This is a genomic window from Allobosea sp. P1_A7 (assembly GCF_056406775.1).
Map to the genome: position 1 here is coordinate 1 of NZ_JBFTZN010000016.1, position 43,556 is coordinate 43,556.

General features: G+C 65.7%; 45 protein-coding genes. 7 read left to right on the forward strand and 38 right to left on the reverse strand.

What is annotated here, in order from left to right:
- Positions 1-194 precede the first annotated feature (194 nt).
- Together AC1D34_RS04315 and AC1D34_RS04320 are read left to right on the forward strand one after the other, a co-directional pair.
- A complete protein-coding gene (locus tag AC1D34_RS04315) occupies positions 195-1,049 on the forward strand; it encodes an adenosylcobinamide-GDP ribazoletransferase (RefSeq protein WP_476823568.1) in 855 nt (284 codons plus the stop codon).
- Positions 1,046-1,240 carry a DUF1289 domain-containing protein gene (locus AC1D34_RS04320; RefSeq protein ID WP_476823569.1) on the forward strand — a complete coding sequence of 65 codons (195 nt, stop codon included), beginning with the start codon at positions 1,046-1,048 and terminating at the stop codon, positions 1,238-1,240. The genes AC1D34_RS04315 and AC1D34_RS04320 overlap by 4 nt, the downstream gene beginning before the upstream one ends.
- A gap of 47 nt (positions 1,241-1,287) precedes the next feature.
- Here AC1D34_RS04320 and AC1D34_RS04325 read toward each other — a convergent pair whose 3' ends face one another.
- Together AC1D34_RS04325 and AC1D34_RS04330 are read right to left on the reverse strand one after the other, a co-directional pair.
- Positions 1,288-1,764, reverse strand: a complete 477-nt coding sequence (locus AC1D34_RS04325) for an N-acetyltransferase family protein (protein WP_476823570.1) — start codon at positions 1,762-1,764, stop codon at positions 1,288-1,290.
- Between the two features lie 36 nt (positions 1,765-1,800).
- Positions 1,801-2,634, reverse strand: coding sequence for a sulfite exporter TauE/SafE family protein (locus AC1D34_RS04330; protein WP_476823571.1), 834 nt, complete (start codon positions 2,632-2,634; stop codon positions 1,801-1,803).
- Between the two features lie 313 nt (positions 2,635-2,947).
- On the opposite strand from AC1D34_RS04330, the gene AC1D34_RS04335 reads away from it, so the two are divergent.
- Complete coding sequence (locus AC1D34_RS04335; protein WP_476823572.1) at positions 2,948-4,174, forward strand: SMP-30/gluconolactonase/LRE family protein; 1,227 nt, start codon at positions 2,948-2,950, stop codon at positions 4,172-4,174.
- Between the two features lie 140 nt (positions 4,175-4,314).
- Here AC1D34_RS04335 and AC1D34_RS04340 read toward each other — a convergent pair whose 3' ends face one another.
- From AC1D34_RS04340 to AC1D34_RS04350, 3 genes are all read right to left on the reverse strand, one after another.
- Complete coding sequence (locus tag AC1D34_RS04340) at positions 4,315-5,880, reverse strand: MFS transporter (protein WP_476823573.1); 1,566 nt, start codon at positions 5,878-5,880, stop codon at positions 4,315-4,317.
- Positions 5,881-5,942: 62 nt separating this feature from the next.
- A complete protein-coding gene (locus AC1D34_RS04345; protein ID WP_441489184.1) occupies positions 5,943-6,383 on the reverse strand; it encodes an SRPBCC family protein in 441 nt (146 codons plus the stop codon).
- 21 nt (positions 6,384-6,404) lie between these two features.
- Positions 6,405-6,827 carry an ArsR/SmtB family transcription factor gene (locus tag AC1D34_RS04350; protein ID WP_476823574.1) on the reverse strand — a complete coding sequence of 141 codons (423 nt, stop codon included), beginning with the start codon at positions 6,825-6,827 and terminating at the stop codon, positions 6,405-6,407.
- Between the two features lie 346 nt (positions 6,828-7,173).
- Between AC1D34_RS04350 and AC1D34_RS04355 the strand changes: the two genes are divergently transcribed.
- The gene (locus tag AC1D34_RS04355; protein ID WP_476823575.1) at positions 7,174-7,638 is read left to right on the forward strand and encodes a hypothetical protein; all 465 of its coding nucleotides are present in this window, start codon (positions 7,174-7,176) and stop codon (positions 7,636-7,638) included.
- A 206-nt stretch (positions 7,639-7,844) separates the two neighbouring features.
- Here AC1D34_RS04355 and AC1D34_RS04360 read toward each other — a convergent pair whose 3' ends face one another.
- From AC1D34_RS04360 to AC1D34_RS04400, 9 genes are all read right to left on the reverse strand, one after another.
- Complete coding sequence (locus AC1D34_RS04360) at positions 7,845-8,228, reverse strand: cupin domain-containing protein (protein ID WP_476823576.1); 384 nt, start codon at positions 8,226-8,228, stop codon at positions 7,845-7,847.
- 33 nt (positions 8,229-8,261) lie between these two features.
- Positions 8,262-8,723: a PaaI family thioesterase gene (locus AC1D34_RS04365; protein WP_476823577.1), complete on the reverse strand. Its 462-nt coding sequence runs from the start codon at positions 8,721-8,723 to the stop codon at positions 8,262-8,264.
- Positions 8,724-8,732: 9 nt separating this feature from the next.
- Positions 8,733-9,731, reverse strand: a complete 999-nt coding sequence (gene dusA, locus AC1D34_RS04370; RefSeq protein ID WP_476823578.1) for a tRNA dihydrouridine(20/20a) synthase DusA — start codon at positions 9,729-9,731, stop codon at positions 8,733-8,735.
- 110 nt (positions 9,732-9,841) lie between these two features.
- Positions 9,842-10,732 (reverse strand): class I SAM-dependent methyltransferase, encoded by an 891-nt coding sequence (locus AC1D34_RS04375; RefSeq protein WP_476823579.1) that lies wholly within the window; start codon positions 10,730-10,732, stop codon positions 9,842-9,844.
- A 74-nt stretch (positions 10,733-10,806) separates the two neighbouring features.
- A complete protein-coding gene (locus AC1D34_RS04380) occupies positions 10,807-11,529 on the reverse strand; it encodes a GntR family transcriptional regulator (protein ID WP_476823580.1) in 723 nt (240 codons plus the stop codon).
- 128 nt (positions 11,530-11,657) lie between these two features.
- The gene (locus AC1D34_RS04385; protein WP_476823581.1) at positions 11,658-12,488 is read right to left on the reverse strand and encodes an ABC transporter permease; all 831 of its coding nucleotides are present in this window, start codon (positions 12,486-12,488) and stop codon (positions 11,658-11,660) included.
- Positions 12,489-12,492: 4 nt separating this feature from the next.
- A complete protein-coding gene (locus tag AC1D34_RS04390) occupies positions 12,493-13,380 on the reverse strand; it encodes an ABC transporter permease (protein ID WP_441478761.1) in 888 nt (295 codons plus the stop codon).
- Positions 13,377-14,450 (reverse strand): ABC transporter ATP-binding protein, encoded by a 1,074-nt coding sequence (locus tag AC1D34_RS04395; RefSeq protein ID WP_069877234.1) that lies wholly within the window; start codon positions 14,448-14,450, stop codon positions 13,377-13,379. Before AC1D34_RS04395 ends, AC1D34_RS04390 begins: the two co-directional genes overlap by 4 nt.
- A 100-nt stretch (positions 14,451-14,550) precedes the next feature.
- Positions 14,551-15,744, reverse strand: a complete 1,194-nt coding sequence (locus AC1D34_RS04400; RefSeq protein ID WP_476823582.1) for an ABC transporter substrate-binding protein — start codon at positions 15,742-15,744, stop codon at positions 14,551-14,553.
- 137 nt (positions 15,745-15,881) lie between these two features.
- Between AC1D34_RS04400 and AC1D34_RS04405 the strand changes: the two genes are divergently transcribed.
- On the forward strand, positions 15,882-16,574 hold the full coding sequence (locus AC1D34_RS04405) for a GntR family transcriptional regulator (RefSeq protein ID WP_476823583.1): 693 nt from the start codon (positions 15,882-15,884) through the stop codon (positions 16,572-16,574).
- Positions 16,575-16,627: 53 nt separating this feature from the next.
- On the forward strand, positions 16,628-17,824 hold the full coding sequence (gene uxuA / locus AC1D34_RS04410) for a mannonate dehydratase (protein ID WP_476823584.1): 1,197 nt from the start codon (positions 16,628-16,630) through the stop codon (positions 17,822-17,824).
- 19 nt (positions 17,825-17,843) lie between these two features.
- Here uxuA and AC1D34_RS04415 read toward each other — a convergent pair whose 3' ends face one another.
- From AC1D34_RS04415 to AC1D34_RS04530, 24 genes are all read right to left on the reverse strand, one after another.
- Positions 17,844-18,986: an alpha-D-ribose 1-methylphosphonate 5-triphosphate diphosphatase gene (locus AC1D34_RS04415; RefSeq protein WP_476823585.1), complete on the reverse strand. Its 1,143-nt coding sequence runs from the start codon at positions 18,984-18,986 to the stop codon at positions 17,844-17,846.
- An 84-nt stretch (positions 18,987-19,070) separates the two neighbouring features.
- Positions 19,071-20,663, reverse strand: coding sequence for a sulfite reductase subunit alpha (locus AC1D34_RS04420; protein ID WP_476823586.1), 1,593 nt, complete (start codon positions 20,661-20,663; stop codon positions 19,071-19,073).
- Positions 20,660-22,456: a NirA family protein gene (locus AC1D34_RS04425; RefSeq protein WP_476823587.1), complete on the reverse strand. Its 1,797-nt coding sequence runs from the start codon at positions 22,454-22,456 to the stop codon at positions 20,660-20,662. Before AC1D34_RS04425 ends, AC1D34_RS04420 begins: the two co-directional genes overlap by 4 nt.
- A 13-nt stretch (positions 22,457-22,469) precedes the next feature.
- Positions 22,470-23,267, reverse strand: a complete 798-nt coding sequence (locus AC1D34_RS04430) for an ABC transporter ATP-binding protein (RefSeq protein WP_476823588.1) — start codon at positions 23,265-23,267, stop codon at positions 22,470-22,472.
- Between the two features lie 13 nt (positions 23,268-23,280).
- Entirely contained in the window at positions 23,281-24,186 is a 906-nt protein-coding gene (gene ntrB, locus AC1D34_RS04435) for a nitrate ABC transporter permease (RefSeq protein WP_476823605.1), read from the reverse strand.
- A 38-nt stretch (positions 24,187-24,224) separates the two neighbouring features.
- Positions 24,225-26,921, reverse strand: coding sequence for a molybdopterin-dependent oxidoreductase (locus tag AC1D34_RS04440; RefSeq protein WP_476823589.1), 2,697 nt, complete (start codon positions 26,919-26,921; stop codon positions 24,225-24,227).
- Between the two features lie 2 nt (positions 26,922-26,923).
- Complete coding sequence (locus tag AC1D34_RS04445; RefSeq protein ID WP_476823590.1) at positions 26,924-28,138, reverse strand: NAD(P)/FAD-dependent oxidoreductase; 1,215 nt, start codon at positions 28,136-28,138, stop codon at positions 26,924-26,926.
- A 4-nt stretch (positions 28,139-28,142) separates the two neighbouring features.
- A complete protein-coding gene (locus tag AC1D34_RS04450; RefSeq protein ID WP_069877244.1) occupies positions 28,143-29,462 on the reverse strand; it encodes a CmpA/NrtA family ABC transporter substrate-binding protein in 1,320 nt (439 codons plus the stop codon).
- Positions 29,463-29,768: 306 nt separating this feature from the next.
- Positions 29,769-30,815, reverse strand: coding sequence for a CmpA/NrtA family ABC transporter substrate-binding protein (locus AC1D34_RS04455; protein WP_476823591.1), 1,047 nt, complete (start codon positions 30,813-30,815; stop codon positions 29,769-29,771).
- Positions 30,812-31,396 carry an ANTAR domain-containing response regulator gene (locus AC1D34_RS04460; RefSeq protein WP_476823592.1) on the reverse strand — a complete coding sequence of 195 codons (585 nt, stop codon included), beginning with the start codon at positions 31,394-31,396 and terminating at the stop codon, positions 30,812-30,814. The genes AC1D34_RS04455 and AC1D34_RS04460 overlap by 4 nt, the downstream gene beginning before the upstream one ends.
- Before the next feature lie 38 nt (positions 31,397-31,434).
- Positions 31,435-32,013, reverse strand: coding sequence for a HupE/UreJ family protein (locus AC1D34_RS04465; protein ID WP_476823593.1), 579 nt, complete (start codon positions 32,011-32,013; stop codon positions 31,435-31,437).
- An 11-nt stretch (positions 32,014-32,024) separates the two neighbouring features.
- Entirely contained in the window at positions 32,025-32,657 is a 633-nt protein-coding gene (ureG, locus tag AC1D34_RS04470) for an urease accessory protein UreG (RefSeq protein WP_476823594.1), read from the reverse strand.
- A complete protein-coding gene (locus AC1D34_RS04475) occupies positions 32,654-33,331 on the reverse strand; it encodes an urease accessory protein UreF (RefSeq protein WP_476823595.1) in 678 nt (225 codons plus the stop codon). The genes ureG and AC1D34_RS04475 overlap by 4 nt, the downstream gene beginning before the upstream one ends.
- A gap of 6 nt (positions 33,332-33,337) precedes the next feature.
- A complete protein-coding gene (gene ureE, locus AC1D34_RS04480) occupies positions 33,338-34,117 on the reverse strand; it encodes an urease accessory protein UreE (RefSeq protein WP_476823596.1) in 780 nt (259 codons plus the stop codon).
- Positions 34,118-34,143: 26 nt separating this feature from the next.
- Positions 34,144-34,452 (reverse strand): putative quinol monooxygenase, encoded by a 309-nt coding sequence (locus tag AC1D34_RS04485; protein WP_113514657.1) that lies wholly within the window; start codon positions 34,450-34,452, stop codon positions 34,144-34,146.
- 164 nt (positions 34,453-34,616) lie between these two features.
- A complete protein-coding gene (locus AC1D34_RS04490) occupies positions 34,617-35,657 on the reverse strand; it encodes an ABC transporter substrate-binding protein (RefSeq protein WP_476823597.1) in 1,041 nt (346 codons plus the stop codon).
- Positions 35,658-35,790: 133 nt separating this feature from the next.
- Positions 35,791-37,527, reverse strand: a complete 1,737-nt coding sequence (ureC, locus tag AC1D34_RS04495; RefSeq protein ID WP_476823598.1) for an urease subunit alpha — start codon at positions 37,525-37,527, stop codon at positions 35,791-35,793.
- Positions 37,528-37,568: 41 nt separating this feature from the next.
- Entirely contained in the window at positions 37,569-38,396 is an 828-nt protein-coding gene (locus tag AC1D34_RS04500) for a DUF1003 domain-containing protein (RefSeq protein WP_476823599.1), read from the reverse strand.
- Positions 38,397-38,429: 33 nt separating this feature from the next.
- Positions 38,430-39,050: an urease subunit gamma gene (locus AC1D34_RS04505; protein WP_069877252.1), complete on the reverse strand. Its 621-nt coding sequence runs from the start codon at positions 39,048-39,050 to the stop codon at positions 38,430-38,432.
- Positions 39,047-39,370 carry a hypothetical protein gene (locus AC1D34_RS04510; RefSeq protein ID WP_476823600.1) on the reverse strand — a complete coding sequence of 108 codons (324 nt, stop codon included), beginning with the start codon at positions 39,368-39,370 and terminating at the stop codon, positions 39,047-39,049. Before AC1D34_RS04510 ends, AC1D34_RS04505 begins: the two co-directional genes overlap by 4 nt.
- Positions 39,371-39,380: 10 nt before the next feature.
- On the reverse strand, positions 39,381-40,238 hold the full coding sequence (locus AC1D34_RS04515) for an urease accessory protein UreD (protein ID WP_476823601.1): 858 nt from the start codon (positions 40,236-40,238) through the stop codon (positions 39,381-39,383).
- 121 nt (positions 40,239-40,359) lie between these two features.
- A complete protein-coding gene (locus AC1D34_RS04520) occupies positions 40,360-41,259 on the reverse strand; it encodes a PfkB family carbohydrate kinase (RefSeq protein ID WP_476823602.1) in 900 nt (299 codons plus the stop codon).
- 5 nt (positions 41,260-41,264) lie between these two features.
- Complete coding sequence (locus AC1D34_RS04525) at positions 41,265-42,314, reverse strand: aldose epimerase family protein (protein WP_476823603.1); 1,050 nt, start codon at positions 42,312-42,314, stop codon at positions 41,265-41,267.
- A gap of 132 nt (positions 42,315-42,446) precedes the next feature.
- On the reverse strand, positions 42,447-42,899 hold the full coding sequence (locus AC1D34_RS04530; RefSeq protein ID WP_441506607.1) for a VOC family protein: 453 nt from the start codon (positions 42,897-42,899) through the stop codon (positions 42,447-42,449).
- Between the two features lie 109 nt (positions 42,900-43,008).
- Here AC1D34_RS04530 and AC1D34_RS04535 point away from each other — a divergent pair.
- Positions 43,009-43,556: cation diffusion facilitator family transporter (locus AC1D34_RS04535; RefSeq protein WP_476823604.1), on the forward strand; the 548-nt coding region annotated here is incomplete at its 3' end.

Below are 43,556 nucleotides of genomic sequence, written 5' to 3' on the forward strand. Positions count from 1 at the left end.
GCATTGGCGGCACCCATATCGGGGCCCGGCATGTTGGCGATGAGATTGCGGATGTCGTCGAAGGGAAGGCCGGAAGCGGGCATCGCTGGATGTCTCGCGAAAGATGGAATCGGGCGGGATGCGGCGTGGCCGCCGGGTTGCCGCTGCTGCTATAGGCTTGGACGGCGGAAGACAATCGAGGATACCGAGACCGCATGGCCGACGCCCCTCCCGACATCTCGGAGTTCCCGGCCGGCCGGCCGCATTGGCCGGGCTGGCTGATCGCGACTGCGATCTGCATCCGTTTCTATTCGCGTCTCCCGGTGCCGCGCCTGCCCGGCGAGGAAGCAGCGCATGGCCTGCCGGATTTCAGGCTGGTGCCGCGCGCCGTACCGCTGGCTGCGCTCGTCATCGCTTTGCCCGCAACGCTTGTCCTCCTGGCTGCTGGCGCGGCCGGCATCAGCCCGCCGCTGGCAACGGCGCTTGCCGTCACGGTCGCGGCACTGACCACGGGAGCATTCCACGAGGACGGCCTCGCCGACACCGCCGACGGGCTGTTCGGAGGGCATACGCCGGAACGGCGGCTGGAGATCATGAAGGACAGCCGCGTCGGCACCTTCGGGGCGATGGCGCTGGGGCTCTCCCTGCTGCTGCGGGTGACGGCACTTGCGGCCATTCTCCAGGCGCTCGGATCTCTGGCTGCAGCCGCCGCGTTGCTGATCGCGGCGCCATGGTCGCGCGCCACTGCGCTCTATCTGCTCGCCACCGAGCCCCCTGCCCGGAGCTCCGGCGCCTCGGCTGCGGTTGGCCAGCCCACCGCCGCAACGGCCTGGACAGCGCTGGCGCTTTCGGTCGCGTTCGCCGTCGCAGGGACACTGGCTGCCGGGCTGCCGGGTACGGGCCTTGTGCTTGGCCTGGCGCTATCCGTGCTCGTCCTGGCGGGGCTCGCCCGGCTCGGCCGCCGCCTGATCGGCGGCCAGACCGGCGATATTCTGGGTGCAGCACAGCAACTCGCCGAGATCGCGCTCACCTGCGGCTTCGCCTTCGCGCTGGGCTCTCCCTGGCAATGAGCGGCGCCTCCAGCCCCTGCGTGCAGATCTGCGTGATCGACCCCGTATCGCGGCTCTGTGAAGGCTGCCTGCGAACGCTTCAGGAGATCGCCGACTGGTCGCGGCTGAGCGAGCCCGAGCGGCTGGCCATCATGGCCGAATTGCCTCGCCGCAAGATTCCGTCGGACCGGTCGAGCCAGCCGACAGGCTAGACCAACGGCTTTCCCGAAAACAGCAATCCACTTTTCGGGCCGATGCCTTAAGCCTCGGCTTCGCTCCCCAGCCGCTGCAAGGCATCGCCGGTCAGCCGATAGAAGATCTTCTCGGGATGCGGCGCAGCCCCGAGCGCCTCGTAGAAACCTCTGAGACCAAGATCGTCGCGCGCTGCCGTCCAATCGATGCGCTTGAAGCCGCGTTCGAGCGCCAGCCGCGCCAGCCCCCGCATCAGCGCCTTCCCCGAACCGCTACCGCGCGCGGACGCGGTGACATAGAGCTCCTTGAGGAAGAAGCCAGGCTGGAGGCCTGGCCCGGGATAGATCGCAGCTACGGCGGCAAAGCCGGTGATCGTGCCGTGCTCCACCGCCAGCAGGATGTCGCTGCCGGCGGGGCGATCGCGAAGCCCTGCCAGAATCGCCTCGGGCGTCGGACAAGGCACCGCGTAGTGGCCCTGCATCTCCACGAGCACGGCCATCAGCCCGGGATGGTCAGCCGGTGTCGCCAGTCGGGTTGTGACCATGCGCGTCCTCGCCCCGCATGCAGCTCGCCGGATCGATCAGAACAGCAGCGACCAGATGAAGCGGCTCGCGACGAAGAGCAGGAAGATGCCGAAGACGACCTCCAGCTTGCGCTTGGAGAGCCGATGCGCCAGCCGCGCGCCGATCGGGGCCGTCCAGATGCTGGTCGGAATGAAGAGCAGGAAGCCGATGAAGGAGACGTAGCCGAGTGAGAGCGGCGGCAAAACGTCCATCTTCGGCCAGCCGGCATAGATATAGCCCAACGCGCCCGGGATCGAGATCAGCACGCCGAGGCCCGAGGAGGTGGCCACGGCCTGATGGATCGGCCGGCCATAGAAGGTCATGAACAGGCTGGAGAGCTGACCGCCGCCAATGCCCATCAGCGCCGAGAGCACGCCGATGATGCCACCATAGACCGTCATCAGCCCCTTGCCCAGCATGTCATCGCCGAGCTTCCAGCGGTCCGAGGCGAAGAGCAGGCGGATTGCGCTCACCACGGCGACCGCGACGAAGATGATCTTGAACAGGTCGGGCGGCGCGTAGCGCGCGATATAGCTGCCGCCCATGACGCCGAGCACGACCGGGACCGCCCAGACCTTGAGAATGTCGAGATCGACGAGGCCCTTGGCCCGGTGGGCATTGAAGGAGCGGATCGAGGTCGGGATGATGATCGCAAGCGAGGTGCCGACGCAAAGCGGCATGCGCACCTCCTCCGGCACGCCGATGACGCGGAAGACCTCGTAGAGGATCGGCACGATGACCGCGCCGCCGCCGACGCCGAAGAGCCCGGCGAGAACACCGGTGACCGCACCGGCCAGAACCAGCGACACGGCAAGAAAGGCGAGATCGCCCAAGGGGATTCCAGCAATCATCGAAACGTTCCGTTGGCGGCGGGCGGCCACCTCTGGGCGATTTTGCGCGCCGGGGCAAGGCTTGCGCGGCAAGGCCGCTATGTCTGCGGCAGTTTCGGTGATTGTATGGCCCCAGGGCGCGCAGGGGACTGCCTGTCCATGCCGTTGCTGCAATCCCGCTCGCAAACGGCAGAGGCTCGACCGGTTGCTGCAGCGTTGCAGTGCTGAGTGCGGCCTTAAGTCGAGCCTGACAGGAAAGGACAATATTCGCACGGGGACGAAGGCCACAGGGTCGGGGGGATATCTCATCAAAAGCCACTCAGGGAGGTTAAAGATGACAGATCAACTGACTGACACGCAGCAACGCCCGGAGCTCTCACGGAGACATCTCATCGCTGCGATGGGAACCGGCGCGCTCGCCATGGCGACGAACCCAGCCCTCGCCCAGGCCCMGCCCGGCCCGCTCGGACCGCCCAGCACGATCACCAGCCCGCCCCGGGATTTCAGCCGCAACGGCGCTCCGACAACCTATTTCACCGATCCCGACATCCTCGCGGTCGACCCGGTGTTCAACAATTATGCCCAGCCCAACAGCGCGATCCAGCGGCTCTGGACCGGCGCGCTCTGGGCCGAAGGACCGGCCTGGAACGCGCAGGGTCGCTATCTGGTCTGGAGCGACATCCCCAACAATCGGCAATTGCGCTGGCTGGAAGATGACGGACGGGTCAGCATCTTCCGCACACCGTCAGGCAACAGCAATGGCAACAGCTTCGACTTCCAGGGCCGCCAGCTCTCCTGCGAGCACCTGAACCGCCGCGTCGTGCGCTATGAGCTCGACGGGTCGGCGACCGTGCTCGCCGACAGTTTCGAGGGCAAGAAACTGAACTCGCCCAATGATATCGTTGCCCATCCCGACGGCAGCTACTGGTTCACCGATCCGCCCTATGGCGGCCAACTCTACGAGGGCGCGCCGGACGCCGCCGGAGGTCCGAGCAACCCGAGCGGGCGGCTCAATCCGCGGCTCGGCCAGCTCGCCGGCATCGGCACGGCCAAGCGCGAACTGCCGACGAACTGTTATCGCATCGACCCGTCCGGCCGCATCGACCGCGTCGTCACCGAGGAACAGGTGCCGGACCCGAACGGGCTCTGCTTCTCGCCTGATTTCAAGAAGCTGTACGTTGTCTCGACAGGAAAGGGGCCGGGCGATACCGGCCCCGGCGGCAAGGGCGACATTCATGCCTTCGATGTCGGTGCCGACAACAAGCTTGGCAATCAGAAGCTGTTCTCCGATTGCATGCTCGACGGCGTGAAATGCGGGCCCGACGGGATACGCAGCGATGTCGACGGCAATCTCTGGGTCTCGAGCAATGCCGGCCGCGCCGTGGGCTATAATGGCGTGCAGGTGTTCAATCCGGCGGGCAAACTGATCGGGCGCATCCGCCTGCCGGAGGTCTGCGGCAATATCTGTTTCGGCGGACCGAAGCGAAACCGCCTGTTCATGGCAGCCAGCCAGTCGATCTACGCAGTCTATGTCAACACGCAGGGCGCCGGGCCGGGCTGACCTCTTACCGTCTCGCGCTATTGCATCGGCCCGAAAAATGGATTGCGGTTCTCGGGAAAGCCGATGCAAACACAAAGGGTTAGATCAGCGGACCGGATACGATTTCCGGTCCGATGATCTAGCCGTCCCAGCGGCGGCGGCTAGCGCGCAACCGGAGCCGGCGCGCCGGCCTCGTGGTGTTGGTCCGGGCCGCCACCAACGCCACGCAGCATCACGACCGCAAAGAGGCCGGCAAGGACCGCAATCGCCGAACAGAGCCCGGCCGTGATGGCGAAGGAGCGTGTGAAGGCCGCACGCGCCGTCGCAAGCAGGTCTGCCCCGGCGGTCCCCGCGACCTCCTTTGCAATGGTCAATGCGCCACCGAGCGTATCGCGCGCAGCAGCGGCCGCCTCCGGCGACACGCCCGACGGCACGGCCAGGCCCATCTGATAGCGATAMAGCGCAGTCAGGACGCTTCCGAGGATGGCGATGCCGAGAGCGCCGCCGAACTCGGCGCTCGTTTCGGACAGGCCCGACGCCGTGCCGGCGCGCTCGGGCGGAACGCTGCCGACCACGAGATCGGTCGTCAGCGTGACGATCGGCGCGAGCCCCAGCGAGAGCAGAACCGTCCCGGCGACGATGATCATGGGGCCTTCGACATGGCTGATCCCGGCCAGCGTCGCAAAGCCCAACGCGGTCAACGTGAAGCCGCCCGCCATGACATGCGCAGGGCTTGCGCTGCCGACGATACGGGGCGCAAACATCGATCCCAGGATGAAACCAAGCGCAGAGGGCAGCGACCAGAGCCCGGCCTCCAGCGGCTTCAATCCCAGCACGAGCTGCAGATACTGACCGGTGAAGAGGAAGCTGCTGAAGGCGATGAAGAAGCCGAGGATGTTGACCGTCAGTGAAGCGCTGAAGGCCCTGGAGCGAAACAACGCCAGATCGACCAACGGTTCGGCCAGGCGCACCTGGCGGCGCAGGAAGAGGCCGGCAAGCGCCATCCCGGCCAGGATCGCCATGATGGGCAGCCGGCCCAGGCCATCCTCGGCAATCCGCTTCAACCCGTAGATCACGGCCAGCACGGAAACGAGCGACATGGCGGCGCTTGCAAGATCGAGCCTGCCGGCATTCGGGTCGCGGAATTCCGGCAGCAGCACGGGGCCGAGCAGGAGCAGCAGCACCATCACCGGCACATTGATCAGGAAGACCGAGCCCCACCAGAAATGCTCGAGCATGATGCCGCCGACCAGCGGGCYGATCGCGCCGCCCGCCGAGAAGCTGGCGATCCAGATGCCGATGGCCGCGGTCCGCTGGCGCGGATCGAGGAACATGTTGCGGATCAGGGAGAGCGTGGACGGGGCGAGCGTCGCCCCCGCCACACCCAATATGGCGCGCGCCGCGATCAACGTGCCGGCGCTATTGGCGAAAGCGGCCAGGATCGATGCGAGGCCGAACGCCGCCGCACCGATCAGCAGCAGCCGGCGCCGGCCGATCCGGTCTCCCAGCGTGCCCATGGTGATCAGGCAGCCGGCGATCATGAAGCCGTAGATATCGACGATCCAGAGCAGCTGCGAGGCACTGGGCCTGAGTTCTGCGCTGAGCTGCGGCACAGCGAGATTTAGGACCGTCAGATCCATTGAATAGAGCAGGCAGGGCAGCGCGATGACCGCAAGGCCGATCCATTCGCGCCGACCGCCCTGAGGGGCTTGATCGTGCATCGTCATTGAAGGCTCCGGAGGCGTTGCCGCCCCTTGGTGATGATGTCCCTTGAGCTCGCCCGGCTCTGTCAGGAGAAGAGCTGCTCCAGCTTGACCAGCGAACCTGTCCAGCCATGCACATGGCGGCCGGCCGCGGCCTCGTCGTAGAACTGCTCGTGAAGCAGTGTCAGGATGGTGACATCTCCGTCCGGCTTGAGGGTCACCGTCACGCGTGAGACGCGCTCCGGCGTCGAGATCCAGGCCCAGCTGAAGACGAGGCGCTCATTTTCGACGACCTCGTGATACTCGCCCGACACGTGATGCAACTCACCATCACTGCCGCGCATCGAGATGCGATAATGGCCGCCGACGCGCGCATCGATCTCCGCCTTCTCGGCCCGGACATTCTCCGGCCCGAACCAGCGCGCGAGCAGTTCCGGTTGCGTCCAGGCGCGGTAGACCTCCGCCGGCGTCGCATTGAGCCGCCGCTTCATCGTCAGGCTGGGCGCGGTCTCGACCTTCTTGTCCATGATTATCCTCCGGTCGATCGATCAGGTCTTGTCGCTGGTCTTGCGTGGTGGTGCGCCGCGATCAGGCTCCCGATCCTTGCGCGGGCGGTTGAAATAGGCCTCGAGCGCATCGAGTTTCTCGCGCCAGAAGCGCTCGTAGCGGCGCAGCCACCCCATAGCTTCCTCCATCGGTGCGGCGTTCAGGCGGCACGATACCGTGCGGCCTGTCTTTTCCCGCGTGATCAGCCCGGCATCCGACAGCACGTCGAGATGTTTCATGATGGCCGGCAGCGTGACCGGAAAGGGTCGCGCCAGGTCACTGACCGAGACGGAATCCACCTCTTTGAGCCGCGCCAGAAGCGCCCGCCGCGTCGGGTCAGCCAAAGCGGCAAAGGTGCGGTCGAGCGACGGCTCTTGATACTTAACCATTAAGTTAAGTTTAGGAGTCGGCGCGGGCAACGTCAAGCGTGTGCCCCAAGGTGAAGAGACGTGCAGGCAGGGTAAAACCGACATTTGCCGCGCTTGCAAAGAGCGATCGCAATTTTGTCGGTTCGCGTCGACAGACGTCCAAAATGGGAGACGGCGTAGACCTCAAGAACCATGGGGCATGAAGACGAGGCAGCGAGCATCTCCCTGGCGGGCTCCGCGGGGGTGATTTCGCCTTGACGGGGCGTGTTCCCCGGAAGCCTGCTGACAGCCTGCGGCTCCGCGCTCCACTATGAGTCTTCGCAGACGCTGAGCGTCCACCGATGATGTCCAACCCCAAGCCGCCCGGGACGATCCCGCGCCGGGCAAAGAAAGGCGTTGCACGATGAAGGCGACTTCCCGCAACGGATTCGACTTCAATCAGGGTGAGTGGAACGTCAGTCATCGCAAGCTCAAGGCGCGCGGCGTCGGGTCGGGCGAATGGGACCAGTTCGAGACCCGAACAGACGCGCAATTGCTCATGGGCGGGACCGTTTCTATCGATGAGACCGATTTCCCCGATCGCGGCTTCAAGGGAATATCCCTGCGCCTCTACGATCCCACTCAGGACCAGTGGGCGATCTACTGGATCAACTCGAGTGACGGGGCCATGCAGCCGCCGGTCTTCGGCCGTTTCACGGATGGCAGAGGCGTCTTCGAAGGGGACGATCTCGATGGCGTTCGTCCGATACGCGTCAGGTTTGAATGGACGGGGACCGAGACCGCCACGCCTCAGTGGAGCCAGGCCTTTTCCTATGACGGTGGACTGAGCTGGGAGACCAACTGGGTGATGCTGTTCCGCCGCCCCTGATGAGCTGATCCAGGGAAGAGACTATCGAAGGCACCGACCGGTCACCGGCACGGGCGCGGCACCAACGGGTGTGAGGTCCGCCCCTGCCGCATTGTCGCGCCCGCGGCCGCTACGGAAATGCCGGGAATCCACGGTTGCGGGGGACTTCGGCTTTCCCGGCACGCCGGTACGGGACGAGTGCTGCATCCAGCGCCACGCCGGCACACTTAATCCGGCACATAGCGCCGGGACAGTTCGTTGCGATCGTCATAGGACGCTTCGAAGATGCATGCGGCCAGGGTGGCGCGCACGTGCAGAATCCCGGCGCCGATATTCTTGAAACCGTGGCGTGCGCCTGCCGGAATCAGCACCGACTGATTGGCCGTCACGGTCCTGGTCTCGTCGCGTAATGTGATCTCGGCCATCCCCCCGATCACTTCGAGCACCTCCTCGACGGCATGAAGATGCATCGGCGCGCCCAGCCCTGGGTCGCAGTACTGGTCGAAGATGCAAAGCTGCCGGCTCTGGACCGTCGCCGAAACGCGCATCAGCGTCCTCACCCCGTCGCGCCAATGTTCCTGCGGCTGGGTGGCGTGATCGAGGATATCCATGGTGCTGCACTCTTCCCCCGTCGGCGCCCGCATTCAGTCGGACACGCCATCGCGACCGGCAATGGTCATGCAGGTCGCCGTCATCATCGCGCAGAGCCTGGCTGTGCCGTCCTTCAGCGCGAAGACCTCGGCCGTGGCGAGCGTCAGGGTCCGGCCGGCCTTGACCACCCTGCCCTTCGCCAGCAGCCATTCGCCGGCAGCAGGCGCGAGGAGGTTGATCTTGAACTCGGCGGTGAGGATACCCGTGCCCGGCGGCATCATCGTCAGCGCCGCATATCCTGCAGCGGAATCGGCGATGGTGGCGACTGCTCCGGCATGAACGAAGCCGTGCTGCTGGGTGAGATGGACCGAGACCGGCAGCTCGATCTCGACCTCGCCGGGAGCGACCCGGGTCAGGCGCGCGCCGAGCGTCGCCATGAAGGCCTGTTTGCCGAAACTGGTCTCGACGCGCCTGACCACATCCGCATCGAAAGGCGACTGGTCGGACACGGTCATGGCAGGCTCCTATGCGGCGGCAGCCGCTTCTTCGTAGCGCGAGACATGGGCGACCGCGGCACGCAGATCCGCAAGCCCCGCTTCGCCCCCGACGCAATGCTCGGCAAGATGACGGCGGAACTGGCGCGCACCCCGACGGCCCGGGAACAGCCCGACGAGATGGCGGGTGAAGGCATGCAGCCGGCCGCCCTTCTCGAGATGCGCCGCGATATACGGTTCGAGCGCCTCCAGCATGGCGAAGGCATCGTCAACCGGCGCCGCCTCGCCAAAGAGCAGCGGATCGACCTGCAGCAGGATTTCGGGATTTTGATAGGCCTCGCGGCCGATCATCACCCCATCGAGATGCGCCAGATGCGTCGGCCATTCCGCGGAGGCACGGATGCCGCCATTGATCGCCACGATCAGGTCCGGATGCGCCGCCTTCAGACGATAGGCGCGCTCATAGTCGAGCGGCGGGATCTCGCGGTTTTCCTTCGGCGACAATCCCTGCAGCCAGGCCTTTCGAGCATGCACGACGAGCGCATCGACGCCGGCGTCTCGCACGCTGACGGTCAGGGCATCGAGCGCCGCTTCCGGATCCTGATCATCGACGCCGATGCGGCATTTGACGGTGACGGCGACGGAGACTGCCGCCTTCATCGCCGCGACGCAGTCACCGACCAGCGCGGGCTCCCGCATCAGGCAGGCACCAAAGGCCCCGCCCTGCACGCGGTCGGAGGGACAGCCGCAGTTCAGATTGATCTCGTCATAGCCGAAATCGGCGCCGATCTTCGCGGCCTCGGCCAGCAGGGCCGGATCATTGCCGCCAAGTTGCAAGGCAACAGGCTGCTCCATCGCGTCGAAGCCGATCAGGCGCTGCCGGTCGCCGCGGATCACCGCCTGCGCCGTCACCATCTCCGTATAGAGCCGCGCCCGGCGCGACATCAGGCGATGGATGACGCGGCAATGCCGGTCCGTCCAATCCATCATGGGTGCGACGGAGAATCGATATGACTGATAGTGCTGCATTTTATCCGGACATGGGCGGCGCGTGCTGAGCTTCACGCGCCCTTATACGCGAAAGCAGGCGATTTTCGACCGGTTTTGCGCATGGGATTCAGCCCGGCAATCTGCCGCGCTCAAAACTGGAAGCGAAGCAGCCGGCCCATGCGCCCGAGAGGCGGAAAGGCGGAGAGGAAGAGGACCGTCAGGCGGGCGGGCCAGGACATCCTTGCAATCTGAGCCGGATCATAGCCGCGCGGATCATAGGCGGTCAGGTCGTTCCTGAGTTTCAGCCCGGGAATGCGGTCTTCAAGCTCGCGCGGCTCGTCGATGCTCCATAACAGCGTGGCGCCGGTCGCCCGCACCGCGCGGTGATGGCTGACAAGCCATAATCCGAACGGGCTGAAGGCATCGAAAGCCAATTCGCCATGCCCGAAATGCGCAACCAGCCGTTTGATCAACCGTGGCACGGCATCCGGTCGGAGATACATCAGCAGCCCTTCTGCAATGATCATTGTCGGCCGGCCCGAAGGCACGTCATCGAGCCAACCCGACTCCGTCACCGGGGAACCGATCAGGGTGTAACCCTGTCTTTCCGGATAGAGACGCCGGCGGAGCGCAACGACCTCCGGATAGTCCAGATCGAACCAGCGTACGCTCGGGGGCGGATCGATCCGGAAGACCCGGCTGTCGAGGCCGCAGCCGAGATGCAGCACCGTCGCATCGGAGTGCCGCATGATGAAGTCGCTGGTCCAGCCATCGAAGATATGCGCCCGCATCGCCAGCGCGATCATGTCGTCCCGACTGACACCCAGTTTCCGGAAGTCATAGTCGATCCGGCGGATCGCGCTCGCGGCAAAGCGATCATTCAGCAGGGAATCCCGCAGGCGGCTTTCCTCGCCCTTGGCATAGAGGGTGATGAGGAGTGTTTCCCGCTCCCTGGTCAGGGTCACTTTCTCGGAAAGCGATGGCTCGGGATCAGCCCGCACTGGTCGCGCCGTGTTTCGGGTGGTCTGGCTGCGCACCATTGGGCGATCCCGAATCACGTTGCTGGTTCGATCGGCGCGGGCCTCGGGCACTCCCCGCCCCCTCAGCGCGTCGATCAGGGCCTGTGCAGCACCTGCGTATGTGCCGGCATGACTTCGTCCTCGAACAGCTCCGGATAGTTCTGCGCAATCCGGGGCAAGGCGTTGAGGATTTCGCGCAAATGCTTGCGCATCTCGCACTCCGCGCCATCAGCGTCTCCGGCCTCGATGGCATCGACGATCGCGGCATGCTGGGCAACGAGCAGCGGAACCGGCGAGGCGCCGGGCAGCGACAGATAGCGGACGCGGTCAGTCTGGGCGCGAGCGCCTTCGACGATGCGGGCGGCGTAGTCGCAATCGACGATCTCGGCGAGGGTCTGATGAAAATTCTCGTCGAGCACAGCGAAGGCGGAGCGATCGGCGAGCCGAGACGTCTCGCGCTGGCGCTCGATCAGCCGGCGCAGTCGCACCACGTCTTTCGCGGTGATCAAAGCGCTGGCTGCGCGCGCGATGGCACATTCCACCGCCTCGCGTACGAAGCGGGCATTGGCGATCGCCCGCATCGAAACCTTCATCACATAAGTGCCGCGGCTCGGCAGGACCTGTACGAGGCCGGCTTCGGAGAGCTCGATGAAGGCCTCGCGGACCGGCTGGCGGCCGACGCCGAAGCGGCCGGCGATATCCTTTTCCGAGAGTGCCTCACCGGGCCTGAGCCGCGTGGCGATAATCGCCCGCCGCAAGGACGAGACCAGATGCGGAGCGATCGAATCCTTGAGGCGGAGGCTGGGTTCCATCGTCATGGGCAGAGAGTCCCGCTCATCCCCCATCCGGCGGTCTGTCTATCATACCACTATGGTGGATGTCGCCATGCCCATACGTCGCAGGGGCCGGCCACCCGAAGGCGGCCGGCGTCTTCCGTGTTGGCGTCCTATTTCTTGGCCCGGGCGACGATCTGCGTCGGGTTGACGAAGCGCAGCGCGATCACCAGCCAGATCAGCGTCGTGATCATGTAGATCACCGCCATGGCATCGATCGACTGCACGGCGCGCACACCCGCGGCGAAGACCGCATAATAGAGGGCGACGACGAGCGTCTGACTGGTCGGGCCTGCGGTCAGGAAGGTCAGCTCGAACATCGCGATCGTCCTGACCAGAACCAGCAGCAGCGCAGCCAGGATGCCCGGCATCAGCAGGGGCAGCAGGACGTGAATGAAGAGCTTGAAGGTGTTCGCTCCGAAGACGCGGGCGGCCGCCTCGATCTTGGTGTCGATCTGCTCGATGAACGGGATCATCACCAGGATGACGAAGGGAACGGTCGGCACCAGGTTGGCAAGCACCACGCCGGACATGCCGCCGGCCAGGCCGAGCTTGTAGAGCACCGTCGCGAGCGGGATGCCGAACGTGATCGGCGGCACCAGCRACGGCAGCAGGAACAGCAGCATGACGAGCTTCTTGCCCGGAAAATCCCGCCGCGCCAGCGCATAGGCGGCTGGCACACCGAGCAGGCCCGAGAGGAACACAACCAGGAAGACGATCTGGAAGGTGACGCTCAGCACGTCGGAGAGCTGGAACTCGCTCCAGGCGGCCGAATACCAGCGCGTGGTCCAGCCGGCCGGCAGCCATGTGCCAAGCCAGCGGGTCGCGAAGGAACTCGTCACCACCGTCGCGATCATCGCGCCGAGGTTGAGGATGAAGAAGCCGATGAGCGTCCAGTTGGCGGCAGCCCAGAGCTTGCTGGAGAGGCGGGTATCCTTGACCATGATCTCAGCCCTTCCCGCCGCCGGCGGGGCCACGGTAGAGCATGCCGCGCGCGGCCAGCACGACGACGACGATGCTGAGCTGCACCACGCCCATGATCATCGCGACGGCAGATGCCATCGAATAATCATACTCCTCGAAGGCAGCCTGATAGGCCGCGATCGAGATGACGCGCGTCGGCCCGGCCGGCGCCCCCAGCAAGACCGCCGAGGGAAAGACCGAAAAGGCCTGCACGAAGCTGAGGCAGAAGGTGATCGCCAGGCCCGGCAGCAGGAGCGGCAGCAGGATGTGCTTGAACCGCTCCCATGGCCCGGCGCCCAGCGTCGCGCCGGCCTGCTCGAGCGCCGGATCGACACCGGAGAGGTAGGACAGGGTCAGCAGGAACGTGAAGGGGAAGCCGGTGATGACGAGCGAAATGCAGACGCCCCAGTAATTGTGCAGGAGCTTCACCGGCGTCGAGATCAGCCCGAGCGTCAGCAGGGTACGGTTGAACCAGCCCTGGGGGCCAAGATAATTCAACAGACCCTGCGCGACGAGAACCGTGCCGAGCGTGATCGGGATCACGAGGATCGTGGTCAGCAGGCGCTGATGCTTCATCATCCGCACACGGAAGGCGATCGGAATCGCCAGCAGAAGCGTCACGATCGTAACCGGCAATGCCAGCCAGAGCGTCGTCGCAATCGTCCCGTACAGGAAAGAATCCGAGAAGAAGCGCGTGTAGTTCGCCAGCATCGGCCCGGTCTTGGGCGTGAAGGAGAGCACGAGCCCATAGAGGAACGGGTAGATGAACAGCGCCAGGAGGAAGAACACCGCCGGCAGAACCAGCAGGGTCAGAGAATCGATGCCGCGTGCGGCGAGCCTCTGGCTGAGGGGGATGGATGTCGTCGCGCTCACGCCGCCCCCCCGAAAACCAGGACGCGATCGGGATCTGCAGCCAGCGTGACCTCGCCGCCCGGCGCGATGCGGTCATGCGCCAGGAAGGAGAGATCGGTTCCATCCGCCATGCGGGAGAAGCCGACGAATTCGCGGCCGCGGAACTCGGTCGAGACGACCGACGCCTTGAGCCCGGCGCTGCCGGCAGTTGCGGGGTGCAGATCCTCCGGCCGGATCGCGAGCCAGGCCTGAGCACCGGGAGCCACGCTGCCGCGCACCCGTCCGACGACCTTGGCGTCACCGACGGTGACGGTCGCGCGCTCACCCTCGACGGAGGCGACGCGGCCGGCGACCTTGTTACGGAAGCCCATGAACTCGGCGACATCGAGATGGTCGGGGCGGGAGAACAGGTCTTCCGGCCCACCGACCTGACGGACCTGGCCGTCACGCATCACGACGATGCGGTCGGCCAGCGACAACGCCTCTTCCTGATCATGCGTGACGTAGATCGTGGTTGCACCGAGCGTATTGTGGATGCGGCGGATCTCGGCGCGCATCTCGAGACGCAGCTTGGCATCAAGGTTGGAGAGCGGCTCGTCCATCAGCACGAGCGGCGGCTCGACGACGATGGCCCGGGCGATGGCGACACGCTGCTGCTGCCCGCCGGAGAGCTGGCCGGGCAGTTTCTCGGTCTGACCCTGCAACCGAACCAGCGCTGCAGCCTCGCCGACGCGCCGCTCGATCTCGGATTTCTGGACGCCGCGCATCTTCAGACCGAAGCCGATATTCCGCTTCACGCTCATATGCGGGAAGAGGGCGTAATTCTGGAACACCATGCCGAAGCCGCGCTCCTCGGGCCGCAGCGGGTCGATGCGCCGATCATCGAGCCAGATGCCGCCGCCCGTCGCTGGCAGCAGGCCCGCGATCAGGTTCAGCGTCGTCGACTTGCCGCAGCCCGACGGACCGAGAAGCGCGATGAACTCGCCCTTCTTGATCGTCAGCGACACGTCCTTGACGGCGTTGTGAGTGCCGAAGTCGCGGCTCAGATTGTCGAGCCGCAGCTCGCGGAAGTTCGCAGCGTGAATCGTCATTTAGGTCACGTCTTTGGAAAGCGGCTGATGGGTTCTGTCAGGGAGTGTGACGGCGAAGCGAGCCGGCCGGAACCGGCTCGCTGTCGTTAACGGGTTTCGTTCACTTGCGCTTGGCGCCGCCGACTTCCTCGTCCCAGCGACGGAAAGCGAGCACCATCTGGTCGGGATCGAGCGGCGTCTCGAGCGGCGCCTCGGCGATGAGCTTCTCGTATTCGGGACGGCCGTATTCCTTGATCGCCGCCTGGCTCTCGGCGGGCGCCATGTCGAGCGTCACGCCCTTCACGGCCGGGCCCGGATAGAAATAGCCCTCGTCATAGGTGTAGGCCTGCTGCTCCTTCGTGAGCAGGAAGTTCATCAGGTCGAGCAGCACCGCGAGCTTCTCGTCCGAGACGCCCTTCGGGATGCACATGTAGTGCGCGTCGGTGACCCAATGGAATCCCTTGAGCGCGCCGACCTTGGCCTCCTTGGGCACGACGCCGAGCACGCGCGGGTTGATGTCCCAGCCCGTGGTCGTGACGGTCATGTCGCGGGAGCCTTCGCCGAGCTCCTTCATCACCGCACCGGTGCCGGCCGGGTAGTACTCGACGTTCTCGCCCAGCGCCTTGAGATAGGCCCAGGTCTTGTCCCAACCCTTGACCGGATCCTTCGGGTTCGAATCCCCGAGGATATAGGGCAGGCCCATGATCCAGGTCCGGCCGGGCCCCGAATTGGCGGGGCGCGCATAGAAGAAGCGGTTCTTGTTCTCGCGGGTATAGGCGAGCAGCTCCTCGGCCGTCGTCGGCACCTTCTTGACCTTGTCGGGCATGTACTCGAGCAGCGGCCCGGAGGGATAATAGGTCACCACGACGCCCTGCCCGCTAGCGAGGCCCTGCATCTTCGCGGCACCTTCGAGGTAGATCTCGTCGAGCTTCGGCAGCGAGCCTGCAAGCTGCGGCAGCAGCGGCGTCCAAAGCTTCTGGCCGACACCGGCCGAGAGCGCATCGGTCCCGGTCAGCACCATGTCGATATCGACGCGGTTCGCTTCCTGCTGTGCCTTCAGCTTGCCGGGAAGCTCCGGCGCGGGCGCCTTGGTGAACGTGATGCGCGAGACCAGGTTCGGCTTGGCCTTGCGGTAATTCTCGATCGCCTTCTGCGTCAGCGCCAGATTGCCGGCGACATCGACGACGGAAAGCGCGACCGGCGAGGTCGGCAGCTTGAGCTGCTGCGCGAAGGCGCCCGGCGCATATGCCGCGGCACCCGCGAGACCGGCAACACCACCAATAAATGTGCGCCGATTAATGCTGTCCTGGACCATGACTTCTCCCTTCGGTACGGATTTCCCGCTTTTGGTTTCTTTCAAGACACCTTTCGGCGTCAGCCTTGGCGAAGTTCACATTGACGTCGCCTCGGAATGCCCGGTATCCTAGTATACTAGTGGACCAGAGCTTGGCAATGGGCAGCGCAGCGGCACGACAAAGCACAGACCAGATTCACCGCGCCTTGCGGGACGACGTCCTCAACGCGGTGCTCCTGCCGGGCGAGGCGATGTCGGAAGCGCGGATGGCCGTCCAGTTCGGGGTCAGCCGCACGCCCGTGCGCGAGGCCTTCAAGCGACTGGTCGACGAAGGTTTCCTGGTGGTCGTGCCGCAGGTCGGCACCTTCGTCGCGCCGATCGATCTGGCGGCAGTCTATGACAGCCAATTCGTGCGCGAAACCTTGGAATGCCGCACTGTAACGCTGGCCGCGCATCGGATCGACGATGCCGGACGTGCCGCGCTGGAACGGCTGATCACGCAGCAGGAACAGGCGCTCGCAGTGGGCGATCGCGTCAATTTCTTCCGCGCCGACGAGGCTTTCCATGCCGAGCTTTCCCGGCTTTCCGGCCACCCCTCGGTCTGGGGTCTGATCGAAGGCGTCAAGGCGCAGCTTGACCGCGTGCGCTGCCTGTCGCTGGAGGCCGCGTCCTGGCCCGGCATGATCATGGATCAGCATCGCGAAATCGCCGCAAGGGTCAGTGCCGGCGACGAACTCGGCGCCGAGACGGCGATGCGGGCGCATCTGCGCACGGTGTTCGACGCCATCGAGGCGATCGCGCGCAACCATGTCGACGCCTTCGTCGCGAACACACCGATCCGCAAGGCCTGAACCGGCCGCATTCTCTGCATCACGACAAGAAACGACTAGGAAGGAACGCGACGATGGAACAAACTTGGCGCTGGTTCGGGCCGGACGATGTGGTGACGCTCGCCCAGGCACGGCAGGCGGGCGCGCAAGGCATCGTCAATGCGCTGCACCAGATTCCCTATGGCGTCGTCTGGAGCGTCGAGGAGATCGAGGCGCGCAAGGCGATCATCGAAAAGGACAAGAGCCTCGGCCTGCGCTGGTCCGTGGTCGAGAGCCTGCCGATCCATGAAAGCGTCAAGATCGGCGAAGGCGACCTGGAGCCGATCTTCGTCAACTATCGCCAGTCGCTGCGCAATCTCGCCGCCTGCGGCATCGAGGTGGTCTGCTACAACTTCATGCCGGTCCTCGACTGGACCCGGACGGAACTCGCCTGCCCCCTGCCCGGCGGCGGCACGGCGCTGCGCTTCAACCTGCATGAATATGTCGCCTTCGACCATTTCATGCTGGAGCGCCCCGGCGCTGCCGACGGCCATTCAGCCGAGGTGATGGACCGGGCCAAGGCCTGGTTCGAGCGCTCGACCGAGGCCGACCGCGCCCGTCTGCTCGCCAATATCATGGCCGGGCTGCCCGGCGCCTATGATCGCTATGACGTGCCCGGCCTGAAGCGCATGCTCGCGCGCTATCATGAAATGAGCCATGACGGGTTGCGCGCCAATCTGAAGCGGTTCCTCGAAGCGGTGATCCCGACTGCCGAAGAGGTCGGGATCCGAATGTGCATCCATCCCGACGATCCGCCACGCCCGCTCTTCGGGCTGCCGCGGATCTGCTCGGATGAGAGCGACATCGCCTTCATTCTCGATGCGGTCGACAGCCCGTCCAATGGTCTGACCCTGTGCTCGGGCTCGCTGGGCGCCAACCCAGGGAACGACGTGCCCGGTATCGCCCGGCGCTTCGCCGACCGGATCTGGTTCGCGCATCTGCGCAATGTCGCCAAGGATCCCGATGGCTCCTTCATGGAGGCAGAGCATCTGGGCGGCGACACCGACATGGTGGCACTCGTGGATGCCCTGATGGCCGAGGAGCAGCGCCGCAAGGCCGCCGGCTGGCGCCATTGGCGCATCCCGATGCGGCCCGATCACGGCCATGAACTGCTCGACGATGTCGGCAAGGGCAGTTTTCCGGGCTACCCCGCCGTCGGCCGCCTGCGGGGCCTCGCGGAACTGCGTGGCGTGATGACGGCGCTGACCAGCCTGCGCGGCTACGACGCCTGATCAGGCAGCAAGACGCCACTCAGGCCAGAAGACGCTGATCGGCGAGCTGCACCAGCTTGCCGCCAGCGATCGTCGCAACGACGCGCGGCTGAGGTGCGTCCTCGACGATGACCAGGTCTGCCCTCATGCCCGGCGCGATGATGCCGCGATCGGCCAGGCCAAGCGCTGCGGCCGGGGCCTGGGAAACCAGCCTCCAGGCGTCGGGAAAGCTCGYCGTGCCGTTGCGCGCCAGCATGAAGGGCGCCAGCAGCAGCGCCGGATAGTAGTAATCCGAGGCCAGAATGGTGCAGAGCCGCTTGCCGACCATGTCCTCGGCGGCCGGGCAGCCGGTATGCGAACCGCCGCGCACGACATTGGGCGCGCCGAACACCGTCGCCTCGTCATGCGCGACAGCCTCGCGCGCCGTCGCCTCATCGATCGGGAATTCCGCCACGGTCACGCCGAGCGAGCGATACCAGCGCCGCATGTCCGGGCTTATGTCGTCATGCGAGAGTGTCGGAATGCCGGCGGCCAGCGAGATCTCCGCCAGCCGCGCGACGGATTCCGGCACCTCGTCGCCGCGGTCATGAACATTTTGCGCCAGGGCCATGAAGTCGTGATGCGAGAGGCCGGTGCGCTCGACCATCTTGGCGACCTTGTCCGGCCGGGTCGTCTCCTTGAGGATGCCGCCGGTATGGTCGTTGAAGGCCAGCACTCCGACGCGCCCCGCCTGCAGCCACTCGATGATCTCGGCCTCGGCATCGAGGTTGAAGGTCTCGTGGCGCAAATGGAAGCGCGTATCGGCTCCGAGCTCCGGCGCGAGCCGCGCAATCGCGTCGATCAGGCGCCGCGCATTCCCGGCTCCGCGCAGGCCGGGTTCCCAGGACCAGGTCACGCCGTGGAAGGCCGTGGTGATACCGCAACACAGCATCGCGCGATCGGCATCGCGCAGGGCGAGATCGATATCAAAGGAGACGCGCGGCCGCGGCATGATGTGCCGCTCGAAGGCATCGCCATGACAATCGACCATGCCGGGCAGGACGAGGAAGCCGGTCGCATCCAGGCGCAAGGCGCCGGCAGGAGGGGACGCATCGAGGGCAGCGATGGACGATCCATCGGTGACGAGATCGGCACGGGTGAGCACGGTGGTCAGAACTGTTCCGCCCGTGATATGAATTGACACGCCCGCCTCCGCCGCAGCCCCTGGGAGGGCGCGCTTGACGGGCCAGCATGACGGCAGGATGACAGAGGCCCCGGTCAGGCGAGCCTAGTAGATATCGGCCTGATAGCGTCCGGCCTTCTTCAGGGCACCGACATAGGCGACCGCATCGTCGGCCGAGCGCTTGCCGTGCTCTGCCACGACATCGACGAGGGCGCGCTCGACATCCTTGGCCATGCGCCTGGCGTCGCCGCAGACATAGAAATGCGCGCCCTCGTCCAGCCAGGCGAAGAGTTCGGCCCCACGCTCGCGCATGCGGTCCTGCACATAGATCTTCTCCCTGCCATCGCGCGACCAGGCGAGCGTCAAGCCGTGCAGGATGCCGTCCTGCTTCAGTTCGTTCAGTTCCTCCTCGTAGAAGAAATCGCTGGCCCGGCGCTGATGGCCGAAGAAGAGCCAATTCTTGCCCGGAGCCTTCGTCGCCTTGCGGTCCCGCAGGAATGCACGGAAGGGAGCAATGCCGGTGCCGGGGCCCACCATGATGACCGGTATCCGCGGATCGGGTGGCAGGCCGAAGCCGTGAGCGCGCTGGACGTAGACCGGCACCCTGTCGCCGGGGCTGACACGTTCGGCGAGATAGGTCGAGGCGACGCCCCAGCGCGGCCGGTTGCCGATGGCATAGCGCACCGTGTCGACCGTCAGTGATATGCGCCCCGGCGTGTCGGTGAAGGACGACGAAATCGAGTAGAGCCGCGGCTGGAGACCATCGAGAGCCTCGACAAAGGCCTCGGCAGAGAGCCGGGCCCTGGCGAATTTGTGCAGGGTTCCGAGAACGTCGAGCCGGTCGAGATCGCCGTCGGGGTCCTCGCCGGCGGCGAGGCGCTTGGCCGTCTGGCGTGTCTCGCCGCCCGTAACGTAGGAAATCAGCTGGAACAGTGCATCCGGCGCGGGCCCAAGCGCGACATCGGCGATCAGCACCTCGCGCAGGGTCTTGCCGCCGATATCGGCGTCCGGCCGTGCGCCCAGAAGTCCGATCACGGCATCGACGAGACGCGGGTCATTGCCGGGGATGATGCCGAAGGCGTCGCCGACCACGTAGTCGAGCCCGCTTTCGGTCAGGTCGAACTCGACATGATAGGTCTCCTTCTCGGACCCCTCGCCGTTGAGCTTGCGACGCGAGAGGAAGGTGGCGAAGGCCGGGTTTTCGCGTGAGCGGCCTGCTGGACCGGCCGGAGCAGTGGGTATGGCGACCTCAGCCGGAATCCCGGCGGGCTCGCCGCCCGCCGTTTCCGTCAGTGCCTTGAGCATGCGCAAGGTGTCTTTGCCACCAGGCGCGCAGAGGTTGAGCCGCGGCTCCTTGCCTTCGGCGATCGCGGCCGAATAGGTTTCGCAGACATAGCCGCACTGGCCGCAATCCTGCTGCGCCATCGCCGCGAAGAGCTTTCGCGGCAACGGCTTGCCCTCGGCGAGCTTCATCCGTTCGGCGATCTCCATGGCCGGGTCATGCCACGGGGCGCCGTCATCCTCCGCGCCACCGCTCATCAGGGCGGCATTCTCGGCCGTGGAGAGCGCCGTCACCCCGGTATTGTCGAGCGAAAGCAGGCCGGCGAAGAAACCGTTCAGCCAGGAGCGCTGCTCGTCGCTGAAGGGCGCTGTCTCCGGCAGGACCTGGACGAGCGGATTCCGCGTCTGCACGGTCATGCATCATCTCCCGTGGCGTCGACCAGTTCCTTGAGCGCTGCGACCTCGTGGCGGCGGGCGAAGGCGACGAAGCTCTCGTCCGGCGAGGCGCGGTGCATCTGCCAGGTTCGCAGGATCCGCTCGACCAGCGCGGGCGCATCCTCAGCCCGCACATTCGCCTGGAAGTCGCGCGCCATGCCGCCCTCGACGCCATAGCCGCCGCCGACGAGAAGGTTGTATCCGGGTACGGTGTCGCCCTCCTCGTTGATGGGCACCTTGGCGCCGATCAGGCCGAGATCGCCGATATAGTGCTGGGCGCAGGAATGGTGGCAGCCCGTCAGATGGATATTGACCGGGKTCTCCAGCGTCAGGCGCCGGTCGCAATGATCGGCGATGGCGAGTGCGTCCTCCTTGGTATGGGCGGCCGCAAACTTGCAGCCGGTCGCACCGGTGCAGGCAATCAGCCCGGCGCGGAGAACCGAGGTCTCGGCGGAGAGGCCGATCGCCTGAAGGTTGGCGAGGACGTCGTCGACCCTGCCATCCGGCACGCCGGAGATCAGCAGATTCTGCCAGACTGTCAGGCGAATATCGCCGTCGCCGCATTGCTGCGAGATCGCAGCGAGGACACGCATCTGCGCGGCCGTGAGCCTGCCGACCGGCAGCGCCACGCCGATCCAGTTCAGGCCGGGCTGGGCCTGGGCATGGACGCCGATATGGGCGAGGCGGTCATAGACGGGGCGCGGCTTCACGAAGCCCGTCTCGACGCGGATCAGGGTGCGGCCGAGCTTTTCCTCAACCGCGGCGAGGAATTTGTCGAAGCCCCAGGCATCGAGCACATATTTCAACCTGGCTTTGGCGCGATTGGTGCGATCGCCATTGGCGATGAAGACGCGCACGATCGCCTCGGCCACTGCGACGGCATCGGACGGTGCGACAATGATCCCCGTGTCACGGGCGAGATCGTGGTGGCCGGTGATGCCGCCGAGCGCCAGCCTGTACCAGATGCCCGGCTCGACCGGCCGGCCCGCACAAGAAGCGCCCTCCCCGACCTCGACGGCCTGGAACCCGATATCGTTGGTGTCCTCCAGCGTCGCGATCGAGCCTGCACCGTCGAAGGCGACGTTGAACTTGCGCGGCAGGCCGTAAAGCGAGCGGTCGTTGAGGATGTGATGGTGCCAGGCCCGAGCATGGGGCCGGGTGTCGAGCAGTTCGAGCGGATCGATGCCAGCGGTCGCCGAGCCGGTGACGTTGCGGATGTTGTCAGCGCCCGAGCCCTTGGCCGTCAGGCCGAGATCGGCGAGGCCTTCGAGCAGGAGCGGCGCGTTCTCGGCCGAAATCTCGCGAATCTGCAGATTGGCGCGGGTGGTGACGTGGCTGTAGCCACCGCCATAGCGCTCGGCGAGATCGGCGACACCCTCGAGCTGCCAGGCCTTGAGGATACCGTTCGGGATCCGCAGGCGGCACATATAGCTGTTCTGCGCAGGCGCTACGTAAAACAGGCCGTGATAGCGCCAGCGGAAGTTGTCCTCCGGTTTGGGATAGGTGCCGGAGGACGCCTGCTCCTTGAAGCGGGCATAGGCATCGAACGGATGCTCCGCCTGTTTCCATTTCTCCTGATCGACCAGCTTGCCTCCGGCCGCGACCGTGCGCGCCTGGGCCTCCCCATGCTCCTTGTCAGGCCCGGACGGCGGCAAAGCACCGCCTTCACCCGCACCGCCGAGCGGGCCGAGCCCACGCGCCGCCCGCGCCGACTGCATGCCGCTCATGAAGCCTTCGAGATAGCGCTTCTGGTCCGGGGTGAAATCGTTGCTCATCGCCGCGCCCGACTCACGCCGCCTCGACGAAGCGATGGCGCTCGTAGAGGAATTTCAGAACCGCCTCGCGTGCCGCGATATAGGTGCGGTCCGACACCAGCTCGAGGCGCTTGCGCGGGCGCTCCAGCCTGACATCCAGAACCTCGCCGATGCGGGCCGAGGGGCCATTGGTCATCATCACGATGCGGTCGGAGAGCAGCACGGCCTCGTCGACGTCATGGGTGATCATGATCATGGTGTTGCCGAGCGCGGCATGGATCTGCATCACCGAATCCTGGAGATGCGCGCGCGTCAGTGCGTCGAGCGCACCAAATGGCTCGTCGAGCAGCAGGATCTTGGGCTCCATGGCGAGGCCGCGGGCGATGCCGACGCGCTGCTTCATGCCCCCGGAGATCTCGGCCGGACGCTTGTCCCGGGCATGCCCCATCTGGACGAGGTCGAGGTTGTGCACGATCCAGTCATGGCGCTCGCCCCGCGACTTCGAGCGCCCGAAGACCTTGTTCACGGCCAGGGCGACATTGTCGTAGACCGTGAGCCAGGGCAGCAGCGAGTGGTTCTGGAAGACCACCGCCCGCTCCGGACCGGGGTCGTTGACCTCCTTGTTCTCGAGCAGCACGGCGCCCGCGCTGACCGGCGTCAGGCCGGCGATGATGTTGAGCAGGGTCGACTTGCCGCAGCCGGAATGCCCGATGATCGAGACGAACTCGCCCTTGTCGATGACGAGATTGATGTCCTTCAACACCTCCGTCGTCGCCGCTCCACGGCGGAAGCTTTTGTCGACATGGTCGATCTTCAGATAGGGCGTGCTCATGGCGCGTTGCTCCTCAGTTCACCGCAGTGCCGCGGGTGACGATCGCGCCGATGGAGGCGACCAGCCGGTCGAGGATGAAGCCGACCACGCCGATATAGACGAGCGCCACGATGATGTCGGAGAGGCGCGAGGAGTTCCACGCGTCCCAGATGAAGAAGCCGATGCCAACGCCGCCGGTCAGCATTTCGGCGGCAACGATGGCGAGCCATGACAGGCCGACACCGATGCGAAGCCCGGTGAAGATGTAGGGCGCGGCGGAGGGCACCATGATCTTGTAGAAGAACTCGATCTGGTTCAGTCGCAACACCTGCGCGACGTTGCGGTAATCCTGCGGGATGTTTCGGATGCCGACCGCAGTATTAATGATCACCGGCCAGATCGCGGTGATGAAGATCACGAAGATCGCGGAGGGCTGGCTATCGCGGAAGGCTGCGAGCKAGAGCGGCAGCCAGGCCAGTGGCGGCACGGTGCGCAGAACCTGGAAGACGGGATCGAGCCCCCGCATCGCCCAGATCGACTGGCCGATCAGAGCCCCGACCAGCACGCCGACGACGGCTGCCAGACCAAAGCCGATCGCGACACGCTGGAGCGAAACCAGGATGCGCCAGCCGAGGCCGATATCCTGGGTGCCGGCCCAGTAGAACGGCTCGGTGATCAGGTCTTTCGCCTCCTCCCAGATCTTGGTCGGTGGCGGCAGCGAGGATTGCGGCCCCGACGCGGCGATCTGCCAGAACAGCAGGATCAGCGCGACCGTGACGAGCGGTGGCACGAGATTCTGCAGAATCGGCTTGAACCAGGACAGGACACGCTGCGCCACCGGCTTCGCCAGCACAGGCGGCAGGCTCACCACCTCCGCCTTCGCTGCAGGCAGGGCGACGACCTTCGCCTCTGTCGCATTTTTCAAGGCAGCCTGACCCATCTCGTCGCTCCTCTCGATGTCATCCACGATCGTGACGCTCATGCCGCCGCCTCACGGTTCCGGTTGCCGGCGATGCGCCGGATCTCCGGCAGGCAGGACCCGCAATTCGTACCCGCCCGGAGCTCGCGGCCGATATCCTCGGCGGTGACGGCCGCGCCGCTCTCGAAGGCCGCGCGAATGGCGTTCAGACCAACGCCGAAACAGGCGCAGACGATCGGGCCGGCATCGGCTGCTCCGTCGAGCCTGCGCCCGGACAACAGGGCGAGCCGGTTCTCGGGCGCGTAATCGGGATCGGCGAATGCGAGCTTGACCGTGTCCCAGAGCGGTGCGCGATCGGCCGGGCCAGTGAACAGGGCCGCGATGAGCTTGCCGTCGCGGGTCACGGCGCAGCGATAGATGCCAGCCTTGCGGTCGAGCATCTCGACGAGGCCATCCTCCCCAAAGGCGGCGCGGCAGTGGGCCATCAGGTCGTCGGGCGTGGCATCGGTCGCAAACAGCTTGCCCTGCCCGCCCTCGACGGCGACCGCGACCCACCAGCTTCCAGCAGGCAGCGCGACCTGATCGCGCGAGAGCATGAAACCGCGCGCGGCATAGCTGACGGAGGTAATCCGGGAGGGTGTCGCCTTCATTTCAGGCTGGCCGGAATAGGGGTCGCATAGCGGCTGGACGGCCGCACCGATGCGGGCATGGGACGCCGTCTCGGCGGACCAGTGTATCGGTACGAAAAGCGAGCCTTCCTGGACGCCTGGATCGAGCGAGACCTTGAGGGTGACAGCTCCGTGGCTGGTCTCGATGCGGGCGAAGCCGCCATCGGCAAGGCCGTGGCGGGCAGCGTCCGCCGGGTTCACGCAGACCGAGGGCTCGGCGATATGGGCGCTGAGCCTGGGGCTGAGCCCCGTGCGGGTCATCGTGTGCCAATGATCGCGGACGCGGCCGGTGTTGAGCAGGAACGGGTAATCCTCGCTGACAGCCGAGGCCAGGGCGGGCGTGGCCAGGGGCTTCAGGCTGGCGCGGCGATCCCCTGTGAAGAAGCCGCCATCAGTGAATAGGCGTGCGGTGCCAAGCGGACGTCCCGCTGGTACCGGCCATTGCACAGGCGGGAGCGCGTCATAGGCGCGCCGATCGAGCGTGGCATGTGCGCCGATGTCGAAATCGCGGCCGCCTTCGTTCTCGAAGGCCGATAGCGCGGCATGCTCGGCATAGATCTCGGACGGGCCGGAATACGGGAAGGCCTCCGCGAAGCCGAGGCGCATGGCGACCTCGCAGATGATCCACCAGTCCGGCCGGACCTCTCCCGGCAACGGCAGGAAGGCCCGCTGGCGCGAAATGCGGCGCTCGGAATTGGTGACGGTGCCGTCCTTCTCGCCCCAGGCGGCGGCAGGAAGGATGAAGCTGGGCCCGGCGCGCAGGGTGTCGTTCGAGAGCACGTTCTCGGAGACGATGAGGAGGTCGAGCGTCTTCATCGCCGAGAGAACCTGATCGGCCCGCGGCAGCGACACGGCGGGATTGGTCGCCATGATCCAGAGCGCCTTGATCCGCTTTTCGGCGACCGCATCGAGCATGGCGACCGCCTTCAGCCCCTCTTGGCGAGCCATCTGCGGCGCCTGCCAGAAACGGCGGACGCGGTCGATCTCGGTCGGGGAATAGCCCATATGGGCAGCCAGCATGTTGGCGAGACCGCCGACCTCGCGCCCGCCCATGGCGTTGGGCTGCCCGGTCAGCGAGAACGGTCCGCAGCCCGGCTGGCCGATGCGGGCCGTTGCGAGATGGCAATGCAGGATCGCCGCGACCTTGTCGGTGCCCTGCGCCGACTGGTTGACGCCCTGGCTCCAGGCCGTCACGACGGCAGGCGTACTCGCCCAGAGCTCGTAGAAGGCGGCGATCTCCGCAGCCGCGAGGCCGGTGCGGGCAGCGGCGGACGCGAGGTCGGGCGCGATCTCGCGCGCGTTCGCCAGGGTCTCGGCGAAACCCGTGGTGTGGCGGGCGAGATAGGTCGTATCGGTCAGGCCGTGATCGACGAGGTGAACGAGCAGCCCTGCGAAGAGCACGCTGTCCGATCCCGGCTTCAGGGCCAGGACGAGATCGGAATCCTCGGCGGTCGCGGTAACGCGGGGGTCGATGACCACGACCCTTGCGCCGCGCTCGGCCCGGTTCTGCTGAATTCGGCGGAACAGGACCGGGTGACACCAGGCCGTGTTCGAGCCGACCAGCACGATCAGGTCGGCGCAATCCAGATCCTCATAGGAACCCGGCACCGTATCCGAGCCGAAGACGCGGCGCTGACCGGCAACGGTCGAGGACATGCAAAGCCGCGAATTGGTGTCGACATGCGGCGAACCGATGAAACCCTTCATCAGCTTGTTGGCGACGTAATAGTCCTCGGTGAGGAGTTGGCCGGAGAGATAGAAGGCGATCGCATCGGGGCCGTGCTCGGCGATGATGCCCTTCAGGCCGGCCGCGACCGCATCCAGCGCGACCTCCCAGGAAACCCGGTCGTAACCGCCTGACGCGTTGCGCTTCAACGGGTGCAATACGCGCTTGCCCAGACCCAGCGTCTCGCCGAGCGCGGAGCCCTTGGAGCAGAGCCTGCCGCGGTTCGCCGGATGGTTCGGGTCTCCAGCGATCGCCGCGCCACCTCTGCCGTCCGGTGTCGCCAGCACGCCGCAACCAACCCCGCAATAAGGGCAGGTGGTGAGGATCGGGCCGGAAGGGCAGAGCGGTGCGTCATGGCGCATGGTCAGGCGGCCTCCCTGACACAATAGGCTTCGCCGAAGGGCAGATCGGCGCGAATGGCTGAGATGTCCTGGCCAGCGCGGATCAGGCCGAGATAAAACAGTGCTCCACTTGTCTCCCCGACGAGGATGCAGCCGGCGAGCCGACCTTCGCGCAGGACGAATTTGCGGTAGATTCCGGCGGCCCGGTCACGCAGCACGACGATCTCGTCATCCGCGCCGGCTTCAAAATCGCCCGCCGAGAATACGCCGACGCCACTGACCTTGAGATTGGTCGCCAGCAGCGAGCCGGCATAGCTCGCCTCCTTGCCGGAGAGATGCGCCGCCAGCACGCGAGCCTGCTCATAGGCAGGCTCGACCAGCCCGTAGACCTGTCCGCGATGCTCGGCGCATTCGCCGATGGCGAAGATCGAGGCATCGGCGCTTGCCAGGCGATCATCGACGAGGATGCCGCGATTGACCGTCAGGCCGGCGGCCTTCGCCAGCTCCGCATTCGGGCGCACTCCGATGGCGATGACGACGAGATCGGCCGGAACGACGGAACCGTCCGCAAGCTCGACGCCCTCGACCCGGTCCGTGCCGACAAAACCCCTGGTCGCAGCATTGAGGCGAATGGTGATGCCACGCTTGTTCATGGCATGGGCGAGCAGGCCTGCGCCCTCGGCATCGAGCTGGCGCTCCATCAGGCGGTCGACGAGATGCAGCACTGTCACCTTGCCGCCGGCCCGGGACAGGCCATAGGCCGCCTCGAGTCCGAGGAGCCCGCCGCCAATGACGACGATCCTCGCCCCCCGCTCGGCCTGGGCGCGCAGAGCCTCGACATCGGCCGTATCGCGGAAGGTCGCAATACCCGGCAGGCCAATGCCCGGGAATGGCGGCTTCAGCGGAGTCGAGCCCGTCGCGAGCACGAGCCTGGCATAGGGCAGACGAAGCCCGCCTTCGAGCGTCACCGACTTCGCGGCCCTGTCGATGCTGGTGACAGCACGGCCGTAGAAGGTCGAGACGCCGCGCGCGCCCCACCATGCCGCTGGCTTGAGTTCGATTTCGGGCACACCGATCTCGCCCGCCAGCAACGGCGAAAGCAGGACGCGATTATAGGCGAGCCGTGGCTCGGCACCGATCACGGCTATGGAATAGCGGCCGAGTGCGCGCTGGCTGAGCTCGTCGACCAACCGCGTCGCCGCCATTCCCTTGCCAACGATGACGAGCGGTTCCGCCATCGCCCTAGGCCACGCGCTTGATCTTGAGCGCCTTGAGGTAGTCGAGCGGCGCCGCGGGGTCGAATTTCATGCCGTCGAAGAAGGTCTCGACACCGCGGCTGTCGGTGGTCGGGGCGCCCGTGACGCCGAGCGTCTTCGCCGCCTCGCGCCAGAGATCGGCGCGGTTGGTCTTGTCGACCAGGGCCTTGATATCGATCGTCGGATCGAATTTGCCCCAGCGGATATTCTCGGTGACGAACCAGGTGTCGAGGCTCTTCCAGGGATAGGACGTCGCGCCGCCCTCGCCCCAGAACTTCATGTAGAGATTTGTGCCCTTCACCTCGCGGCCATTGCCRTAGTTGATGTCGCCTTGCAGGCGCTTGTTGAGGTCGGCGACCGGGACGTTGAACCACTGCCGGCGGCCGACGATCTCGGAGAGCTCCTGGCGGTTCTCCATCTTCTCGCACCACATCTGGGCTTCCATGACGGCCATCAGAATGGCCTGGGTCGCCTTCGGATTGGCATCGACCCAGTCGGCTCGCATGCCCAGGATCTTCTCGGGGTGCTTGAACCAGAGCTCGCCGGTGGTGAGTGCGCTGTAGCCGATGTTCTGGTTGACGAGCTGCTCGTTCCACGGCTCGCCGACACAGAAGCAATCCATGGTGCCGACCTTCATGTTCGCCACCATCTGCGGCGGCGGCACRACGATGACCTTGATGTCGGTGTCGGGGTCGATGCCGCCGGCGGCCAGCCAGTAGCGGATCCAGAGGTCGTGGGTGCCGCCTGGGAAGGTCATGGCCGCGGTGAGTTCCTTGCCGGCGGCCCTCTTCCGTTCGAAGGCCTGCTTCAGCGGCGAGGCGTCCTTCTGGACGTTCAGGTCCTTGTATTCGTTGGAAACCGAGATCGCCTGCCCGTCCTCATTGAGGTTGAGCAGCGTGTACATCGGCAGGGGCTGGCTGTTCTGCATCACCTTGCCGGTGGTGTAGAGATGCGTCTTGGGGCGCAGGATATGGCCGCCATCGATGCCGTTCGCCTTGGTGCCGAGCGCCATGTTGTCGCGCGTCGCGCCCCAGGAAGCCTGCTTGGCGATCTCCATGTCGGGCACGCCATGCTTGGCGTAGAAGCCCTTTTCCTTGGCGATGATCAGGGGCGCGGAGTCGGTCAAGGCGATATAGCCAAGCCGCGTGCCCTTGACCTCGGGGCCTGTCCCCTGCGCCATCGCGCCGGAGGGAAAGGCGAGCTTGATGGCGCTGGCGAGCGCTGCGGCGCCGCTGAGGTTCAGCATCTCGCGGCGGCTGGAGCCGGACGCAAGCGACAAGGCCCTGGTCTGAATGGTCTTGGTCATCGATCGCCTTTCGCGTGAGCGTGGTGGGCTCGCTGCCGCCGAAAACGAAAACGCCGCGCGAAAGCGCCCTTGCGGGCCTCCTTCGACAGCGGCGTTGCTGTGCGTTCCGGTTCGAACTTGTCGCGGGCAGCATTGGCCGCGTCACGGCATTCAATACAAATGCCGTGCCAGCCGGCCGATCAGGTCCAAGCCCTTGAATTCCTTTGGTTTGATAAAGAGCAATGGGCTGCGCCGATCGCTCACGCCTGACATTGTGCGACGCACAAACAGAACGCAATCGCACAAATATTGGGCGAGCCTAAAATTTCAGCGGAGCGCCAGATCAAAGGCGGCAGGCCTGAAAACCGCCCGCGCCCTCTCGCTCATGCCCGGCTCCAGAACAAGCTGCCCTGCCCGCGCCATGGCGGCGAGCAGCCAGTCGGCATGCCCCGGCTCGGGACGCAGCGCCTTCTCGTCGAAGCGGATATAGGAGGCGACCCGCCGCACCGGCCGCCCACCGCCCTGAACGATCTCGCCGCGCAGGATCGCCTCGATCAGATCGACGGGCATGCCCAATCTCTCGGGCGTGGCGAGAAGCTCCGCCAGGCGGGGCCAGTTCGCCTCCGCGCCAGCCCAGCGGCTCGCATCGACAAGAGCCGCATTCAGCCGCGACACGGCCTCGCCGCGGCGCTCGACATCGTCGGCCCTCCAGGCCAGCGCCTTTTCCGGGCAATCGGCCTGCAGATCGACCCCGCAATGCAGGATGGCGCCGACATCGGCAGCAACAGCCAGGGTATTCCAGGGCGCGCCGGCACAAAAGCCGTCGGCACGACCGCTGCGCAACGCCTCGACCGTTTGCGCCGGAGGCACGATTTCGAAGCGAACATCCTGGCCGAGGCGGACGCCGCCTCGCGCCATCCAATCGCAGAGAAGATAGGTATGGCTGGAAAATCCGAAGACCGCGGCAAAAGTCAGTGGCGGCAGGCCTGAGGCCCTGCGCATCCCGACCAGCTTCGCCAGCGCGCGCGCCGAAACCATGGGATCGGCCAGATCCCCATCGGCAGCCCGCGCCAGTTCCTCGAAGCGACGCGTCGAGACCGTCACCGCATTGCCGTTCAAATTGAGCAGGATCGGGGCCGTCATCGGCGCGGTGACGCCGCCAATGCCGAGCGTCGAGGCTATGGCCGCCGGTGCCAGCATATGGGCGGCATCGAGGAGGCGCACATGCAACCTGTCGCGCAGGTTGGACCAGGAGACATCACGGACGAGTTCGAGGGCAAGTCCCCTGCCTTCCGCGAAGCCTGCATCAGCCGCCGCGACCAGCAGCGCGGCATCGACCAGAGGAAGAAAGCCGACGCGCAGGTGCAGAGTCATTTCAGCACCTCGGCCGCCGTGATGATGGAACGGGCAATTTCGACCAGCTTGCGCTTTTCGTTCATCGCTGTGCGGCGCATCAGGGCGTAGGCCTCCTCTTCGGGGAGTTCCTTGAGGCGCATGACGATGCCCTTGGCACGATCGATCAGCTTGCGGTCGTCGAGCTGCGATCGCACCTCGTCCAGTTCCTCGCGCAGCTTCCGGAAGGCGTTGAAGCGGCTGATGCAGGTCTGGAGGATGGGCTTAAGCCGCTCCTTCTTCAGCCCGTCGACGATATAGGCCGAGACGCCCGCCTCGACGGCGGCCTCGATCGMGGCCGCGTCCGACTGGTCGACGAACATGGTGATCGGCCGCTTCACGTGCTGGCTGACCAGGAACATGTCGGCCAACGCATCGCGGCTGGGATCCTCGAGATCAATCACCACCACGTCGGGATCATGCGTCTCGATGGCAGCGACCAAGCCATGCGTCGCGCCCATTCTGACGAGGTCGGTAAAGCCCGCCTCGCGCAAACCCTCGTCGATGATGGCCGCCCGGACCGGGTTGGCATCGACGATCAGGATCTTCAACGCAGGTGTCATGAGCCACGACGCCTAACGCATTGAGGGTAAGGCCCCACTCAACCCGACAGGATCGCGACACCTGCCAGAATGAGACCGCCACCTGCGACGCGGGCAAGCTGCGGCATCCGCACCGCGAACTGGCTCGCAAGAAGCAAGCCTACTCCATGCAAAGCAGATGTCGCGATCACAAAGCCGATCGCATAGCTCACACCGCTGGCATCCTCGGGCAGCTCGGCACCATGGGCAAAGCCGTGGAAGATCGCGAAGATCCCGCAGGCAAGGGCGCCGGCGGCGAGCGGCGGCGCGAGATTGAGCGCGATGGCAAGCCCGAGGATGACGACAGAAAAGGCGATGCCGACCTCCGCGCCTGGAAGCTGTCCCCCGGCCATGGCCCAGAGCCCGGCCAGCGCCATGGCCGAGACGAAGGCGACAGGATAGGCGATGCGCGCCCTGCCGCCGACGAGCCCGGCCCAGAGACCGACGGCGATCATCGCCAGCACATGATCCAACCCGGTGAGCGGATGCTGCAGCCCGTGAAAGAGACCATTGACGGAGCCGACACCGGTATGGGCAAGGGCGGGTGCCGCCATCATCGTCACGAGCGACGCCAGGGCGCCCGTCAATCGCGTCAGCATGTTCGCCTCCCCTATCCCCCGGCGCTCGCCCTCAGGCCGCCCACGGTCTCGATGAAATCCACCACCGCATCGACGCCCTCGCCCTCCCGCGTATTGGTGAAGACGAAGGGCCGCTTGCCCCGCATGGTCCTTGAGTCCCGGTCCATCACAGCAAGATCCGCGCCAACATGCGGAGCGAGATCGGTCTTGTTGATGACGAGCAGGTCCGAGCGGGTGATGCYCGGGCCGCCCTTGCGCGGGATCTTCTCGCCTGCGGCGACATCGATCACGTAGATCGTCAGATCGGCGAGCTCGGGCGAGAAGGTCGCCGCCAGATTATCTCCGCCTGACTCGATCAGGATCAGGTCGAGCGCGGGAAATTTGCCGCGCATTTCCTCGACCGCGGCGAGATTGATCGAACAATCCTCGCGGATGGCGGTATGCGGGCAGCCGCCGGTCTCGACGCCCATGATGCGCTCCTCGGGCAGAGCTCCCGCGACGGTCAGGAGACGCGCATCCTCCTTGGTGTAGATGTCATTGGTGATGGCGCAGAGATCGTAGCGATCGCGCATGCGCTTGCAGAGCACCTCCATCAGGGCGGTCTTGCCGGAACCGACCGGGCCGCCGATGCCGACGCGCAAGGGGCCGTGAGGAGAGCGGGTCATGAGCGGAACAGCCTCGAATACTGGGTTTCGTGGCGCAGGGACGCAAGGTCCGAGCGCAGCGCGCAGCCGCCGAGATCAGCGAGCGTCGCGGTTTCCGCGCGCGTGGCAGCCGCATGCAAGGACGGCACCAGCCCAGCCGTGATCCTCTGCCCGTCGGTCTGTCCGACGATGCCGAGCCTGACCGAGGCCGAAACCAGATTGGCGACGAAGGCGAGGCTGTAGGCTTCCAGCGCCGGGCGCAGCGGCACGTCATGGCCGCTGGCGGCGGACGCGACAGCGATGGGATAGGCGATGTCGCCCTCCCAGGCAGCGCGGAGCCGGTCACATGCCCCGCAAGGCCAGGCGGAACGAACGGCCGCCACGAACGCATTGCCCTGCGTCACCGTTTCCAGCCGGCGCTCCGCGGAGTTCGCCAGCGCCAGGGCCAGTTCCGCCACCTCGCTCAGCGCCGCGTCGTCCTCAGCCCCAAGCGCGTTGTAGGCGCACGTGAACAGGACGAGGTCGTTATGGAGCGAGCCGTGGCCGACGAGCGCATCGAGCCAATCGCGAAGCGTGTCGGCATTGGTGAGGTCGCCGGCCTCGAAGGCCCATTCAAGCCCATGCGAATAGGCAAAGGCGCCGACCGGGAAGGACGGCGAAAGCCAGACCATCAACGGCAGATGGGCGTGCGACATCAGCCCTCAATGGTCGTGCTTGTGACCCTTGTGCGCGTGTTCGGCGCCATGATGGTGGCCGTGGTCATGCTTATGATCATGATCGCCATGGCTGTGGTCGTGACCGCAGCCGCAATCCGCGCCATGGGCGTGGGCGTGGGAATGTGTATGGGCGTGGTTCGCGTGATCATCACGCTTGTTCTCATGGTGATCATGGCCATGGTGGTCGTCGCCATGGTGATCGTGAGCATGATCATGGCCGGCGTGAGCGTGCCCCTTTTCGTGATGAGCGTGGCCGTGATCGTGCCCGCAGCCGCAGGATGCATCATGCGCGTGATCGTGATCATGACCGTGTTCATGGTCGTGGGCGTGACCGTGATCATAGGCGCCGCGCTCAGGCTGGAACGGACGTTCGACCACGCTCATGGCGCAGCCCTGGCCACGGACCATCTCGGCGAGGACATGGTCGTTCTCGATATAGATCGCGTCCGCCGTGATCTCCGCGGGCGTGTGCCGGTTGCCGATATGCCAGGCGACGCGCATCAGCCGCAGCGGGTTCTCGGCCCGCACTTCGAGCAGGCTCTGCGCAGCGGCTCTGACCAGGACCAGGCCGCCGTCTTCGAGCTTCACGGCATCGCCATCGTTCAGAACCGTCGGCTTGTCGAGATCGAGCAGGATCTCGCGCCCGCCATCGCCTTTCAGCGCGATGCGGCGGCGATTKCGATCCTCATGGTCGAGCGTCAGGGTCTCGACGACCTTGTCCTGCTTGACCGCGGCCTTGCGGACGACGGAGGTGGCGCGCAGCATGATGGTACCCGTGACAACGAAATGGATCAGAGGCGATCGACCGATCGCGGCTCGACCACTTCGATCACCGGAGGCGTCGTGACGCAAGCCCCCGCGATCTCGAGGAACGCCTGAAGATGCGGCTGCTGCAGGTGGCGGTCGATATGCTCGCGCTGCTCCCAGCTCTCCACCGACACGAAATACCCGGGCTCCGTAATGCTCTCATGCATGTCATAGGCGAGACAGCCATGTTCGCGACGTGTCGCGGCGATACAGTCTTGCGCCGCAGCGACAAAGGCTGCGCGGGTTTCCGGGCGGATGCGCGCCCGCGCAATGACGATAACCGGATCCGACATACCGCGTTCTCCTCTCGTGCCTGAGGGCGCTTCACCCGCCCAGATAGAATACGCACGTTTCGGCGGGCTGGATGCAGCCGCCGCGCCCTCTGCAGCAGAATGGCGCAGAGGGTCCGGATGCGTGGGATGCGCTTGCGAAGGCGAGGAGCCGGATTTCGCCGCCCTTACCGTGGCCGCGCCTTCACCTCGGTGTCGAACTTCTTCAGCAGGCGCGAGCGTTCGGCCGAACTGCCCCAGCGCGGCGTATCATAGTCGATCAGTTTGATCTCCGAGAACTTTGGCGCGTCGGGAGAGAGTTCGGCGTTCCTGTTCGACGGGATCGAGTTGATCTTGAGCTTGGCGTTGATGTTCTGCGCCTCGGGCGAGAGCGTGAAATCGATGAAACGGCGCGCCGCCTCGGCATTCCTGCCGCCCTTGATGATCGAAACCGAGCCGGTCTCGTAGCCCGTGCCTTCGCAGGGCGCGACGGTCTGGATCGGCGCCCCCTGCAGCTTCTGCGTCAGCATGTCGTGAATGAAGGCGATGCCGATCGCCGTCTCGCCCAGCGCCGTCGCCTTGACCGGCGCGATGCCGGACTTGGTATACTGGTTGATGTTCTTGTGCAGGGCCTTGAGATAGTCGAAGCCCTTCTCCTCGCCGAGGCGCTGCACGGTGGTCGCGAGGAAGACGTAAGCCGTGCCCGACGAGCTCGGGTCGGCAATCTGGACCTCGTCGCGATAGGCCGGGTCGAGCAGGTCCGCCCAGCATTTCGGCTCGGGCAGGCCCTTCTTCTTCAGCATCTCGGTGTTGTAGCCGACGCCAAGCGCGCCGAGATAAATGCCGGAGGTGCGGAATTTCGACTGCTCGGCATGGCGCTGCGCCCAGTCATGCAGCTCGGCGAGCTTGGGCGAACGATACTCGTCGAGCAGCCCCTCCTCCGCAGCCTGCAGATGCGGCTCCCCGGGGCCGCCCCACCAGACATCGCCACGCGGATTGGAGGCTTCAGCCTTGACCTGCGCATAAACCTCGCCCGTGCTCTTGCGCACCATCGAGACCTTGATGCCGGTGGCGCGCTCGAACATCGTCGCGCCCTCACGGCACTGCTCTTCGAGAATCGAGCAATAGACCGTGACCTGCCCCTGCGCCGCGGCGGGCTGATAGGAGGCCAGAAGCGCAGCACTGGCGAGCCAGAACGACGCCTGGCGAGCGAAACGGAAACCGGACACGAGCTCTCTCCCTGGCAAACTTGCCTGCCTGACAAATTGATTTGCCGACGAAGAAAGAATGCGCGAGCGGCCTAGTCAATACGGAAGCGGCACAGCCCCCTGCGGTCCACAGTGCAAGGCGCCCCCCAATCGCTCAGAACAGGAAATAGCGCTGCGCCAGCGGCAATTCCCTGGCAGGCTCGCAAACCAGCAACTCGCCATCCGCCACCACCGCGTAGGTTTCCGGATCGATCTGGATGTCGGGCGTCGCGTCGTTGTGGATCATGCTCTTCTTGGAGATGCCGCCGCGCGTATTCTCGACCGCGACCATCTCCTTGTCCGTACCGAGGCGGGACCTGAGGCCGTTCGCTATCGCGGCCTGCGAGACGAAGAGCAGCGATGTCGTGGTCACGGCCTTGCCGAAGGCGCCGAACATCGGGCGGTAATGCACCGGCTGCGGTGTCGGAATCGAGGCGTTGGGATCGCCCATGGGCGCTGCCGCGATCATGCCGCCCTTGAGGACAAGATCGGGCTTGGCGCCGAAGAAGGCCGGCGACCAGAGCACGAGATCGGCGAGTTTGCCGATCTCGACCGAGCCGATATGGCGCGAGATGCCATGCGCGATCGCCGGATTGATCGTGTATTTCGCGACATAGCGCTTGGCGCGAAAATTATCGGCGCCAGTGCCGGCATCCTGCGGCAGCGGACCGCGCTGCACCTTCATCTTGTGCGCGGTCTGCCAGGTCCGGGTCACGACCTCGCCGATGCGCCCCATGGCCTGGCTATCCGAGGACATCATCGAGAGCGCGCCGAGATCGTGCAGGATGTCCTCGGCGGCGATCGTCTCCTTGCGGATGCGGCTTTCGGCGAAGGCGAGATCCTCAGGGATAGAGGGCGAGAGATGGTGGCAGACCATGAGCATGTCGAGATGCTCGTCGAGCGTGTTGACTGTGAAGGGCCGCGTCGGGTTGGTCGAGGACGGCAGCACATTGGGCAGGCCCGCCACCTTCATGATGTCGGGCGCATGGCCGCCGCCGGCCCCCTCGGTGTGGAAGGCGTGGATCGTGCGGCCCTTGAAAGCCGCGATCGTGTCCTCGACGAAGCCGCTCTCGTTCAGCGTGTCGGTGTGGATCATCACCTGGATGTCGTAGTCGTCGGCGACGGACAGGCAGTTGTCGATCGCCGCCGGTGTCGTACCCCAGTCTTCATGCAGCTTCAGCGCGCAGGCGCCGGCCTCGATCATCTCCGTCAACGGGCCCGGCAGCGCTGCATTGCCCTTGCCGGCGAAGGCGAGGTTCATTGGGAAGGCGTCGGCCGCCCTGATCATCTGGCCGAGATGCCAGGGGCCGGGCGTGCAGGTCGTCGCGAGCGTGCCATGGGCCGGGCCGGTGCCGCCGCCCAGCATCGTGGTGAGGCCGCTCATCAGAGCGTCCTCGATCTGCTGCGGGCAGATATAGTGGATATGGCTGTCGAAGCCGCCGGCGGTGATGATCTTGCCTTCGCCGGCGATGACCTCGGTTCCGGGACCAACGATGATGGTCTCGGACGGATCGAAGTTCCCGAACCCGTTCTGGATATCTGGATTGCCGGCCTTGCCGATGGCGCAGATGCGCCCGGCCCGGATACCGATATCGGCTTTGACGATGCCCCAATGGTCGAGGATCAGCGCGTTGGTGATGACGGTGTCGACCGCACCGGCGGCATTGCTGACCTGGCTCTGGCCCATGCCGTCGCGAATGACCTTGCCGCCGCCGAACTTCACCTCCTCGCCATAGGTGGTGAAGTCCTTCTCGACCTTGATGGCGAGCTCGGTGTCGCCGAGGCGCACCGTATCGCCGGTCGTGGGGCCGAACATGGCGGCATAGGCATTGCGCGGAAAGGGAAAGGGCATCTCGAAGTCCCTGGTCGGTTCTTGCGACGTGTTAGCAATTCTCAGGCCGATGCATCGGGCTCCGACTTGGCCTGCCGGTCCTCATCGCGCCGCTTCGTCTTGGCCTTCGCGCCTGCGGGCTTGCGGCGGCGGGCAGCCCGCAGGCTCTCTTCCTGCAGCATCTCGAGCTGGACCTGCTGGATCTCGGCCAGCCGCTGCCATTGCCGGGTGATCAGATGGTCGATCTTCTCGTGGAGATGGCGGATCTCGAGTTCGGCCTTGAGGTTGACCTGATAGTCGTTGAACGAGCGCAGGCGATCCTTCTGCTCCTGCCGCTTCTGGCTCATCATGATGATCGGAGCCTGGATCGCCGCGATGCAGGAGAGAACGAGGTTGAGCAGGATGAAGGGATAGGGGTCGAACGCCTTGTCCATCCCTTCCACGACATTGATCATCATCCAGATCGCCAGCACCACTCCAAAACTGATCAGGAAGGCCCAGGAGCCGCCGAAAGCGGCGAGACCGTCGGAGAGGCGCTGCCCTACCGTGCGCTGCTCCTCGAAATCGTCCTCGACATTCGCCGCGATGGTGTCCTGCTTGGCGATGCTTTCGACGACTTCACGGTCGAGCTCCGTGTACTCGCCATGCTCCTCGCGCAGGATTTCCTCGACATAGCGCGTGCGGTAGCGCGCGAGCTCCGTCTTGCTGATCAGGCTCTGCTCGGTGAGCTGCGGAAAATCGGACTGGATGCGCTCGGCCAGCGAAGGACGCAGCGTGGCGAGCGGGACGAGGTTCTTGCGGCTGGTCTCGACGCCCGAAATGGCGCAGGTCCCGCGCTTCTTTCCGTTCGCGGCCAGTTGTTGTGACGGTTTCTCTGCGATTTCGGTCATCGGCACTCTCACCCCGCACCGGCATCGGTCTCGCTAGAGCTTACCCATGATCTCCTGCCGGAAGCCATAGACCTCGCGCTTGCCGCCGAGCGCCACGAGCCTGACCTCGCGGGTCTGGCCGGGCTCGAAGCGCACCGCCGTTCCCGCCGGAATATCGAGACGAAAGCCCCTCGCCCTCTCGCGTTCGAAGGAGAGCGCGGGATTTGCCTCGAAGAAATGATAGTGGGAGCCGATCTGGATCGGCCGGTCACCGGTATTGGCAACCGCGAGCATCAGGCTCTCGCGACCTTCATTGAGAATGAGGTCGCCGGGCAGTGTCGTTACTTCGCCGGGCTTCAGACGCCCAGCCGAGCCGCGGATCGGCTCATGCACGGTGACGAGCTTGGTCCCATCGGGAAAGGTCGCCTCGACCTGCACGTCATGGATCAGCTCGGCGATGCCGTCCATGACCTGGTCGGCCGAGATCACATGGGCGCCGGCCTCCATCAGCTCGGCGACAGAGCGACCGTCGCGCGCACCCTCGACCACGAAATCGGTGATGAGCGCCACGGCCTCCGGATAGTTGAGCTTGACGCCGCGCTCCAGCCTTCGCCGCGCCACCATGGCAGCCATGGCGACGAGCAGCTTGTCCTTTTCGCGCGGCGTCAGGTTCATGCCTTTTCCTTCTCGTCTTCCTCGTCCTCTTCGGACTCGTCTTCCGAGGTCTCGACCTCTTCGTCGTCCTCGTCTTCCGCCTCGTCCTCATCGAGGTCGAGATCGGCGTATTCATAGGCGAAGACGATCTCGCTGGTGGCGGGATCGAAACTGCTCGTGGTGGATTCCTCGAAGGCGTCGATCAGCATCTCGGCATCATCGGGCCCGTCGACGTCAAAGCGACGCGTGACGGTTTCCCCCTCGCCAGCAAGCGCGAGTTCGACCGCCCAGCCCCGCGAGCCGGTGTCATAAATGCATTTCAGGCCTTGGATCGCCAGCATGGTGCTCTCCTCACGTGGACCATGTGCGCGGCAGCGCACGCCCCGTGACATGCCGAAGCAGCATGACGAGGGCGCGACGGAGCGCCAGGGCATCGCGGGAGAGAAGGCGAATGACGAGAAGACCGGAGACAAGCCCGGCCCCGGCTTCGACGGCGAGGCAGGCGGGGTCCTCGGCAAGCAGCGCACGAAGCTCATCGAGCCTGCCGGGATGTTCCGGGCCGGCGGCGATCACGGTTGCGACGGCCCGCGCCCCGGCGGCAATGGCATACCGCTCCAGCGTGGCGGCGACCGCACCGTCAATGCGAAGCTCGTCGGCGAAAATCAGGCGGCCATCGCGACGGATGCGCCAGCGGTCGTGAATGGCACCGCGCTGCATCGTCTCGCCCATGGCGATGCGACCGAAGACGATCGATTCACAGGCAACGAGGCGCGCGTCGGTGGCGAGGTCGATCGTCAGATTCCGGGCGAGGCGAGCGCCCGAGAACAGGATGCTCTCCTGCGGCAGCCAGGCGAGGCCCGCCCCGGCAGCAACCGAGAGACTGGTCTCGATCCGCGTGTCAGCGCCTTGGCTGCGATAGATCTTCTCGGCCGCCTGCGTGGTGATGACCGCCTCGGCCTGTGCCTCGATGGCGGCATCGACCCGCATCGCGTCGCCGCCGGCCATGCCGCCGCCGGTGTTGATCAGCACGGCCTCGCAGGTTGAGGCGAAGGTGTCGGGGAAGCGGGCGCGGTAGCCGCCGGACTCGGCGAGCTCGAGCCGGCGCGTCACTTCGCCGACCCTGGCGAAACGCAGCCGCACGCCGCCATTGGCCCTCACATAGGCCGGCAACAGCGGATCGGCGGAGGCCGGAAACGGCGGCGCGAACATCGAAGGCCCTGGCGCGAATGAACCTGAGCCATTCTCCGCCTRCGGCCTCGACGGGCAAGAGGCGGCGCCGTCAGCGCCGCCCAAATTTCAGGCAGGCGATGCCCGTTCCGCGGGCGTCGCTTCAGCCGGGGCCCGTTTCGATCAGGAAACGCATCACCTCGCCGCGCGTCGGCGCGCCAGCGCGACCGCCAAAGCGCGTACATTTGATCGCAGCGGCCGCCGAGGCGAAGCGGATGGCGTCGCGCTCGTCCTGTTCCTCGGCCAGCGCCAGCGCAAAGGCCCCGTGCCAGACATCCCCTGCGCCAAGCGTGTCGACGGTCTCGACCGCGAAGGCCGGCAGATGCGCGACTTCGCCATTTTCGATGAAGAGCACCCCCTCCTTGCCGAGCGTGACGGCAAGCCAGGTCGCTGACCCTTGCGCGATCCGGGCGAGGCCAAGGCGCGGATCCTCCTCCCCCGAGATCTCACGCAAGGCCTGGGCGCTGAAGGCGACATGGCTTGCGGTCGCCACGAGGTCGGGATGCGGCGGCCTGCGGTCGCCATCGAGCAGGCCTGGAATACCAGCCTGGCGCGCAAGCCTCAGCGCCGCGAGCGCTCCTTCGCCCCAGCGCGTATCGGCGAGCACGGCCTTCGCCCCGTCCGGCAGGGTTTTCGGGAGCCAGTCGGCGCTCTCCGGCATCGCCGGATCGGAATAGGAGACGACCATGCGTTCGCCAGCGGCATCGACAAGAATGGCTGAAACCGGTGAGCGCAACCCCACGGCGCGCAAGGAAAAGCGGGTATCGACGCCCTCGTCTGCGAGCTCAGCCACGATCTCGTCGCCGACGCGGTCGTCCGCGAGCCGGGTCGCCAGCCAGGATTGACCGCCGAGCCGCGCGATGGCGACCGAGGCATTGCCGGCGCAGCCGCCGCCGACCACCGCCAGATCGCGTGAGCGATATTTCTCGCCACGCGTCGGCATGGTCTCGACGCTGTAGACATAGTCGAGGGTTGYGATGCCGAGACTGAAGACGCCTGCCATGGATTTCAACCGCTGAAGCGATATTCGCTGACCTGCCGGTAGACCTCGCCGGGGCGCAGCACGGTCGTGGGGAAATGCGGCAGATTGGGTGAGTCCGGCACGTGCTGGGGTTCCAGCGCGATGCCGGCATTTGGACCATAGGGCTGGCCGTCGAGCCCCACCACGGAGGTGTTGAGCTTGAAGCCGTCATAGACCTGGAGCGCCGGCTCCGTCGTCCAGAGTTGCATCGCGAGCCCACTGCGCAGCGAGCGCAAGGTCGCGGCATGGGCGAGCGTCAGCCCGGCGAGCGCGCTCGGCTCACACTGGTCGCGGATCAGGACATAGTCGTGATCGAACCAGAAGCGCGTGCCGTCGGGGTTTGCGAAGCGGACCGCGCGCGGCTTGCGAAAATCGAAGGGCATGCCGGCAACCGGGACGAGCGATCCGTCCGGGATCAGGTCGGCATCGACCGGCGTCATCAGATTGGCGCGGACCTCGAGCTCGTGGTCGAGAATGTCGGGACCATCATCGAGCTTGAAATAGGAGTGATGCGCGAGATTGACGATCGTCGGCGCATCGGTGGTGGCGGTGAGTTCGATGCGCAGCRTTGCTGCCCCGACAAGGCTGTAGCGGCACCAGAGATTCAGCGCACCGGGATAGCCGGCATCACCGTCAGGCGAGACCAGGGCCAGCGTCACGCTTGCCGYGTCATGATGCAGGATCGTCCAGGGCCGCTTGCCAAAGCCCTGCCCGCCACCATGCAGCGAATGCCGGCCGTTCTCGTTCAGAGGCAACTGATAGGTCTTGCCGTCGAGCGTGAAGCGCCCGCCGCCAATGCGGTTGGCGAAGCGTCCGGCGATCGCGCCCATATGCGAGGCGTGCTGGGGATAATCGGCGGGATCGGCGAGCCCGAGTACGACACGCTGCGGCTGGCCGCTCGTCAGCGGCACGCGCAGATCGCGCAGCGTCGCGCCCCAGTCCATGACACGCGCCTCGGCCCCACCGGGCGAGCGAAGCACGATGTCGTGGATCGGCGTGCCGTCCGAAAGGGTCGCGGCGATAGCAGGCTTGGTCATGGGCATCACACCACCAGCAAGGAAACGCGGCCGAAGCCGCGCCCTCTCGTGCCCGATTTCATCGCCGCGCTCAACGGTCACACGCATGGGTCTGGCGCTTGGGCCCGGCGTTTGAGCCCGGCGCCTCGGCCCTCACCAAACCCCGGTATTCGGCATGCTCGCCCACGGCTCGGCCGGCGCCTTGGCGGGCCCCTTCTGCAGGATCTCGATCGAGATGTTGTCGGGAGAGCGGACGAAAGCCATGTTTCCGTCGCGCGGAGGGCGGTTGATCGTGACGCCCGCCTTCATCAGCTTGTCGCAGGTCGCGTAGATATCGTCGACCTCATAGGCGAGGTGACCGAAATTGCGGCCGCCGGTATAGACTTCCGGATCCCAGTTATAGGTCAGCTCCAGCGTGGGGCGGCCACGGCTGCCTTCGGCGCCCTTGGCGTCGGCGGCGTCGTCCGGCGCAGCCAGGAAGACCAGCGTGAAGCGTCCCTTCTCATTTTCGATGCGGCGGGTTTCGACAAGGCCGAACATGTTCACGTAGAAATCGAGTGACGCGTCGAGATCGGTGACACGCACCATGGTGTGGAGATATCGCATGCTTGGGGCTCCCCTTGTTCGGCCGGGTTGATCTCGCTCCTAAATCGGGCCAGACGCTCTGCTTTCCAAGAGGCGGCGCGCGAGGCGGGCCATGACGAGAACGCAAGACGTGGACACGAAACGCCCCGACGCCGCGACAATTTCCAGCATCAAGCAGCGTGCTGCCTTGCTGTCGGTGATGGCGACGCTCCTGCTGACCGGAGCCAAGGGCATCGCTGCGATCCTCTCCGGCTCGCTCGCCCTGCTGACCGATGCCTTGCAGGGGCTGATCGATATCGGCTCGACTCTGTTCACCTGGTTCGCGGTGCGGGCGGCCGACAAGCCGGCCGACGCGGAGCACCATTACGGCCATGGCAAGGTCGAGGCGTTGGCGGCGCTGGTCGAGACCGCGATCCTCTTTACGCTGGCCGGAGCTATCCTCTGGGAGGCGATCAGCCGGCTGTGGAGCGGTACGGTCGACGCCGTTACCGTCACGCCCATCGTGCTTGGCGTCATCCTCTTTTCCATGATCGTCGACGCGATCCGCTGGCACTCGCTGCGCAAGGTCGCGGCGGAAACGGGCAGCGAGGCACTGGCAGCCGAGGCGACGCATTTTTCAGCGGATTTCGTCGGCTCGGCCCTGGTTCTCGTCGGCCTCATCGCCGCCTGGTTCGGCTT

What these genes read in the sequence shown, in the direction of transcription:
- AC1D34_RS04315 (WP_476823568.1), top strand. Translation starts at nt 195, where the DNA reads ATGGCCGACGCCCCTCCCGACATCTCGGAGTTCCCGGCCGGCCGGCCG.
- AC1D34_RS04320 (WP_476823569.1), top strand. Translation starts at nt 1,046, where the DNA reads ATGAGCGGCGCCTCCAGCCCCTGCGTGCAGATCTGCGTGATCGACCCC.
- AC1D34_RS04325 (WP_476823570.1), bottom strand. Translation starts at nt 1,764, where the DNA reads ATGGTCACAACCCGACTGGCGACACCGGCTGACCATCCCGGGCTGATG.
- AC1D34_RS04330 (WP_476823571.1), bottom strand. Translation starts at nt 2,634, where the DNA reads ATGATTGCTGGAATCCCCTTGGGCGATCTCGCCTTTCTTGCCGTGTCG.
- AC1D34_RS04345 (WP_441489184.1), bottom strand. Translation starts at nt 6,383, where the DNA reads ATGGACAAGAAGGTCGAGACCGCGCCCAGCCTGACGATGAAGCGGCGG.
- AC1D34_RS04355 (WP_476823575.1), top strand. Translation starts at nt 7,174, where the DNA reads ATGAAGGCGACTTCCCGCAACGGATTCGACTTCAATCAGGGTGAGTGG.
- AC1D34_RS04360 (WP_476823576.1), bottom strand. Translation starts at nt 8,228, where the DNA reads ATGGATATCCTCGATCACGCCACCCAGCCGCAGGAACATTGGCGCGAC.
- AC1D34_RS04365 (WP_476823577.1), bottom strand. Translation starts at nt 8,723, where the DNA reads ATGACCGTGTCCGACCAGTCGCCTTTCGATGCGGATGTGGTCAGGCGC.
- dusA (WP_476823578.1), bottom strand. Translation starts at nt 9,731, where the DNA reads ATGCAGCACTATCAGTCATATCGATTCTCCGTCGCACCCATGATGGAT.
- AC1D34_RS04375 (WP_476823579.1), bottom strand. Translation starts at nt 10,732, where the DNA reads ATGGTGCGCAGCCAGACCACCCGAAACACGGCGCGACCAGTGCGGGCT.
- AC1D34_RS04380 (WP_476823580.1), bottom strand. Translation starts at nt 11,529, where the DNA reads ATGACGATGGAACCCAGCCTCCGCCTCAAGGATTCGATCGCTCCGCAT.
- AC1D34_RS04395 (WP_069877234.1), bottom strand. Translation starts at nt 14,450, where the DNA reads ATGACGATTCACGCTGCGAACTTCCGCGAGCTGCGGCTCGACAATCTG.
- AC1D34_RS04400 (WP_476823582.1), bottom strand. Translation starts at nt 15,744, where the DNA reads ATGGTCCAGGACAGCATTAATCGGCGCACATTTATTGGTGGTGTTGCC.
- AC1D34_RS04405 (WP_476823583.1), top strand. Translation starts at nt 15,882, where the DNA reads ATGGGCAGCGCAGCGGCACGACAAAGCACAGACCAGATTCACCGCGCC.
- uxuA (WP_476823584.1), top strand. Translation starts at nt 16,628, where the DNA reads ATGGAACAAACTTGGCGCTGGTTCGGGCCGGACGATGTGGTGACGCTC.
- AC1D34_RS04420 (WP_476823586.1), bottom strand. Translation starts at nt 20,663, where the DNA reads ATGACCGTGCAGACGCGGAATCCGCTCGTCCAGGTCCTGCCGGAGACA.
- AC1D34_RS04430 (WP_476823588.1), bottom strand. Translation starts at nt 23,267, where the DNA reads ATGAGCACGCCCTATCTGAAGATCGACCATGTCGACAAAAGCTTCCGC.
- AC1D34_RS04440 (WP_476823589.1), bottom strand. Translation starts at nt 26,921, where the DNA reads ATGCGCCATGACGCACCGCTCTGCCCTTCCGGCCCGATCCTCACCACC.
- AC1D34_RS04445 (WP_476823590.1), bottom strand. Translation starts at nt 28,138, where the DNA reads ATGGCGGAACCGCTCGTCATCGTTGGCAAGGGAATGGCGGCGACGCGG.
- AC1D34_RS04455 (WP_476823591.1), bottom strand. Translation starts at nt 30,815, where the DNA reads ATGACTCTGCACCTGCGCGTCGGCTTTCTTCCTCTGGTCGATGCCGCG.
- AC1D34_RS04465 (WP_476823593.1), bottom strand. Translation starts at nt 32,013, where the DNA reads ATGCTGACGCGATTGACGGGCGCCCTGGCGTCGCTCGTGACGATGATG.
- AC1D34_RS04475 (WP_476823595.1), bottom strand. Translation starts at nt 33,331, where the DNA reads ATGTCGCACGCCCATCTGCCGTTGATGGTCTGGCTTTCGCCGTCCTTC.
- AC1D34_RS04485 (WP_113514657.1), bottom strand. Translation starts at nt 34,452, where the DNA reads ATGTCGGATCCGGTTATCGTCATTGCGCGGGCGCGCATCCGCCCGGAA.
- ureC (WP_476823598.1), bottom strand. Translation starts at nt 37,527, where the DNA reads ATGCCCTTTCCCTTTCCGCGCAATGCCTATGCCGCCATGTTCGGCCCC.
- AC1D34_RS04500 (WP_476823599.1), bottom strand. Translation starts at nt 38,396, where the DNA reads ATGACCGAAATCGCAGAGAAACCGTCACAACAACTGGCCGCGAACGGA.
- AC1D34_RS04505 (WP_069877252.1), bottom strand. Translation starts at nt 39,050, where the DNA reads ATGAACCTGACGCCGCGCGAAAAGGACAAGCTGCTCGTCGCCATGGCT.
- AC1D34_RS04510 (WP_476823600.1), bottom strand. Translation starts at nt 39,370, where the DNA reads ATGCTGGCGATCCAAGGCCTGAAATGCATTTATGACACCGGCTCGCGG.
- AC1D34_RS04515 (WP_476823601.1), bottom strand. Translation starts at nt 40,238, where the DNA reads ATGTTCGCGCCGCCGTTTCCGGCCTCCGCCGATCCGCTGTTGCCGGCC.
- AC1D34_RS04530 (WP_441506607.1), bottom strand. Translation starts at nt 42,899, where the DNA reads ATGCGATATCTCCACACCATGGTGCGTGTCACCGATCTCGACGCGTCA.